Annotated in this window: 50 protein-coding genes, 1 tRNA gene and 2 pseudogenes (2 of these 53 only partly in view); 36 read left to right on the top strand and 17 right to left on the bottom strand. The window is 71.0% G+C overall.

Annotated features, from left to right (window positions below):
* On the top strand, positions 1-196 hold the end of the coding sequence (locus DDE18_RS19085) for an SCO4651 family lipoprotein (RefSeq protein WP_133241274.1). The gene continues 620 nt to the left of window position 1, outside the view; 196 of the gene's 816 nt are visible here — the last part of the coding sequence; its start codon lies beyond the left edge, outside the window; it ends in the stop codon at positions 194-196.
* Positions 197-292: 96 nt separating this feature from the next.
* Here DDE18_RS19085 and DDE18_RS19080 read toward each other — a convergent pair whose 3' ends face one another.
* Entirely contained in the window at positions 293-1,285 is a 993-nt protein-coding gene (locus DDE18_RS19080; protein WP_165821242.1) for a DnaB-like helicase C-terminal domain-containing protein, read from the bottom strand.
* A 272-nt stretch (positions 1,286-1,557) separates the two neighbouring features.
* Between DDE18_RS19080 and rplJ the strand changes: the two genes are divergently transcribed.
* From rplJ to DDE18_RS19000, 16 genes are all read left to right on the top strand, one after another.
* Entirely contained in the window at positions 1,558-2,220 is a 663-nt protein-coding gene (gene rplJ, locus DDE18_RS19075; protein ID WP_116573867.1) for a 50S ribosomal protein L10, read from the top strand.
* A gap of 78 nt (positions 2,221-2,298) precedes the next feature.
* Positions 2,299-2,691, top strand: coding sequence for a 50S ribosomal protein L7/L12 (gene rplL / locus DDE18_RS19070; RefSeq protein WP_116573866.1), 393 nt, complete (start codon positions 2,299-2,301; stop codon positions 2,689-2,691).
* 239 nt (positions 2,692-2,930) lie between these two features.
* The gene (locus DDE18_RS19065) at positions 2,931-3,887 is read left to right on the top strand and encodes an ABC transporter ATP-binding protein (protein WP_116573865.1); all 957 of its coding nucleotides are present in this window, start codon (positions 2,931-2,933) and stop codon (positions 3,885-3,887) included.
* A 7-nt stretch (positions 3,888-3,894) separates the two neighbouring features.
* A complete protein-coding gene (locus DDE18_RS19060) occupies positions 3,895-4,680 on the top strand; it encodes an MlaE family ABC transporter permease (RefSeq protein ID WP_116573864.1) in 786 nt (261 codons plus the stop codon).
* Positions 4,681-4,684: 4 nt separating this feature from the next.
* The gene (locus tag DDE18_RS19055) at positions 4,685-5,509 is read left to right on the top strand and encodes an MlaE family ABC transporter permease (RefSeq protein WP_116573923.1); all 825 of its coding nucleotides are present in this window, start codon (positions 4,685-4,687) and stop codon (positions 5,507-5,509) included.
* Between the two features lie 3 nt (positions 5,510-5,512).
* Positions 5,513-6,790, top strand: a complete 1,278-nt coding sequence (locus DDE18_RS19050) for an MCE family protein (RefSeq protein WP_116573863.1) — start codon at positions 5,513-5,515, stop codon at positions 6,788-6,790.
* Positions 6,787-7,827, top strand: a complete 1,041-nt coding sequence (locus tag DDE18_RS19045) for an MCE family protein (RefSeq protein ID WP_116573862.1) — start codon at positions 6,787-6,789, stop codon at positions 7,825-7,827. Before DDE18_RS19050 ends, DDE18_RS19045 begins: the two co-directional genes overlap by 4 nt.
* On the top strand, positions 7,824-8,786 hold the full coding sequence (locus tag DDE18_RS19040) for an MCE family protein (RefSeq protein ID WP_116573861.1): 963 nt from the start codon (positions 7,824-7,826) through the stop codon (positions 8,784-8,786). The genes DDE18_RS19045 and DDE18_RS19040 overlap by 4 nt, the downstream gene beginning before the upstream one ends.
* 3 nt (positions 8,787-8,789) lie before the next feature.
* Positions 8,790-9,929, top strand: coding sequence for an MCE family protein (locus tag DDE18_RS19035; RefSeq protein WP_116573860.1), 1,140 nt, complete (start codon positions 8,790-8,792; stop codon positions 9,927-9,929).
* On the top strand, positions 9,926-11,317 hold the full coding sequence (locus DDE18_RS19030) for an MCE family protein (protein WP_116573859.1): 1,392 nt from the start codon (positions 9,926-9,928) through the stop codon (positions 11,315-11,317). The genes DDE18_RS19035 and DDE18_RS19030 overlap by 4 nt, the downstream gene beginning before the upstream one ends.
* Entirely contained in the window at positions 11,314-12,597 is a 1,284-nt protein-coding gene (locus DDE18_RS19025; protein ID WP_116573858.1) for an MCE family protein, read from the top strand. The genes DDE18_RS19030 and DDE18_RS19025 overlap by 4 nt, the downstream gene beginning before the upstream one ends.
* On the top strand, positions 12,594-13,238 hold the full coding sequence (locus DDE18_RS23115; RefSeq protein ID WP_165821241.1) for a hypothetical protein: 645 nt from the start codon (positions 12,594-12,596) through the stop codon (positions 13,236-13,238). Before DDE18_RS19025 ends, DDE18_RS23115 begins: the two co-directional genes overlap by 4 nt.
* Positions 13,235-14,056 (top strand): J domain-containing protein, encoded by an 822-nt coding sequence (locus tag DDE18_RS19015; RefSeq protein WP_116573857.1) that lies wholly within the window; start codon positions 13,235-13,237, stop codon positions 14,054-14,056. Before DDE18_RS23115 ends, DDE18_RS19015 begins: the two co-directional genes overlap by 4 nt.
* Before the next feature lie 241 nt (positions 14,057-14,297).
* Positions 14,298-17,804, top strand: coding sequence for a DNA-directed RNA polymerase subunit beta (gene rpoB, locus DDE18_RS19010; RefSeq protein ID WP_116573922.1), 3,507 nt, complete (start codon positions 14,298-14,300; stop codon positions 17,802-17,804).
* 87 nt (positions 17,805-17,891) lie between these two features.
* Complete coding sequence (locus tag DDE18_RS19005) at positions 17,892-21,767, top strand: DNA-directed RNA polymerase subunit beta' (RefSeq protein WP_116573856.1); 3,876 nt, start codon at positions 17,892-17,894, stop codon at positions 21,765-21,767.
* Between the two features lie 202 nt (positions 21,768-21,969).
* Positions 21,970-23,211: a geranylgeranyl reductase family protein gene (locus tag DDE18_RS19000; RefSeq protein WP_116573855.1), complete on the top strand. Its 1,242-nt coding sequence runs from the start codon at positions 21,970-21,972 to the stop codon at positions 23,209-23,211.
* On the opposite strand, the gene DDE18_RS18995 is transcribed toward DDE18_RS19000, so the two are convergent.
* The gene (locus DDE18_RS18995) at positions 23,204-24,280 is read right to left on the bottom strand and encodes an acyltransferase family protein (protein ID WP_116573854.1); all 1,077 of its coding nucleotides are present in this window, start codon (positions 24,278-24,280) and stop codon (positions 23,204-23,206) included. The two genes, DDE18_RS19000 and DDE18_RS18995, sit on opposite strands and share 8 nt — an antisense overlap.
* 64 nt (positions 24,281-24,344) lie before the next feature.
* Between DDE18_RS18995 and DDE18_RS18990 the strand changes: the two genes are divergently transcribed.
* From DDE18_RS18990 to DDE18_RS18975, 4 genes are read left to right on the top strand one after another with little or no spacing between them, the layout of a single operon-like run.
* Positions 24,345-24,920 carry a hypothetical protein gene (locus tag DDE18_RS18990; RefSeq protein WP_116573853.1) on the top strand — a complete coding sequence of 192 codons (576 nt, stop codon included), beginning with the start codon at positions 24,345-24,347 and terminating at the stop codon, positions 24,918-24,920.
* A gap of 18 nt (positions 24,921-24,938) precedes the next feature.
* The gene (locus DDE18_RS18985) at positions 24,939-25,871 is read left to right on the top strand and encodes an NUDIX domain-containing protein (RefSeq protein WP_116573852.1); all 933 of its coding nucleotides are present in this window, start codon (positions 24,939-24,941) and stop codon (positions 25,869-25,871) included.
* Positions 25,864-27,192 (top strand): hydroxyacid-oxoacid transhydrogenase, encoded by a 1,329-nt coding sequence (locus DDE18_RS18980; RefSeq protein ID WP_116573921.1) that lies wholly within the window; start codon positions 25,864-25,866, stop codon positions 27,190-27,192. Before DDE18_RS18985 ends, DDE18_RS18980 begins: the two co-directional genes overlap by 8 nt.
* A complete protein-coding gene (locus DDE18_RS18975; protein ID WP_116573851.1) occupies positions 27,189-30,017 on the top strand; it encodes an FAD-binding and (Fe-S)-binding domain-containing protein in 2,829 nt (942 codons plus the stop codon). The genes DDE18_RS18980 and DDE18_RS18975 overlap by 4 nt, the downstream gene beginning before the upstream one ends.
* On the opposite strand, the gene DDE18_RS18970 is transcribed toward DDE18_RS18975, so the two are convergent.
* Both DDE18_RS18970 and DDE18_RS18965 read right to left on the bottom strand, forming a co-directional pair.
* A complete protein-coding gene (locus DDE18_RS18970; RefSeq protein ID WP_116573850.1) occupies positions 30,018-30,416 on the bottom strand; it encodes a VOC family protein in 399 nt (132 codons plus the stop codon). It lies immediately after the preceding gene.
* A gap of 159 nt (positions 30,417-30,575) precedes the next feature.
* Positions 30,576-32,060 carry an HNH endonuclease signature motif containing protein gene (locus DDE18_RS18965; protein WP_133241273.1) on the bottom strand — a complete coding sequence of 495 codons (1,485 nt, stop codon included), beginning with the start codon at positions 32,058-32,060 and terminating at the stop codon, positions 30,576-30,578.
* A gap of 435 nt (positions 32,061-32,495) precedes the next feature.
* Between DDE18_RS18965 and DDE18_RS18955 the strand changes: the two genes are divergently transcribed.
* From DDE18_RS18955 to DDE18_RS18945, 3 genes are read left to right on the top strand one after another with little or no spacing between them, the layout of a single operon-like run.
* Complete coding sequence (locus tag DDE18_RS18955) at positions 32,496-33,776, top strand: class I SAM-dependent methyltransferase (protein WP_116573847.1); 1,281 nt, start codon at positions 32,496-32,498, stop codon at positions 33,774-33,776.
* Positions 33,773-34,777 (top strand): hypothetical protein, encoded by a 1,005-nt coding sequence (locus tag DDE18_RS18950; protein ID WP_116573846.1) that lies wholly within the window; start codon positions 33,773-33,775, stop codon positions 34,775-34,777. Before DDE18_RS18955 ends, DDE18_RS18950 begins: the two co-directional genes overlap by 4 nt.
* 32 nt (positions 34,778-34,809) lie before the next feature.
* Positions 34,810-35,805 carry a DNA topoisomerase IB gene (locus DDE18_RS18945; RefSeq protein WP_116573845.1) on the top strand — a complete coding sequence of 332 codons (996 nt, stop codon included), beginning with the start codon at positions 34,810-34,812 and terminating at the stop codon, positions 35,803-35,805.
* A gap of 85 nt (positions 35,806-35,890) precedes the next feature.
* Here DDE18_RS18945 and serC read toward each other — a convergent pair whose 3' ends face one another.
* Complete coding sequence (gene serC / locus DDE18_RS18940; RefSeq protein ID WP_116573844.1) at positions 35,891-37,015, bottom strand: phosphoserine transaminase; 1,125 nt, start codon at positions 37,013-37,015, stop codon at positions 35,891-35,893.
* Positions 37,016-37,090: 75 nt separating this feature from the next.
* Between serC and DDE18_RS18935 the strand changes: the two genes are divergently transcribed.
* Both DDE18_RS18935 and DDE18_RS24180 read left to right on the top strand, forming a co-directional pair.
* A complete protein-coding gene (locus DDE18_RS18935; RefSeq protein WP_116573843.1) occupies positions 37,091-37,354 on the top strand; it encodes a hypothetical protein in 264 nt (87 codons plus the stop codon).
* Positions 37,355-37,363: 9 nt separating this feature from the next.
* Positions 37,364-37,666 (top strand): annotated as a pseudogene (locus DDE18_RS24180) (GNAT family N-acetyltransferase); the annotation flags it as partial.
* Positions 37,667-37,870: 204 nt separating this feature from the next.
* Here DDE18_RS24180 and DDE18_RS18925 read toward each other — a convergent pair.
* Positions 37,871-38,974 carry a citrate synthase 2 gene (locus DDE18_RS18925; RefSeq protein ID WP_116573842.1) on the bottom strand — a complete coding sequence of 368 codons (1,104 nt, stop codon included), beginning with the start codon at positions 38,972-38,974 and terminating at the stop codon, positions 37,871-37,873.
* 153 nt (positions 38,975-39,127) lie between these two features.
* On the opposite strand from DDE18_RS18925, the gene pdxH reads away from it, so the two are divergent.
* Together pdxH and DDE18_RS18915 are read left to right on the top strand one after the other, a co-directional pair.
* Complete coding sequence (gene pdxH, locus DDE18_RS18920) at positions 39,128-39,787, top strand: pyridoxamine 5'-phosphate oxidase (RefSeq protein ID WP_245916874.1); 660 nt, start codon at positions 39,128-39,130, stop codon at positions 39,785-39,787.
* Positions 39,788-40,126: 339 nt separating this feature from the next.
* Positions 40,127-40,561 carry a MarR family winged helix-turn-helix transcriptional regulator gene (locus tag DDE18_RS18915; protein WP_116573841.1) on the top strand — a complete coding sequence of 145 codons (435 nt, stop codon included), beginning with the start codon at positions 40,127-40,129 and terminating at the stop codon, positions 40,559-40,561.
* A gap of 12 nt (positions 40,562-40,573) precedes the next feature.
* Here DDE18_RS18915 and DDE18_RS18910 read toward each other — a convergent pair whose 3' ends face one another.
* Positions 40,574-42,163, bottom strand: coding sequence for a glycoside hydrolase family 13 protein (locus DDE18_RS18910; RefSeq protein WP_116573840.1), 1,590 nt, complete (start codon positions 42,161-42,163; stop codon positions 40,574-40,576).
* A gap of 105 nt (positions 42,164-42,268) precedes the next feature.
* On the opposite strand from DDE18_RS18910, the gene DDE18_RS18905 reads away from it, so the two are divergent.
* Positions 42,269-42,955, top strand: coding sequence for an iron-dependent transcriptional repressor DtxR (locus DDE18_RS18905; protein WP_116573839.1), 687 nt, complete (start codon positions 42,269-42,271; stop codon positions 42,953-42,955).
* A 9-nt stretch (positions 42,956-42,964) separates the two neighbouring features.
* Here the strand turns inward: DDE18_RS18905 and DDE18_RS18900 are convergent, their stop codons facing one another.
* The 4 genes from DDE18_RS18900 to DDE18_RS18885 all read right to left on the bottom strand — a co-directional run bounded on the left by DDE18_RS18900 (position 42,965) and on the right by DDE18_RS18885 (position 46,919).
* Entirely contained in the window at positions 42,965-43,780 is an 816-nt protein-coding gene (locus DDE18_RS18900) for a lysyl oxidase family protein (RefSeq protein WP_116573838.1), read from the bottom strand.
* Positions 43,781-43,802: 22 nt separating this feature from the next.
* The gene (locus tag DDE18_RS18895; RefSeq protein WP_116573837.1) at positions 43,803-44,663 is read right to left on the bottom strand and encodes an NAD-dependent protein deacetylase; all 861 of its coding nucleotides are present in this window, start codon (positions 44,661-44,663) and stop codon (positions 43,803-43,805) included.
* Positions 44,660-44,929 (bottom strand): DUF2277 domain-containing protein, encoded by a 270-nt coding sequence (locus DDE18_RS18890; protein WP_116573836.1) that lies wholly within the window; start codon positions 44,927-44,929, stop codon positions 44,660-44,662. Before DDE18_RS18890 ends, DDE18_RS18895 begins: the two co-directional genes overlap by 4 nt.
* Positions 44,930-45,002: 73 nt before the next feature.
* On the bottom strand, positions 45,003-46,919 hold the full coding sequence (locus DDE18_RS18885) for a beta-propeller domain-containing protein (protein ID WP_165821239.1): 1,917 nt from the start codon (positions 46,917-46,919) through the stop codon (positions 45,003-45,005).
* 55 nt (positions 46,920-46,974) lie between these two features.
* Between DDE18_RS18885 and DDE18_RS18880 the strand changes: the two genes are divergently transcribed.
* On the top strand, positions 46,975-48,141 hold the full coding sequence (locus DDE18_RS18880; RefSeq protein WP_211754637.1) for a saccharopine dehydrogenase family protein: 1,167 nt from the start codon (positions 46,975-46,977) through the stop codon (positions 48,139-48,141).
* Positions 48,142-48,145: 4 nt separating this feature from the next.
* On the opposite strand, the gene DDE18_RS18875 is transcribed toward DDE18_RS18880, so the two are convergent.
* A tRNA-Arg gene (locus tag DDE18_RS18875) sits at positions 48,146-48,218 on the bottom strand.
* A 109-nt stretch (positions 48,219-48,327) separates the two neighbouring features.
* Complete coding sequence (locus DDE18_RS18870; protein WP_116573833.1) at positions 48,328-48,762, bottom strand: VOC family protein; 435 nt, start codon at positions 48,760-48,762, stop codon at positions 48,328-48,330.
* 215 nt (positions 48,763-48,977) lie between these two features.
* Between DDE18_RS18870 and DDE18_RS18865 the strand changes: the two genes are divergently transcribed.
* Entirely contained in the window at positions 48,978-50,267 is a 1,290-nt protein-coding gene (locus DDE18_RS18865) for an LCP family protein (RefSeq protein WP_245916873.1), read from the top strand.
* The gene (locus DDE18_RS18860; RefSeq protein WP_116573831.1) at positions 50,264-50,449 is read left to right on the top strand and encodes a hypothetical protein; all 186 of its coding nucleotides are present in this window, start codon (positions 50,264-50,266) and stop codon (positions 50,447-50,449) included. The genes DDE18_RS18865 and DDE18_RS18860 overlap by 4 nt, the downstream gene beginning before the upstream one ends.
* Before the next feature lie 80 nt (positions 50,450-50,529).
* Here the strand turns inward: DDE18_RS18860 and DDE18_RS18855 are convergent, their stop codons facing one another.
* Positions 50,530-50,868 carry an MscL family protein gene (locus DDE18_RS18855; protein ID WP_116573830.1) on the bottom strand — a complete coding sequence of 113 codons (339 nt, stop codon included), beginning with the start codon at positions 50,866-50,868 and terminating at the stop codon, positions 50,530-50,532.
* Between the two features lie 61 nt (positions 50,869-50,929).
* Complete coding sequence (locus tag DDE18_RS18850) at positions 50,930-51,559, bottom strand: SAF domain-containing protein (RefSeq protein WP_116573829.1); 630 nt, start codon at positions 51,557-51,559, stop codon at positions 50,930-50,932.
* Positions 51,560-51,621: 62 nt separating this feature from the next.
* Here DDE18_RS18850 and DDE18_RS23810 point away from each other — a divergent pair, with 62 nt between their 5' ends.
* Positions 51,622-51,828, top strand: coding sequence for a hypothetical protein (locus DDE18_RS23810; protein WP_245916883.1), 207 nt, complete (start codon positions 51,622-51,624; stop codon positions 51,826-51,828).
* A gap of 14 nt (positions 51,829-51,842) precedes the next feature.
* Here DDE18_RS23810 and DDE18_RS23805 read toward each other — a convergent pair.
* Positions 51,843-51,983: pseudogene (locus tag DDE18_RS23805) on the bottom strand (FmdB family zinc ribbon protein); the annotation flags it as partial.
* 128 nt (positions 51,984-52,111) lie between these two features.
* Between DDE18_RS23805 and DDE18_RS18840 the strand changes: the two are divergent.
* Complete coding sequence (locus DDE18_RS18840) at positions 52,112-54,754, top strand: penicillin acylase family protein (protein ID WP_116573827.1); 2,643 nt, start codon at positions 52,112-52,114, stop codon at positions 54,752-54,754.
* An 8-nt stretch (positions 54,755-54,762) separates the two neighbouring features.
* On the opposite strand, the gene DDE18_RS18835 is transcribed toward DDE18_RS18840, so the two are convergent.
* Entirely contained in the window at positions 54,763-55,362 is a 600-nt protein-coding gene (locus tag DDE18_RS18835) for a 5-formyltetrahydrofolate cyclo-ligase (protein WP_116573826.1), read from the bottom strand.
* A 22-nt stretch (positions 55,363-55,384) separates the two neighbouring features.
* On the opposite strand from DDE18_RS18835, the gene DDE18_RS18830 reads away from it, so the two are divergent.
* The gene (locus DDE18_RS18830) at positions 55,385-56,779 is read left to right on the top strand and encodes a UTP--glucose-1-phosphate uridylyltransferase (RefSeq protein WP_116573825.1); all 1,395 of its coding nucleotides are present in this window, start codon (positions 55,385-55,387) and stop codon (positions 56,777-56,779) included.
* On the top strand, positions 56,772-56,794 hold the 5' portion of the coding sequence (glp, locus tag DDE18_RS18825; protein ID WP_116573824.1) for a molybdotransferase-like divisome protein Glp. 1,207 nt of this gene lie beyond the right edge of the window; 23 of the gene's 1,230 nt are visible here — the first part of the coding sequence; it begins with the start codon at positions 56,772-56,774; the stop codon falls past the right edge of the window. The genes DDE18_RS18830 and glp overlap by 8 nt, the downstream gene beginning before the upstream one ends.

Below are 56,794 nucleotides of genomic sequence, written 5' to 3'. Positions count from 1 at the left end.
CACGATTCCGCTCGACCTGTGGGTCGACGGCGACCACCGGCCGGTGCGGTTCCGCCAGGAGGTGCAGTCGGTCGCAGCGGCGGGGGGTGCACCGGTGATCACGGCGACCGAGGGGACCTGGTCGGACTTCGGACGGCGGGTGCGCATCGTGGCACCGCCGGACGCCGAAACCACCGACGACTGGCCGGGGATGTGACAGATTGACCTCCGGTCCCTCGGCGGACCCAAGAGGGCCGACCCCCTGGGAGGGGGCCGGCCCTCGGCTCGTCATGGCCCCGCGGCCCGCCCGCCGTCACTCCATGAAGACACGCTCGTCGACCAGCTGCTCGGAGATCCGCCGGCCCGTGGTCTCGAAGCGCCCCTGGTCGAAGCGCTTGCGATACTCCAGCTCCAGGCTGCGCCCGAAGCGGTTCTTCTCCACGGTCACCACGGCCCACTCGCGGAACCTCTCCGCGTTGCCGAGGTCGTAGGTCAGGTGGTGGCGGGCGACGATGTCGAACTTGCTGTTGAGCACCATCACGATGTCGGCCTCGTAGGCCAGGGCGGAGGACCCGCGAAGGTGGTTGAGCCGCATCCGTCGCCCGGGCTCCATGCCGACCTTGTCCGCAGCCACGACCGCGAGCACCGGCGCGGAGAGGTCGATCGCGAGGTCCTTGAGGCCCTCCACCACCACGGTGCTGCGTTCTTCCTCCTCAGCGGGAGCGTGGGGCACGTGCACCTTCTGCAGGTAGTCGACCACGATCAGGGGCATCACTCCGGACTCGCGCTGCACCGCCTCCGCGGCGTCCCGGATGGCCGCGAGACCGGTGCTGCTCCCGGTCGAGCGGTGCACGAACAGCAGCGGCGAGTAGTCGCGCACCACGCCCAAGGCCTGGTTGGCGTAGGGGACACCGTCCAGCCGTTGCTCGATCGTGCCGCCCTCCAGCGCGTCGAACGCCTCCTGGATCGCGCTCAGCCGGGCCTGGTCCGAGTCGTCGAGCTCACCGGCCTCGAGCGAGACGAGCTTGGCGAGCAGGTCCTCGGCCTCGTGCTCGTAGGAGAAGTAGAGGATCGGGCGCCCCAGGCGCACGACGTTGCGGCAGACCTGGAGGGCGAACGTGGTCTTGCCCAGACCGGCGGGTCCGGCCAGCAGCACAAGCGAGCCCGAGCGGAGGCCGCCTCCGATCGCCGGATCGAGCGCACCGAAACCGGTCGGCCAGATCCGGTCGGCGGCGTGCCGTCCGGACCGCATCCGGTCGCTCGCCGCGTCGAGGGTCGTCGTGAGGGTGCTGAGCTTGTCGTCCACGTGACCATGGAAGCAAAGAGCGCGCGTCTTGGTGCCCGAATGCCGCTGATTTGTACGCCGCGCACGCGAGGCCGTACAGTTCCCACTCGAAACCAGAGACCGCCGGTTGTCTCGGGCGCATTGCCCGGGACCGAAGGTGCCGCAGCAGCGGACGGCCAGCGCAGGTGAGAGCAGAGTCCACGTCATCGACGCGGATCCACGCCCTGAGCCTGTGCTCGGGGCGTTCGTCGTTGAGGGGCCGGGACGCCGGGGTCGAGTCCGGAAGGAGACCCATGGCGCGGCCAGAGAAGACTGCTGCCGTTGCGGAGATCGTTGAGTCGTTCAACGACGCCGCCGGTGCTGTGCTGACCGAATACCGCGGGCTCACCGTGAAGCAGCTGCAGGAACTGCGGCGCTCCCTCGGCGAGAACGCCAACTACGCCGTGGTCAAGAACACGCTGGCCAAGATCGCCGCCACCGAGGTGGGGATCGTTGGCTTCGACGACCTGCTGACCGGCCCCACCGCCATCGCCTTCATCAACGGCGACGTGGTCGAGGCCGCCAAGGGTCTGCGTGACTTTGCCAAGGCAAACCCCGCCCTCGTCATCAAGGGCGGCGTCCTGGACGGCAAGCCCATCGACGCGAGCGAGGTGGCCCAGCTGGCCGACCTCGAGTCGCGCGAGGTGCTCCTGGGCAAGATCGCGGGCGGCATGCTCGCGTCCCTGTCCCAGGCCGTCTACCTCCTCAACGCGCCGATCGCCCAGGCCGCCCGTCTCGCGGGTGCGCTGCAGGCCAAGGCCGAGGAGGACCCCTCGATCCTCGCAGGTGGTGCCGGCACGCCGGCCGCTGCCGAGGACGCTCCGGCCGCCGACGAGGCCGTTGCCGAGGAGACCGAGGCTCCGGCCGAGGCCCCCGCGGAGACGACCGACGAGGCAGCCGAGTCCACCGACGCCTGATCCCAGGCCGACGTACACCACCTGAAACCCACGGCCCCGGGGAACCCCGGGACCGACAGAACGGAAGGAAACGCCATCATGGCGAAGCTCACCACCGACGAGCTGCTCGACGCGTTCAAGGAGATGACCCTCATTGAGCTGAGCGAGTTCGTGAAGCAGTTCGAGGAGACCTTCGGCGTCACCGCCGCCGCCCCCGTCGCCGTTGCCGCTGCCCCCGCCGCCGGCGGTGCCGCTGCGGGTGCCGAGGAGGCCGCCGCGCAGGACGAGTTCGACGTGGTCCTCGAGGCTGCCGGCGACAAGAAGATCAACGTCATCAAGGAGGTGCGCGCCCTCACCTCCCTCGGCCTGAAGGAGGCCAAGGACCTCGTCGAGGCCGCGCCGAAGCCCATCCTGGAGAAGGTCAACAAGGAGGCCGCGGACAAGGCCAAGGAGGCCCTCGAGGCCGCCGGCGCCACCGTCTCGGTCAAGTGACCCGCATGTCGTGACTGCTCCGCAGGTCACGACGCCGTCCGGAGGGCGGTCACCCTGCACCAGGGTGGCCGCCCTCCGGCCATTTCCGGCTGGCTCGCTGTGTGGCGCGTGCATGACGGAGGTGAGGATCCCGCGTAACCTCGCGCCCACATCCGCGTTGATACCCCCGAGTAATGCCGGGGGGTGGACGGTGATCGCGGGAAGCGGTCTACGGGCAGCAGCTAGGGAGAGACAGCGCAATGGGCGTCGAGATCAAGATCGACGGGCTCACCAAGAGCTTCGGCAAGCAGCTGATCTGGGGTGACGTCACGCTGACGGTTCCCGCCGGCGAGATCTGCGTGATGCTCGGCCCCTCCGGCACCGGCAAGTCCGTGCTGCTGAAGACCCTGATCGGCCTCATCAAGCCCGACCGCGGCTCGGTGGTCATCGAGGGCACCGACATCGCCAGCTGCTCGGAGAAGGACCTCTACGAGATCCGCAAGCTCTTCGGCGTGCTGTTCCAGGACGGCGCGATGTTCGGCTCGATGAACCTCTACGACAACGTCGCCTTCCCCCTCCGCGAGCACACCAGGAAGTCCGAGTCGGAGATCCGCTCCATCGTGATGGAGAAGATGGACCTCGTCGGCCTCATCGGTGCCGAGACCAAGCTGCCCGGTGAGATCTCGGGAGGCATGCGCAAGCGCGCCGGCCTCGCCCGCGCCCTCGTCCTCGACCCCGAGATCGTGCTCTTCGACGAGCCTGACTCCGGCCTGGACCCGGTGCGCACATCGTTCCTCAACCAGCTCATCGTCGACCTCAACGCCCAGATCGACGCGACGTTCGTCATCGTCACCCACGACATCAACAGCTGCCGCACCGTGCCTGACAACATCGGCCTGCTCTACCACAAGCACCTGGCCATGTTCGGACCGCGCGAGATGCTGCTGTCGTCGGAGGAGCCGGTCGTCCGGCAGTTCCTCAACGCCCAGCGGGTGGGCCCCATCGGCATGTCGGAGGAGAAGGACGCCGACGAGCTGGCGGCCGAGGCCGACCAGGAGCTGCCCCCGCTGCCGCCCATCCCGCTCCAGCTCGAGCCCTCCAACGGCATCCCGCGTCGCGCCCAGCGCCCGCCGGGCGAGTGGTGCCGCCTCAACGGCGTGACGCCCCCTCCCGGCTCCTTCCAGTCGGCCAACGCCGGCCTCGCTCCGGGGGCCTGACCGCGCCGTGGCTTCCTTGACCGCTTCTCGGGCTCTCGCCCCGATCGGGACCGCAGGCAAGCTCTTCGCCTTCGCGCTCGACGTCGGTGCCGGGCTCTTCCGCCGACCCTTCCAGCTGCGCGAGTTTCTGCAGCAGGCCTGGTTCATCGCGTCGGTGACCATCATCCCGACGGCACTGGTGGCCATTCCCTTCGGTGCGGTCATCGCGCTGCAGGTGGGTGGGCTGATCAAGCAGTTCGGCGCGCAGTCCTTCACCGGGTCGGCGTCCGTGCTCGCCGTCGTCCAGCAGGCGGCACCCATCGGCACCGCCCTCCTCATCGCGGGCGCCGGTGGCTCGGCCATCGCGGCCGACCTCGGCGCGCGCAAGATCCGCGAGGAGCTCGACGCCATGATGGTGCTGGGCATCGACCCGATCCAGCGCCTGGTGGTGCCCCGCGTCCTCGCCTGCATGCTCGTCGCCTTCTTCCTCAACGGCATGGTCAGCGTCGTGGGCGTCGCCGGCGGCTACGTCTTCAACGTGGTCCTCCAGGACGGCACCCCGGGTGCCTACCTCGCGAGCTTCACCGCCCTGGCCCAGCTCCCCGACATCTGGATCGGCCTGATCAAGGCGCTGGTGTTCGGTCTGATCGCCGCGATCGTCGCCTCCTTCAAGGGCATGAACGCCGGCGGAGGCCCGAAGGGCGTCGGTGACGCGGTCAACGAGTCCGTCGTCATCACGTTCCTGCTGCTCTTCGTCGCCAACTTCGTCCTGAGCATGATCTACCTGCAGGTCGTGCCCCCGAAGACGGGATGACGTGATGGCTGCCAAAGACCTCTACAAGAAGCCGCTGGACTCGCTCGACGAGCTCGGCGACCAGCTCGCGTTCCACATCGGCGTGCTGCGCGCCGCTCCGCGCTCGGTCACCCGCTACCCGCGCGAGATCCTGCGCATCCTCGCCGAGGTCACGCTCGGCTCTGGTGCCCTGGCCGTCATCGGTGGCACCGTCGGCGTCATCATCGGCATGACGTTCTTCACCGGTGCCCAGGTCGGCCTCTCGGGCTACGCCGCGCTCAACCAGCTGGGCACCGCGGCGTTCTCCGGCTTCGTCTCGGCCTACTTCAACACCCGCGAGATCGCCCCCCTCGTCGCCGGCATCGCACTGGCCGCGACCGTCGGCTGCGGGTTCACGGCCCAGCTCGGCGCCATGCGCATCTCCGAGGAAGTCGACGCCCTCGAGGTGATGGCGATCCCCTCGATGCCGTTCCTGGTCGCCACCCGCGTCATCGGTGGCCTGATCGCGATCATCCCGCTGTACGTCGTGGGCCTGCTGTCGTCCTACTTCGCCAGCAGGCTGGTGGTCACCGCCTACTACGGCCAGTCCGCGGGCACCTACGACCACTACTTCAACGCGTTCCTGCCACCGGGTGACGTGCTGTGGTCGTTCGGCAAGGTTCTGGTGTTCTCGGTGACCGTCATCCTGATCCACTGCTACCACGGCTACACCGCCTCCGGCGGTCCTGCGGGCGTGGGTGTGGCGGTGGGCCGTGCCGTGCGCACGAGCATCGTGGCCATCAACGTGCTCGACCTGTTCCTGTCCATGGCCATCTGGGGCGCGTCCACGACCGTCAGATTGGCGGGCTGACCCATGAACGCGATCAGGCACAAGCTGCTCGGCGCCGTCTTCCTGGCCCTGATGCTGTTCGGCATCTGGGTCTCCTACGGCGTCTTCACCAAGCAGTTCGCGGACTACGACACGGTCAGGCTGCAGACCTCCAAGATCGGGCTGCAGCTGCCCGACCGCGCGGACGTCAAGATCCGCGGCGTCATCGTCGGCGAGGTCACCGAGATCCAGGCGACCCAGGACGGCGCGCTGCTGGAGCTCGGCCTCTTCCAGGACCGGGTGGCGGCGGTGCCCGAGAACGTCTCCGGCTCCATCGTCCCCAAGACCCTCTTCGGCGAGAAGTACGTCTCCCTCGTCGTCCCGGAGGGCGACCTGGGCGACCCCATCGAGGTGGGCGCCACGATCCCGCGCACCCAGGTCTCGACCGAGGTCGAGCAGGTGCTCTCCGACCTCTACCCGCTCCTGCGCGCCGTCCAGCCCGCCCAGCTGCGCCAGACCCTCGACGCGATCTCCACCGCCCTGGAAGGCCGGGGCGAGGAGCTCGGTGCCAACCTGGAGACCCTGGACAGCTACCTGAAGCGGTTCAACCCGCAGCTGCCGGCGCTCATCGAGGACCTGCGGCTGGCAGCCCAGTTCTCCGACATCTACGCCGACGTGCTTCCCGAGGTGGCCACGATCCTGCGCAACACGATCACCACCACCCAGACCCTGGAGGGTCGCGAGGCCAAGCTCAAGGCCCTGTTCACCGACGTGTCCGAGCTCAGCGGCACGGCCGAGCGGTTCCTCGACAACAACGGCGAGAACATGGTCCGCCTCGGCGAGCTGAGCAGGCAGCAGTTCCGGCTGCTGGCCCGCTACGCCCCGGAGTTCCCGTGCCTGGCCGGCGGCCTGGTCAACGCGGGCAAGCGCGAGGCGGAGGCCTTCCGCGGGTTCATGCTGCACATCGTGCTCGAGACCCTGCCCAACCAGCCGCGCGGCTACGGGCCGCAGGACACGCCGGTCTTCGGCGACACCCGTGGTCCCTACTGCGGCCGGCTCCCGATGCCGCCGTGGTCGCAGGAGAACAGGGTGCGCCACCAGCCCGACGTCGTCGATGGCGTGGACGAGCCGACCGGCAAGGGCACGTCCCGCGTGGCGACGGGGTGGGGGACCGGCGCGGGCTGGGCCGGAAGCCCCGACGAGACCGCGCTGCTCAAGGGGCTCCTCGGTCCCACCCTGGGGACCGCCGCCGAGGACGTGGAAGACCTCGGGCCACTTCTGATCGGGCCGATGGCGAGAGGAGCGGAGGTGAGCTATCGATGAGCAGGAAGGGTCTGGACAAGAAGACCAGCATCGACCTCAGCAAGCTGCTCGTCTTCATCCTGGTGACCACCGTGGCGACGTCGCTGCTCGTGATCGTCGTCGGCAACATCAGCTTCGAGGGCACGCGCACCTACAAGGCCGAGTTCGCCGATGCCACCGGCGTGGTCAAGGGCGACGACATCCGCATCGCAGGAGTGCGGGTCGGCGCGGTCGACGACGTGGAGATCCACGACCGCTCCCGCGCCCTGGTGACCTTCAGCCTGGACGAGGACTCGGGCATCACGCCGGACACGCAGGCGGCCATCCGGTTCCGCAACCTGGTGGGCCAGCGCTACATCGCGCTCACGGGGACGACCGGCACGCAGGGCCGGCTCCCGGAGGGAGCGACGATCCCCGTGGACCGGACGTCCCCCGCGCTCGACCTCACGGTGCTCTTCAACGGGTTCAAGCCGCTCTTCCAGGCGCTGTCGCCGGCGGACATCAACAAGCTGTCCTACGAGATCATCCAGGTCTTCCAGGGCGAGGGCGGCACGCTCGAGAGCCTGCTCACGCACACCGCGTCGGTGACCTCGACGCTCGCCGACCGCGACCAGGTCGTCGGCGACCTCATCGACAATCTCAACGAGGTGCTGGTCCACATCGGCGATCGCGACAAGGAGCTCTCCCGCCTCATCGCGTCCTTCCGCACGCTCGTGTCGGGGCTCAAGAAGGACCGGCAGGCGATCCTGAGCTCCCTCGACGAGGTGTCCGCGCTGTCGGTCGAGACCGCGGGCCTGCTCTCGGGCATCCGCCGCCCGTTCGTCGAGGACGTCAAGCAGCTCGAGAAGCTCGCCGGCAACATGGACCGCAACAAGGCCGAGCTCGACCGCGCGCTCCAGGTGCTCCCGATCAAGGTGACCAAGATCGGCCGCACCGCGATCTACGGCTCCTGGTTCAACTTCTACCTCTGCCAGTTCACCGGGCGCGTCAAGCTGCCCGGTGGAGTCAACGTCCCGGTCGACTACCAGACCGGGTCCGACAGGTGTGATCTCGGATGATTCCCTTTCGTGAGCGCAATCCCGTCCTGGTCGGCGCTGTCAGCATCGTGGTGCTGGCGGGCCTGCTCCTGATGGCCATGCGCGCCAACGACCTCCCCGTGATCGGCGGCGGCGACACCTACTACGCCTCCTTCAAGGAGTCGGGCGGCCTCAAGGCCAACGACGAGGTGCGCATCGCCGGCGTCCGCGTCGGCAAGGTCGACGCCGTCGAGCTGGAGGGTGACTCGGTGAGGGTGTCCTTCAAGGTCGACGAGTCGGCCGAGTTCGGCCCCGAGACCAAGGCACACATCAAGGTGAAGACGCTGCTGGGCTCGATGTTCCTGGCCCTCGAGCCGCTCGGCTCGGGCCAGCTCGAGGAGGGGACCACCATCCCCCTCGAGCGCACCACCTCGCCGTTCGACGTGGTCGCGGCGTTCGAGGGCCTGGCCGAGACGAGCGCACAGATCGACACCGACCAGCTCGCCGACGCGCTCACCACACTGTCCGACCTGACCCGCAACACGCCGGACGAGTTCCGCGCCGCTCTCTCCGGAGTCAGCCGGCTCTCGGCCAACGTGGCGGCGAGGGACGCGCAGATCAACACCCTCCTGCAGAACCTCGAACGGGTCGCCGGCGTGCTCGACGAGCGTGACGAGGACATCATCGCGCTGATGGAGGACTCGCGCGTCCTCTTCGACGCGCTGGTCACCCGACGGCAGGCGATCCACAACCTGCTGGTGTCCACGAGCAAGCTGTCGAAGGAGCTCACGCTCCTCGTGCGGCAGAGCCGTGCAGACCTCAAGCCGGCGCTCCGTCACCTCGAGAGCGTGGTGGCGGTGCTGAACAAGAACGAGGACAACCTGGACAACGGCCTGCGCCTGCTGGCGCCGTTCTACCGGGTCTTCGCGAGCACGCTCGGCACGGGCCCGTGGTTCGACACCTACATCCAGAACATGCCTCCCGCACCGGAGGTGGGCTGACCGATGGACATGCTGAAGCGGATCCTGGTCCCCCTGGTGGTGCTGGCCCTCGCGGTCGCCGCCTTCATCACGCTGTTCAACCAGGGCGACACCAAGCGGCTGGTCGCCCACTTCCCGCGGACCGTGTCGGTCTACGAGGGCAGCGAGGTGCGGGTGCTCGGCGTCCCCATCGGCAAGGTCGAGTCGGTCGAGCCGTCGGGCACGGACGTGGTGGTCACGATGCGCTACGACGCGGAGACCAAGGTCCCGGCTGACGCGAAGGCCGCGATCGTGGCGCCGTCCATCGTGGGCGACCGCTACATCCAGCTGACCCCGGCCTACTCCGGTGGCGACGTGATGCCCGACAACTCCGAGCTCTCGGTGGAGCAGACCGCGGTGCCGCTGGAGCTCGACCAGATCTACGCGAGCATCGACGAGCTCAACGTCGCGCTCGGCCCGCGGGGCGCCAACAAGAGCGGCGCCCTCTCCGACCTCCTGGCGGTGACGGCCGACAACTTCGACGGACAGGGACAGTCGTTCAACGAGACCATCAAGAACTTCTCCCGGCTCAGCGGGACGCTTGCCAACAACCGCGAGGAGCTGTTCGGCAGCGCCGCCCGGCTCGAGGAGTTCGTGAGGACCATCGCCGACAACGACAAGACCGTGCGCGCCTTCAACCAGTCGATGTCCGACGTCAGTGAGCTGCTCGCCGGCGAGCGTGAGGAGCTCGCGGCCTCCCTGAAGAACCTTGCGGTGGCGATGGGCTCGGTGTCCGAGTTCGTCACGGAGAACCGCGAGATCCTGGGTCGCAACATCAGGGGCCTCAACCGGGTGTCGAAGGTGCTGGTGAAGCAGCGCGCCGCGCTCGACGAGATCCTCAAGGCCGGCCCGCTGGCCCTCAACAACCTCTACATGGCCTACAACCCGCAGTCGGGCACGCTCGACACGCGCGGCAACCTGCCGGCCGAGAACATCCACCAGATCTCCAGTGACCCGTCGACCTTCCTGTGTGGGCTCGTCGGCCAGGCCGACCGGTCGGGCAAGCTCTGCGACACGATCCAGGGCATCCTCCCGAGGCCGGGCGCGCTCACGGGCAATGGCGTGCTCCCCTCGCGGGAGAAGTTCGACCCCACCCTCGGCGGCCTCGTGGAGGTGGCGCGATGACCCGCGTGAAGGCGGTCCTGCTGCTCTGTGTCTCCGCCCTGCTGCTGAGCGGCTGCGACTTCAGCGTCTACAAGATGCCGCTGCCCGGCGGCCCCGACGTCGGGGACGACCCGATGCAGGTCACCGTCGAGTTCGCCGACGTGCTCGACCTGGTGCCGCAGTCGACGGTCAAGGTCAACGACGTGAGCGTGGGCAAGGTGACCGACGTCGAGCTCCGCCCCGCCACCGAGACCGCGCTCGTCACCCTCCAGATGCGCGGCGATGTCGACCTGCCCGACAACGCCGTCGCGGAGATCCGCATGACCAGCCTGCTGGGCGAGAAGTTCGTGTCGCTGCGGGCGCCTGACTCCGGTGCCAGCGCCAACGCGCTGGCGGACGGCGACGAGATCCCGCTGGAGCGCTCCGGCCGCAACCCCGAGGTCGAGGAGGTCCTGGGCGCGCTGAGCCTGCTGCTCAACGGCGGTGGCGTCGCCCAGCTGCAGACGATCACGCGTGAGCTCAACCTCGCCCTGGAGGGTCGCGAGGGCGCCGCGAAGTCGGTGCTGCGCCAGATCGACTCCTTCATGTCCCAGCTCGACGCCAACAAGGTCGACATCGTCGACGCGATCGAGAGCCTGAACCGGCTCGCGCTCGCGGTCCGCAAGGAGCAGCCCACCATCGACGCCGCGCTGGAGGAGCTCCCGAGCGCGCTGGTGTCGATCGACAGGCAGCGCGACGACCTCGTCAAGATGCTCAAGGCCCTGCAGCAGCTCAGCGGCGTCGGCGTCGAGGTGATCCGGGCCTCCAAGGCGTCCACGATCGACACCCTCGAGTCGCTGCAGCCGGTGCTCACCCAGCTCGCCGCCGCGGGTGACGACTTCGTCAACTCCTTCCACGTGTTCCTCACGTTCCCGTTCGTCGACGACGTCGTGGGCCGCGACCCGCAGGTCGCGCGCAACCTGCACATGGGCGACTACACCAACCTCTCGATCCAGCTCGAGGTCGACCTGAGCGGCGGCGGCGGCGAGCCCACGCTCCCCACCCAGCTGCCCACCGAGATCGACCCCACGGTGGTCATCGACAACGTCCTGGCCTGCCTCCAGAGCGGCTCGCTCACCAGCGAGGCCTGCGTGAAGGTGCTCGCAGTGCCCTCCGACCTGCTCGAGCTCAAGGAGGAGTGCGCCAAGAAGGAGAACGAGGGCAAGGACGTCTGCAAGCAGCTCAACCACCTGCCCAACCCGCACCTGCCGAGCGACACGCTGCTCCCGACGGCCCTGCCAACGCTCCTGCGGCCAGGTGCGGGAGACGGCGCGACCCAGACCGCACGGGGGCCGACGATGGGCCAGCTGATGGACACCTACGACCCTGCCCTCGTCAGCCTGCTCGTGCCCGGGATGGTGCTGCGATGATCACCCGCCGGACCAAGATGCAGCTGCTCGTCTTCTGCATCATCACCCTCATCGGCGTCACCTACGTCGGTGCGCGATACGCCCGCCTCGACCGCGTGTTCTTCGACGACACCTACACCGTCATCGCCCACTTCGCCGACTCCGGCGGCGCCTTCGCGGGCGCCGAGGTCACCTACCGTGGCGTGCGGGTCGGCGATGTCTCCGAGCTGAGGCTCACCGATGAGGGCGTCGACGTGGTGCTCGACATCGACAAGGACCGCGACGACATCCCGGCCGACACCCTGGCCCTCGTCGGCAACCGCTCCGCGGTGGGCGAGCAGTACGTCGAGCTGCAGCCGCTGTCCGACTCCGGTCCCTACCTCGAGCAGGACTCGGAGATCGCGCAGGACAAGACCCGCACCCCGATCGCCACCGACACACTCCTGACGCACCTCAGCGAGACCGTCTCAAGCGTGGACACCGAGGACCTCCAGACCGTCACGACGGAGATGGGCCTGGCGTTCGCGGGCACGGCCGCGGACCTCCAGCGGATCATCGACACCGGCAACGCCTTCATCGAGACCGCGGACGCCAACTTCGACGTGACCACCGCGCTGATCAGGGACAGCAACACCGCCCTGCGCGGGCAGATCGCGTCCGAGAGTGCCATCAGGTCGTTCGCGAAGAACCTCAGCGCCTTCTCGACGACGATGGTCGGCTCCGACAAGGACCTGCGCAAGGTCATCGACAGCGGCAGCGCCACCGCCACCCAGCTGCGCCGCTTCCTCGAGGACAACGAGGTCGAGCTCGGTGAGCTGATCAACAACCTCGTCACGACCGGCGAGGTGGTGGTCGCCAACCTCAAGGGCGTCGAGCAGTTCCTGGTGGTCTACCCCTACACGGTCGAGGGCGCGTTCACCGTGGTCTCCAAGACGCCCGAGACCGGCAACTACGACGCCCACTTCGGCCTCATCACCGCCAAGCAGCCGCCCGTGTGCCACCACGGCTACGAGAGCACCGACCGGCGCAGCCCCCTCGACGGCAGCAACAGGCCGATGAACGAGTCCGCCCGGTGTGCCGAGCCCGCGTCGCAGTCCAACGCGCGTGGTGTCCAGAACCTCCATCGCGCCGGTGCCGCCTATCGCGCCCCCGTGGCGGCGTACGACCCGGAGACGGGCGAGCTGACCTGGGGCGAGGAGGCCGCGGCCGCCAAGGTGACGCCCGGTACGGTGGCTCCCCGAACCCTCGGAGAGGAGTCGTGGAAGTGGTTGTACCTCCAGCCCCTGCTGACGCAGGAGTGACGTCGACCCCTTCCGCGCCCCCAAGCCACGCGACCTTCCGGCTGGTGCTCGCGGCCGTGCTCGTGCTCGTCACGGTCGCGTCCCTCGGCGTCGTCGCCTGGCGACTGGCGGTCCGCGGTGAGGACGAGTCCCTCCAGCAGAGCCGCAACGACGTGATGAAGCGGGCGAGCGAGTTCATGGGCCGGATGGGCACCTACGGCCCCGACCTGCTCGACGACAAGGGTGGGATGCCCGACTACCGCGCCAGCGTGAAGGAGGTCATCAGCCCCAAGCTGGCCGCCTCCTTCGACAAGGAGGCCGCCACCGCCGAGCAGCTCGTCGCCCAGGCGGGCGTCTCCCGCGCCGTGGAGGTCTTCTCCACCGGGGTCTCCAGCCTCGACGACGACTCCGCCCGGGTGCTGGCGGCCGGTGCGTTCACCGACACCTACCAGGTCGAGGGCAAGGAGATCGAGCAGGAGCCGAGCCCGTTCCGCCTCGAGCTGGCACTGGTGAAGATCGACGGCGAGTGGCTCGTCGACGACTTCGACCCGGTCACCTCCGACTCCGCGACGGAGTCGGGCGCGCCCGCTCCCGATCCCACCGAGGCGCCCCAGCCCGAGGAGTCCGGGCAGCCGGACGGCACCGGGGAGGGAGAGCAATGACCCCCAGCTGGTACGACGTCCTGGACGTGGACCGCGACGCTTCTGCTGACGAGATCCGCGCCGCCTGGCGGGCCGCGATCGCCGACCTCGAGCCCGGCAGCCGGCGCTTCCGCACGCTCAACCAGGCGGCGGAGGTCCTGCTCGACCCGCAGCAGCGGGCGGCGTACGACGCGCAGCTGGACGCCGAGGGCGAGGGTCTCGACTCCGCTCGACCGGCCGAGGGTGAGGGTCTCGACTCCGCTCGACCGGCCGAAGGGGAGGGTCTCGACTCCGCTCGCCTGGCCGAGGCCGCTCGACCGGCCGAGGGTGAGGAGGGGCAGCCCGGCGTCCGGCGCACGGTCCCGGCCTGGCTGCTGATCGGCCTGGGGGTCCTGGCGCTCGCGATGGCCGGCGTCGCGGCCTGGACCGGGACCATCACCTCCACCACCGCCGAGGAGGCCACTCGCGAGGCCCAGGCCGCCGCCGAGCGCGCCGTGGTGCCGATCCTGTCCTACGACCACGAGACCCTCGAGGCCGACAAGCAGCGGGCGCACACCTACCTGACGCCGGACTACCGGGCCGAGTTCGACAGGTTCTTCGCGGTGATCGAGGAGAACGCGCCGGAGACGCAGACCCGGGTGACCGGCGAGGTGCTGGCATCCGCGGTGGTCCTGGCGGGGGAGGACCGGGCCCAGATCCTGGTCTTCGTGGACCGCCCGACCACCAACAAGGTCAACCCCACGCCGGTGGTCTACCGCGACCAGGTGACGCTGACGATGGAGAGGGTCGGCGACGACTGGCTGGTGGACCAGATGCGCACCACGCCGCCTCCGGAGTGAGCCTGACGGGCCGGGAACGAAACGCGCGTTCTGCTTGACCTGAGGCGGAGCGGCCGTCATCATCGTGGCCAACGCGTGAGCGAGTCGGTCCAGATTCCTGCCCCCGCGTTTGATGTGCGTGCGCAGGTGCGCTACCCTTCCCCTTTGCGCCTGCCTTCAGATGCCCTTCGCCCTGCCCGGACGGGCGAACGTGGTGGTCGGTACGGCGCCGTCGATCGCTCGATCATTCGAAGGACACCTCTTGGCCGCGCGCAGCTCTGCTGGAAACCCCGCTCGCACCTCTTTCGCAAAGATCACCGAACCTCTCGAGGTTCCCGCGCTCCTCTCCCTCCAGACCGACAGCTTCGAGTGGCTCGTCGGCGGCGAGAAGTGGGAGGAGATGGTCGCGGCCCGAAGGGCCGCGGGTGAGGACGTCTCCGAGAAGTCTGGCCTCCAGGAGATCTTCGAGGAGATCTCCCCCATCGAGGACTTCTCCGAGACCATGATGCTCTCGTTCGACAACCCCGTGTTCGTCGACCCCAAGTACACCGAGGAGGAGTGCAAGGAGAAGGACTTCACCTACTCCCGCCCCCTCTACGTCTCCGCCGAGTTCATGAACCACGAGACCGGCGAGATCAAGGGCCAGACGGTCTTCATGGGTGACTTCCCGATGATGACCCGCAAGGGCACCTTCATCATCAACGGCACCGAGCGTGTCGTGGTGTCGCAGCTGGTCCGCTCGCCGGGCGTCTACTTCGAGCGCACCGCCGACAAGACGTCCGACAAGGACATCTACACCGCCAAGCTCATCCCGAGCCGTGGCGCGTGGCTGGAGTTCGAGATCGACAAGCGCGACATGGTCGGCGTACGCCTCGACCGCAAGCGCAAGCAGAACGTCACGGTGCTGCTCAAGGCCCTCGGCTGGACCGCGGAGCAGATCCGCGAGGAGTTCGGCCAGTACGAGTCGATGATGCTGACCCTGGACAAGGACACCCCCCAGACCCAGGACGACGCGCTGCTCGACATCTACCGCAAGCTGCGCCCGGGCGAGCCCCCGACGCGTGAGGCCGCGCAGACGCTGCTGAACAACTACTACTTCAACCCCAAGCGCTACGACCTGGCCAAGGTCGGTCGCTACAAGATCAACAAGAAGCTCGGCCTGCACGAGGCGTTCGACCAGCAGACGCTGACCGTCGACGACATCGTGGCCGCGATCCGCTACATCGTGCAGCTGCACGCCGCGGGCGCGCCCGCCGAGGCCCCGGACCTCGTCGACGCGCAGGGCAACGTCGTCCTCGGCCCGGACGAGAAGCCGATCAAGGTCCAGTCCGACGACATCGACCACTTCGGCAACCGGCGCATGCGCACGGTCGGCGAGCTGATCCAGAACCAGCTCCGCACCGGTCTGGCCCGCATGGAGCGCGTGGTCCGCGAGCGGATGACGACCCAGGACGTCGAGGCCATCACGCCGCAGTCGCTGATCAACATCCGGCCTGTCGTGGCGGCGCTGAAGGAGTTCTTCGGCACCTCGCAGCTCTCGCAGTTCATGGACCAGACCAACCCGATCGCCGGCCTGACGCACAAGCGTCGCCTCTCGGCGCTCGGCCCCGGCGGTCTGTCCCGTGACCGCGCCGGCATGGAGGTCCGCGACGTCCACCCGTCGCACTACGGCCGCATGTGCCCGATCGAGACCCCGGAAGGCCCGAACATCGGCCTGATCGGCTCGCTCGCGTCCTACGGCCGGATCAACCCGTTCGGCTTCGTCGAGACCCCCTACCGCAAGGTGGAGAACGGCGTCGTCACGGACGAGATCCACTACCTCACCGCCGACGACGAGGACCGCTACGTCATCGCCCAGGCCAACGCGCCGCTCGACGAGAAGAACCGCTTCGTCGAGGAGCGCGTCCTGGTCCGCCAGAAGCACGGCGAGGTCGACGCCATCCTGGCCGCCGAGGTCGACTACATGGACGTCTCCCCGCGCCAGATGGTGTCGGTCGCGACGGCCCTCATCCCCTTCCTCGAGCACGACGACGCCAACCGCGCCCTCATGGGTGCCAACATGCAGCGCCAGGCAGTGCCGCTGATCACCAGCGACGCCCCGCTCGTCGGCACCGGCATGGAATACCGCGCCGCCGTCGACGCCGGTGACGTGGTCGTGGCCGAGAAGGCCGGTGTGGTCAAGGAGGTGTCCGCCGACTTCGTCGAGACGATGAACGACGACGGCACCTACCAGACCTACAAGATGGCGAAGTTCCGCCGGTCCAACCAGGGCACCTGCATCAACCAGCGACCCCTGGTCTCCGAGGGCGACCGTGTCGAGGTCGGCTCGCCGATCGCCGACGGCCCGTGCACCGACAACGCCGAGATGGCGCTGGGCACCAACCTGCTCGTGGCCTTCATGCCATGGCAGGGCCACAACTACGAGGACGCGATCATCCTCAGCCAGCGCCTGGTGCAGGAGGACGTCCTCACCTCGATCCACATCGAGGAGCACGAGGTCGACGCCCGCGACACCAAGCTGGGTCCGGAGGAGATCACCCGGGACATCCCGAACGTCTCCGAGGAGGGCCTGGCCGACCTCGACGAGCGCGGCATCATCCGCATCGGCGCGGAGGTCACCACCGGTGACATCCTCGTCGGCAAGGTGACCCCCAAGGGCGAGACCGAGCTGACCCCCGAGGAGCGCCTGCTCCGCGCGATCTTCGGCGAGAAGGCGCGCGAGGTGCGCGACACCTCGATGAAGGTCCCGCACGGCGAGTCCGGCACCGTCATCGGCGTCCGGGTCTTCGACCGCGAGGATGGCGACGAGCTGCCGCCCGGCGTCAACCAGCTGGTCCGCGTCTACGTCGCCCAGAAGCGCAAGATCTCGGTCGGTGACAAGCTCGCCGGCCGCCACGGCAACAAGGGCGTCATCGCCAAGATCCTGCCGGTCGAGGACATGCCGTTCATGGAGGACGGCACGCCCGTCGACGTCGTGCTCAACCCGCTGGGTGTGCCGCGACGGATGAACATCGGCCAGATCCTCGAGCTCCACCTGGGCTGGCTGGCCAAGCAGGGCTGGGACCTCAACCTGTCCGGCGACACGAGCGAGCAGGCCTGGAAGCAGCGTCTCCTCTCGATCGGCGCCGACAAGGCCGAGCCCGGCACCAACGTGGCCACCCCGGTCTTCGACGGTGCGCGCGAGGACGAGATCACCGGCCTGCTCGGCGTGACCCTGCCCAACCGGGACGGCGAGCGCATGGTCGGCCCGGACGGCAAGGCGAGCCTCTTCGACGGTCGCTCCGGCGACCCGTTCCCCGAGCCCGTCGCGGTCGGCTACATGTACATCCTCAAGCTGCACCACCTCGTGGACGACAAGATCCACGCGCGCAGCACCGGCCCCTACTCGATGATCACGCAGCAGCCCCTGGGCGGTAAGGCCCAGTTCGGTGGCCAGCGGTTCGGCGAGATGGAGGTCTGGGCGATGGAGGCGTACGGCGCCGCATACGCCCTGCAGGAGCTGCTCACGATCAAGTCCGACGACGTGCCCGGTCGCGTCAAGGTCTACGAGGCGATCGTCAAGGGCGAGAACATCCCCGACTCGGGCATCCCGGAGTCGTTCAAGGTGCTCGTCAAGGAGATGCAGTCGCTCTGCCTCAACGTGGAGGTGCTGTCGCAGGACGGCTCCACCATCGAGATGAAGGACGCCGAGGAAGACGTCTTCCGGGCGGCCGAGGAGCTCGGCATCGACCTGTCCCGCCGCGAGCCCAGCTCGGTCGAAGAAGTCTGAGTCGCCGGTACGGCGGCCCCGCCGGGCCGCCGTACCGCCTCGGTCCCCCTCTTGCTTTCACAGAACTAACGAAGGATTGCAGCCACCGTGCTCGACGTGAACTTCTTCGACCAGCTTCAGATCGGCCTGGCCACCGCGGACGACATCCGTACGTGGAGCCACGGCGAGGTCAAGAAGCCGGAGACCATCAACTACCGCACCCTCAAGCCCGAGCGTGACGGCCTCTTCTGCGAGAAGATCTTCGGTCCCACCCGGGACTGGGAGTGCTACTGCGGCAAGTACAAGCGCGTGCGCTTCAAGGGCATCATCTGCGAGCGCTGCGGCGTCGAGGTCACCCGCTCCAAGGTGCGCCGTGAGCGGATGGGTCACATCGAGCTCGCCGCGCCCGTCACCCACATCTGGTACTTCAAGGGCGTCCCGTCGCGCCTGGGCTACCTGCTCGACCTGGCTCCGAAGGACCTCGAGAAGGTCATCTACTTCGCGGCCTACATGATCACCTCGGTCGACGAGGACGCGCGCCACCGCGACATGTCGACCCTGGAGGGCAAGGTCGGCCTCGAGCGCGAGCGCCTCGAGAAGCGCCGCGACACCTCCATCGAGGACCGCGCCAAGAAGCTAGAGGAGGACCTGGCGGCCCTCGAGGCCGAGGGTGCCAAGGCCGACCAGCGCCGCAAGGTCAAGGACGGCGCCGAGCGGGAGATGAAGCAGCTGCGTGATCGTGCGCAGCGCGAGATCGACCGCCTCGAGGAGGTCTGGAGCACGTTCAAGAGCCTCAAGGTGCAGGACCTGCTCGGTGACGAGCTCCTCTACCGCGAGATGAAGAACTGGTTCGGCAAGTACTTCGAGGGCCACATGGGCGCCACGGCGATCCAGAAGCGCCTCCAGGACTTCGACATCGAGGCCGAGGTCGAGAGCCTGCGCGAGACCATCGCGACCGGCAAGGGCCAGCGCAAGGTCCGCGCGCTCAAGCGCCTCAAGGTCGTCGACGCCTTCCGCAAGACCGGCAACCAGCCGATCGGCATGGTCCTCGACGCCGTCCCGGTCATCCCGCCGGACCTGCGCCCGATGGTGCAGCTCGACGGTGGCCGCTTCGCGACCTCCGACCTCAACGACCTCTACCGCCGGGTCATCAACCGCAACAACCGCCTCAAGCGACTGCTCGACCTCGGCGCCCCCGAGATCATCGTCAACAACGAGAAGCGGATGCTGCAGGAGGCTGTCGACAGCCTCTTCGACAACGGTCGTCGCGGCCGTCCCGTCACCGGCCCGGGCAACCGCCCGCTCAAGTCGCTCTCCGACATGCTCAAGGGCAAGCAGGGTCGCTTCCGCCAGAACCTCCTCGGCAAGCGCGTCGACTACTCCGGCCGCTCGGTCATCGTCTCGGGCCCGCAGCTCAAGCTGCACCAGTGCGGTCTGCCCAAGCAGATGGCGCTGGAGCTCTTCAAGCCCTTCGTGATGAAGCGCCTCGTCGACCTGTCGCACGCGCAGAACATCAAGTCGGCCAAGCGCATGGTCGAGCGTGCCCGCCCGGTCGTGTGGGACGTCCTGGAAGAGGTCATCACCGAGCACCCGGTGCTGCTCAACCGTGCGCCCACGCTGCACCGCCTCGGCATCCAGGCCTTCGAGCCCCAGCTGATCGAGGGCAAGGCCATCCAGATCCACCCGCTCGTCTGCGGCGCGTTCAACGCCGACTTCGACGGTGACCAGATGGCGGTGCACCTGCCGCTGTCCGCCGAGGCCCAGGCCGAGGCACGGATCCTGATGCTCTCGACCAACAACATCCTCAAGCCGTCCGATGGCCGCCCGGTCACCATGCCTTCGCAGGACATGATCATCGGCCTGTTCTGGCTGACCACCGACCGCGAGGGCGAGCCCGGCGAGGGTCGCGTCTTCTCGTCGCCGGCCGAGGCCATCATGGCCTTCGACCACTCCGAGATCACCCTCCAGAGCAAGGTGCGGATCCGCCTCGACGACTTCCCGCCGCCGCTCGAGGACGGGCGCTCCGGTGACTGGGAGCTGGGCCAGCCCTACACCCTCGAGACGACCCTGGGCCGGGTGCTCTTCAACGAGACCCTGCCGGCCGACTACGCCTTCGTGAACTACGAGGTGAACAAGAAGGCCCTCGGCGCGATCGTCAACGACCTCGCCGAGCGCTACGACAAGGTCGTCGTGGCCGCGTCGCTGGACGCCCTCAAGGACGCCGGCTTCCACTGGGCCACCCGCTCGGGCGTGACCGTCTCGATCGACGACGTCACCACCCCGGAGGCCAAGGCCGGCATCCTCGCCGGCTACGAGGAGCAGGCCAACAAGGTCCAGAAGCAGTTCGAGCGCGGTCTCGTGACCGACGACGAGCGCCGCCAGGAGCTCATCGAGATCTGGACCCAGGCCGCTGCCGAGGTCGGCAAGGCGATGGAGACCAACTTCGACAAGACCAACCCGATCTACATGATGGTCGACTCGGGCGCGTCCGGAAACATGAACCAGATCCGGCAGGTCGCGGCCATGCGTGGCCTGGTGGCCAACCCGAAGGGCGAGATCATCCCGCGCCCGATCAAGGCCAACTTCCGTGAGGGCCTCTCGGTGCTGGAGTACTTCATCTCCACCCACGGTGCGCGCAAGGGACTCGCCGACACCGCGCTCCGCACCGCGGACTCCGGCTACCTGACCCGTCGTCTCGTCGACGTGTCGCAGGACGTCATCATCCGTGAGGACGACTGCGGCACCGAGCGTGGCCTGCCGAAGAAGATCGGCGAGCGTCGCGAGGACGGCGTGGTCGTCAAGCACGAGAACGTCGAGACCTCGGCGTACGCGCGCTCGGCTGCCGTGCAGATCACCCACCCGGAGACGGGCGAGGTGCTCGCCGCTGCCGGCGAGGACCTGGGCGACGTCAAGATCGGCGAGCTCATCGCGGCCGGCATCGAGGAGGTCAAGGTCCGCTCCGTGCTGACCTGTGACGCCCGCACCGGCACCTGCGCGAAGTGCTACGGCCGCTCGCTGGCGACCGGCAAGCTCGTCGACATCGGCGAGGCGGTCGGCATCATCGCCGCCCAGTCGATCGGTGAGCCCGGCACGCAGCTGACCATGCGTACCTTCCACACCGGTGGTGTGGCCTCGGCCGACGACATCACGCAGGGTCTGCCCCGCGTGGTCGAGCTCTTCGAGGCCCGTACCCCCAAGGGCGTCACGCCGATCTCCGAGGTCGCTGGGCGGGTCGAGATCGAGGAGACCGACAAGTCCCGCAAGGTCCTGATCACGCCGGACGACGGCTCCGAGGTCCAGGAGTACGCCGTCTCGAAGCGCTCGCGCCTCAACGTCGAGGACGGCCAGCACATCGAGGTGGGCCACCACCTCACCTCCGGCACGCCCGACCCGCAGGAGGTGCTGCGCATCCTCGGTGTCCGCAAGGCCCAGGAGCACCTGGTCGACGAGGTCCAGAACGTCTACCGGTCGCAGGGTGTGTCGATCCACGACAAGCACATCGAGATCATCGTGCGGCAGATGCTGCGCCGGGTCACGGTGATCGAGTCGGGTGACACCCACCTGCTGCCGTCCGACCTGGTCGACCGTGTCCGCTTCGAGGAGGAGAACCGCCGGGTCGTCTCCGAGGGTGGCAAGCCGGCCTCGGGTCGTCCGGTCCTGATGGGCATCACCAAGGCCTCGCTCGCGACCGAGTCGTGGCTCTCGGCGGCCTCCTTCCAGGAGACCACCCGGGTGCTGACCGACGCCGCGATCAACGGCCGCTCCGACAGCCTCCGTGGCCTGAAGGAGAACGTGATCATCGGCAAGCTGATCCCCGCCGGCACCGGCCTGGAGCGTTACCGCAACATCCGGGTGGAGCCGACCGAGGAGGCCCGCGCCGCGGCGTACTCCGTCACCGGTTACGACTCCTACGACTACGACTTCGGCAACGGCAGCCAGGCCGTCGCGCTGGACGACTTCGACTTTGGTTCCTACCAGGGCTGAGCGCGCACCGCGAAGGCCTGGTGGCAGGAACCAGGTCGAGTAGACGAAGGCCCCCCGAGCGTGCTCGGGGGGCCTTCGGCGTATCGAGACCGAGTCAGCGACGCAGCGCGCCGACTGGGCGGTCCGCGGGTGTGCAGATGAGCCGACTCGGCAGGGTCGGGGTGTGCAGATGAGCCGACTCGGCGGGTGAGAGGATTCCCCGGTGACCGATCCCCGCCCGACCTCCACCGACGTGCTCGTCGTCGGCGCCGGCCCCGCGGGCTCGGCGGCCGCCGCCTGGAGCGCCCGGCACGGACTCGACACGGTGCTCGTCGACATGGCGGTCTTCCCGCGCGACAAGACGTGCGGCGACGGCCTCACCCCGCGCGCGATCGGCGAGCTGCAGCGCCTCGGGCTGGAGGACTGGCTGCGTGCGCACACCGTCAACCGGGGGCTGCGGGCCCACGGCTTCGGCCAGACGCTGCACCTGCCGTGGCCCGGTGGCTCGCTGCCGGCCTGGGGATCGGCGGTGGCCCGCACGGAGCTCGACGACCACCTCCGCACCACGGCGATCAAGGCCGGCGCGCAGGCGATCGACGGCGCCCGGGCGATCGACGTACGCATGTCCGGGGACCAGGTGGCGGCGGTGGTGTTCAGGGCAGGAGAGGACCTCTTCGAGATCGCCTGCCAGCGGCTCGTGGTCGCCGACGGCGTCCGCTCGCCCCTGGGCAAGGTGCTCGGCCGCGAGTGGCACCGCGACACGGTCTACGGCGTCGCCGGGAGGTCGTACGTCGCCTCCGCCATGTCCGACGACCCCTGGATCAGCTCCCACCTGGAGCTGCGGGACGAGGCCGGCACGCTGCTGTCGGGCTACGGCTGGATCTTCCCGCTGGGCACCGGTGAGGTGAACCTCGGCGTCGGGGCGCTCGCCACGGCGAAGCGGCCGGCCGAGATCGCGGTGAAGCCCCTGATGAGGTTCTACGCCGAGCAGCGCAGGGAGGACTTCGAGCTCTCCGGCGGCCTGCGGATGCCGGCCTCGGCACTGCTGCCGATGGGCGGTGCGGTGAGCGGCGTGGCCGGCGCCAACTGGGCGCTGGTCGGTGACGCGGCCGCGTGCGTGAACCCGCTCAACGGAGAGGGCATCGACTACGGCCTCGAGACCGGGCGGCTCGTCGCCGAGGAGCTCGCCCTGGGCTCGGAGCTCGGGGTCGTGTGGCCGGAGCTCCTGCGGGAGCACTACGGCGAGGCCTTCTCCATCGCGCGCCGGCTCGCCGGGATCGCGACGGTCCCGAAGGTCGTCGCGGCCCTCGGCCCGCCCGGCATGCGCTCGGACTGGCTGATGACCCTGGCGCTGCGGTGGATGGGCAACCTCGTCGACGATGCCGACCGGGACCGTGCGGCGCGGGTGTGGCGGTGGGCCGGACGGCGCTCGATCGTGCGGGACGCACGGCCTCCGTTCAGCTAGCGGCCGGCGGCCGTCGTTTCGTGACGGGACTGCGTTCCTCCTCGACCTCCGAGGTCACCGGGAGCGGGCGCCGGAGGGCGTGATGGCGCTGCCACGACCGGACGGGGTCGACGGCCCAGACGAGCACCCGGCGCACGGGCGGGCTGGCGAGAACCAGGGCGACCGCCACGGCGCCGACGGTGGCGAGCAGGAAGCCGAGGGCGACGTGGTCCTCGGTCCAGGCGGGGAAGCCGGTCGCCTGCACGCCCTTCACCACGAAGCCGTGGAAGAGGTAGACGACCATCGTGGCCGCCCCCATCGAGGTCAGCCAGCCGAGGGAGCGCCGCGGCACCAGCGCCAGCACGGCGAACGACCCGATCATGCCGACCGTCATCACCGACAGCCGGGTCTGGGCGGCCGTCTCCGGGGACAGGTGCAGGTCCTCGTAGCCCGCGTCGTACCAGAGGAACGCCGTGCGGGCCCACTCGTCGGTGCCGCGGGCGACCACGGCGATGCCGACCAGCGCGCCGACGGCCGCGAGCTTGACCCACTTGTCGTCGAGGCGGGCGAGGTGGCGCGGCTTGAGGTGCAGGCCGAGCACGAAGAAGGGGAGCAGGCCCATCACCCGCGCGAAGTAGAAGACCTGCCCCGACCACAGGCCACCGAGCAGGCTGATCACCAGCGCCGCCGGGAGCCAGAGCCAGTGCCGCTTGAAGAGTGGCGTGCCGAGGCGCCAGAAGAACAGGACCGGCAGGTACCACATCGACCAGTGCGGGTGGATCCACAACAGGCCGTGCTCCTGCTGTCCCAGGGCGACGCGGTAGTAGTAGAGCGCGGGCTCGAAGATCAGGTAGGGCACCACCAGGGTGTAGATGAGGCCTCTCACGTGGGCGCGGGTCCACTCCATCGACTTCGAGAGGTAGCCGCTGATCAGCACGAACGCCGGGATGTGCCAGAAGTAGAGGAAGTCGTAGGCCCAGTTGGTGCCGACGGTGTCGGCGACGAGTCCCCAGGTGTGCCCGACGACCACGAGGGTCACGAGCAGGAGCTTGGTGTTGTCGAGCCAGGGGTCGCGCTGCAGAGGTGCCACCCGGTCACGCTACCGACAACCTCGGTCCCGCTGGACGGGCGTCTCGTGCTGGTTTACTGACCGCGTGAGATCGCTCTCCATCACCTCGGCCGCCGCGCTCCTGCTCGCCACCACCGCGATCCCCGCGTCGGCGGCCCGCCTGGACACCACGGATCCGGCCGGCGACGTCTGGAAGATCATCGACGCCAACGCTGCCGAGTCCAGGCCGACCGACCACGTGGTCAACGTCGACGTCACCGGGGTGTGGATCAAGCACGGAGCCCGACGAGTCGTGGTCAAGGCGTCGTTCGCCGAGCTCACCCTCAATGACGACACCGTCACCTTCTGGATCGACGTGAAGAGCGACCGGCGCCTGGAGCGGTCGGTCCAGGTGTGGAGCAGCCCGGAGGCAGAGGACGGCGACGCCAAGGTCCTGGACGAGACGGGCTCGGAGACCGGCTGCGTCGGCCTGACCCACGTCATCGACCGCGACCTCGACCGGATCACCGTCACCGTCCCCGCCCGGTGCCTGGGCCGGCCCACCTGGCTGCGCCACAAGGCCTGGGCCTCGGCGCTCACGGACCGGGGCTGGTTCATCGACCCCGCCGGCACCGGCGGGTCCGAGCAGGCGGCCTGGTCCGCGAGGATCCGGCGCGGCTGACCGCGACGGCCCGACGACATGGCAACCCTCCCGAAGCGGCAGCGGATCGCGGCGTACGCCGTGATCATCCGCGTCCTCGGAGATCGTCAGGAGATCCTGCTGAGCCGACTCGCCCCGCGGATCTCCCCTACGGAGCAGTGGACCCTGCCCGGCGGCGGGCTCGACCACGGCGAGGACCCCCGCGATGCCGTGCTCCGGGAGATCGAGGAGGAGACCGGCCTGATCGCCGAGGTCAGCGCGACTGCGCGCGTCTACTCCGCCCACCTGCGCCGCGCCCGTCGCGGCGGCCGCACCGCCGACTGGCACGCGCTGCGGATCGTGTACGACGGGTGGGTGCCGGCCGACGCGCCCGCGCCCCGGGTCGTCGAGGTGGACGGATCCACGGTCGACGCCGCCTGGCACGCGCTGGCCGACGTCGAGTCGGGCCGGGTGCCCGTGGTGCCGCTCGTCCGCGAGGCGCTGGCCGACCACAAGCCGTTCCGGATGCAGCGCGTGGCGGCGTACGCGGTGGTGCGGCGCGGCGGCGACGTGCTCCTGACCCGCCTCTCGGAGAAGGCCGCGTTCCCGGGGCTGTGGACCCTGCCCGGCGGCGGCATCGACCACGGTGAGCGGCCGACCGTGGCGCTCGCGCGGGAGGTCGAGGAGGAGTGCGGGGTGGCCTGCGAGGTCGGTGACCTCCTCGACGTCCACGACACCCACTTCTCCGGGACCGCGCCCAGCGGCCGGGTCGAGGACTACCACGGCGTCCACCTGATCTTCGCGGCCTCGGTCGCCGGCGAGGCCGAGCCGCGCGTGGTCGAGGTCGGCGGCACCACCGACGCGGTCGCGTGGGTGCCGGTGTCCGACATCGAGTCGGGGGCGTTCGAGGTGCTCGACGTGGTGCGGCATGCACTGGGTCTCGACGGCCACCTTCCGGCGGCCGCGACCGGCGACGGAGGCATCCATGAGTGAACGCGTCTTCACCTACGCCGCGCCCGGACTGAAGTTCGGCAGCGGCGCCTCGTCCGAGATCGGCTACGACCTGCAGCAGTACGGCGCCAGCCGGGTGCTGCTCGTGACCGACCCCGGTGTCACTGCGACCGGGCATCCGGCCCGCATCGCCGACCAGCTCGCCGCCCGCGGCCTCGACGTGACGACGTACGACCAGGTGCACGTGGAGCCGACCGACGAGTCGATCGCGCACGCGATCGCCTTCGCCCGCGACGCCGCCGCGTTCGGTGCGAAGCCGTTCGACGCGGTCGTGGCCGTCGGCGGCGGCTCGGCGATCGACACCGCCAAGGCGGTCGACCTGCTGCTCACCAACGACGGCGAGCTGATGGACTACGTCAACGCCCCGGTCGGCGCCGGGCGTGCCCCCGAGCACCCGCTGCTGCCGCTGGTCGCCGTCCCGACCACCACAGGCACCGGCTCGGAGTCGACCACCATCTGCGTGCTCGACGTGCTGGCACTCAAGGTGAAGACCGGCATCAGCCATGCGCGGCTGCGGCCCACCCTCGCCGTCGTGGACCCCGAGCTCACGTTCAGCCAGCCCGCGATGGTGACCGCCTCGTGCGGGATGGACATCCTCTGCCACGCGCTGGAGAGCTGGACGGCCCGGTGGTACGCCGAGTTCGAGGCCAAGAAGCCCGAGCAGCGCGTCCCCTACTGCGGCGCCAACCCGATCGCCGACGTGTGGGCCGAGAAGGCACTCACCCTGCTCGCCGGCTCGTTCCGGGCGGCCGTCCGGGACGGCTCGGACCGGGTAGCGCGGGAGCAGATGGCGCTCGCGGCGACGTTCGCCGGCCTGGGCTTCGGCAACGCCGGCGTGCACGTGCCGCACGCCTGCGCCTACCCGATCGCCGGCCTGGTGCACCAGGTCGCCTCGCACGGCCGCCTGGACGACGGCTACCGTCCCGAGGGCTACCCCGCCGACGAGCCGATGGTGCCGCACGGGATGGCAGTGGTGATGACCGCTCCGGCGGCCTTCGCGCTGACCTTCGAGGCCTCTCCCGAGCGGCACCTGCGGGCAGCCGAGCTGCTGGGTGCGGGTTTCGAGGCTCGCTCCGCTCGCACCTCAACCACCGAGGCGGAGGCGCTGCCCGAGGTGCTGCGCCGGCTGATGCGGGAGGTCGGGCTCCCGAGCGGGCTCGCCGAGATCGGCTACGGCGAGGCCGACGTCGACGCCCTGGTCGAGGGCGCGCTCAAGCAGCAGCGACTGCTCGCGACCGCTCCCGTGGAGGTCACCGGCGAGGACCTGGCCGGGGTGTTCCGGGCGTCGATGGAGCACTGGTGACGTCCAGCCCCCCGGCGACAGGACCGTCCGCCGAGCTGCTGGCGGCCCTCCGCGGTGAAGGTGTCACCGACGCCTCGGACTCGACCCTGGACCGGGCGCTCTACTCCTCCGACGCCTCCCTCTACCGGGTCGTCCCGCAGGTCGTGGTGCGGCCGCGCCACCGCGACGAGATCGTGGCGACGCTGGCCGTCGCGCGGGCCGCCGGCGTCGGCCTCACCATGCGTGGCGCCGGCACCTCGATCGCCGGCAACGCGGTGGGCCCCGGCATCGTCGTCGACACCTCCCGCTGGCTCGACCGGGTCGTCTCGGTCGACCCGGAGGCGCGCACCGCCACCGTGCAGCCGGGGGTCGTGCACGCGACCCTGCAGCGCGCCGTCGCGGCGTACGGCCTCCGCTATGGGCCGGACCCGTCCACGCACACCCGCTGCACGATCGGCGGGATGCTCGGCAACAACGCGTGCGGCTCGCGGGCGCTGGGCTACGGGCGGACGGCCGACAACGTGGCCGGGCTGGACGTGGTGTGGGGGAGCGGGGGTCTCGATACGCTCGCTGGCGCTCGCTACTCGACCACCGAGGGCGCTGGCACTCGCTACTCGACCACCGAGAGCGCTGGAGGCGAGGGCGAGCGGCTGCGGGAGCTGGTGGCGGGGGAGCTGGCCCATGTGCGGACCCACTTCGGGACGTTCACACGGCAGGTCAGCGGCTACGCGCTCGAGCACCTGCTGCCGGAGCGGGGCGGGCGCGTCGACCGGTTCCTGGTCGGGTCCGAGGGGACGCTCGCGCTCGTGCTCGAGGCGACCGTCGAGCTGGTGCGGGAGGAGCCGCGGCGGCTGTTCGTGCTGGGCTTCGCGTCCATGGTGGAGGCGGCGGACGCCGTGCCGGGGCTGCTGGGGGACGGGCTGGTGGCCTGCGAGGGCCTCGACTCGCGCATCGTCGACCTGGTGCGCGGCAAGGGCGGCGCGGTGCCCGAGCTGCCCCGGGGTGCCGGCTGGCTCTTCGTCGAGGTGACGGCCGCCTCCGGCCCGCCTCCGGTGGTCGGCGAGCTCGACCGGCGCGAGGTCACCGACCCGCTCGAGGGGGCCTCCCTGTGGCGGATCCGCGAGGACGGGGCCGGCCTGGCCGCCAGGAGCCTCGAGACCCCGGCGTACTCCGGCTGGGAGGACGCCGCCGTCCCACCCCAGCACCTCGGCGCCTGGCTGCGCGACTTCGACCGGCTGCTGGAGGCGCACGGGCTCCAGGGCGTCCCCTACGGCCACTTCGGCGACGGGTGCGTGCACGTGCGCATCGACTTCCCGCTGGCAGCGGCCGACGGGCCGGCGCGGTTCCGCCGCTTCCTCGAGGACTCGGCCGACGCGCTGGCCCGCTACGGCGGCTCGCTCTCCGGCGAGCACGGCGACGGCCGGGCGCGGTCCGCGCTGCTGCCGAGGATGTACGACGAGCGGTCGCTGAGGCTGTTCGCGGCGGCCAAGGCGATCGCCGACCCGGACGGCGTGCTCAATCCGGGCGTGCTCGTCGACCCGGCGCCGTTCGACGCCGACCTCCGCGCCGCGCGCCCCACGGTGACCACCTCGACCGCGCTCCGGCTGGTGCACGACGGCGGCTCGCTGGCCCGTGCCGCCCACCGCTGCACCGGCGTCGGCAAGTGCGTCGCCGGGCCCGCTCTCGGCGTGATGTGCCCGTCTCACATGGCGACCCGGGACGAGAAGGACTCGACGCGTGGCCGGGCGCGGGTGCTCCAGGAGGCGCTCGACGGCACCCTCGTTGCGGGGCTCGACGACCCCGCGGTGCACGAGGCGCTCGACCTCTGCCTGGCCTGCAAGGGGTGTGCGCGCGACTGCCCCACGGGCGTCGACATGGCGACGTACAAGGCGGAGGTGTTGCACCAGCAGTACGCCGGGCGGCGCCGCCCGCGCTCCCACTACACCCTCGGCCGGCTGCCCGCCTGGCTGCGCCTCGCGCCCGCTCGCCGCGGGTGGCTCAACGCGGTGATGGGCACCGGGCCGGCCGCCGCGGTCGCGAAGGCCGTCGCCGGCGTCGACCCGCGGCGGTCGCTGCCGGCGGTCGCGGAGCGGCCGTTGGTTCCGAGGCGGGCGCGGGGCGCCGTCGCCGGCGACCGGCCCCTGGACGTGTGGATCTGGGCCGACACGTTCACCAACCACCTCGCCCCGGCCGGCGGCCGGGCACTGATCGACCTGCTCGCCCGGTCCGGGCTGACCGCGCGCCCGATCCCGGAGGACGCCTGCTGCGGACTCACCTGGGTGACCACCGGCCAGCTCGACCAGGCCCGCAGCCGGATGGCGGACGCGGTGGCGAGCCTCGCGCCGTACGTCGACTCCGGCGTCCCCGTCGTCGGCCTGGAGCCCTCCTGCCTCGCGACCCTGCGCTCCGACGCCCGGGAGCTGGTCGACGACCCGCGGGTCGAGGCCGTGGCGGCGGGCGTGCTGACCCTCGCCGAGCTGCTCACCCGTCTCGACGTCGCCTTGCCCGACCTCACCGGCGTCGAGATCGTGGCGCAGCCGCACTGCCACCACGCCTCCGTGCTCGGCTGGGAGGCCGACGATCGGCTGGTGCGCCGTCTCGGTGCCACCGTGCACCGGGTGGGCGGCTGCTGCGGCCTGGCCGGCAACTTCGGGATGGAGAAGGGCCACTACGAGGTGTCGGTCGCGGTCGCGGAGACCCAGCTGCTTCCCGCCGTCCGCGCGCACCCCGGGGCCGTCGTGCTGGCCGACGGGCTCTCCTGCCGCCACCAGCTCGACGACCTTGCCGGCGTGCGGGCGGTCACCCTCGCCGAGCTGCTGGCGGGGGCCGGGGCGTCGAAGCCGTAGCTATTCCGCGGCCGCCAGCTCCGCCTCCGAGCGCAGGACGCAGAACTCATTTCCCTCCGGGTCGGCCAGCACGACCCAGCCTGTGCCGGGGCCGTACTTCCCGCGCAGGTCGGCGACCTGCGCCGCGCCGTGCTCGAGCAGCCTGGCCACCTCTGCGTCACGGCCACCGGTGCGCGGGCGCAGGTCGAGGTGCAGGCGGTTCTTCACGGTCTTGGCGTCGGGGACCTCGATGAAGAGGATCCGGTGCCCTGACTCCGGGTCACGGATCAGGCACTCCTCGTGACCCGGCAGGTTGGGGTCGCCGTCGATGTCGACGTAGTCGAGCACCGCCTTCCACCACTCCGAGAGCTCGTAGGCGTTGCGGCAGTCGACGGTCGTGTGCGAGACGAAGCAGCCCATGCGCCCACCCTGCCCGGACGCCGCGGACGCCACAAACGAATAGAGAGTGGAGCGACCATGGGGCTGCGACGACGCCGCTGCACCAACCGCGTCATCGACATCGACCCCTGGACATGCCCGTGGCCCCGTCGATGGTGGTCGGCGGGGTGCGGGGCGGGGTCATCGTCGATGGACGTGGTGGCTGGGGAGGGGGAGGGCGGTGGTGCCGGTGCGGTCGCGGAGGTATGGCTGGCCGTGGGGTGAGATCCACAGGTAGACCCCGGCGGCCAGGACCAGGACGCGCCAGCGGCCGTGGGTCTTGAGCCGGTGGTGTGCCCGGCAGGCCGGGGCGAGGTTGGCGGAGGTGGTGGGTCCGGGTTGCTCGCGGCCTTCGGCTGCGGCGTCGTGGTCGTAGGGGACGACGTGGTCGAGGTCGCAGCGGGTGGCGGGTCGGGAGCACCAGGGGAAGTAGCAGGTCTGGTCCCGCAGCTGCACCTGTTCCCTCTGCCGCGGTGTCGGCTCATAGCCGGGGGTGTGGATCTCGGCGTCGAGGTCGACGACCGGGGTGATCCGCACGTCGGTGTGGGTGTCGGCGCACCAGGCCTTGACCTGCTCGAGCAGGACGAGCTGCTGGCGCTGGTCGAGGCGTCCGGTGCTCTCGAGGGTCGCGGCTCCGTCTTCGCCGAGCGCTGCGGCAGAGAGGTGGATGTGCAGGTCGAGCCGGCGGGCCGCGGGCAGCCGGGGCCCGGAGCCTCGGCCGCTCGTGGAGGCGTCGTGGCCGGTCGTGGTGGTCGCGCCTGTGCCCGAGGCCTCCTGGCCCTCGGGCGTCCCGTGGGCTTGCCGGGCAGGCCGTGCGCCGGCGAGGTCGAGGACTTGCTGGTGGCGGGCGATCTCGCCGAGGGCCCGGGCGCGGCGGGCGCCGAGGGGGTCGGTGGAGCCGAGCGCCTTGAGCTGTTCGGCGCCGTGGCGCAGGGCGTGGTCGAGGTCGAGGGCGTCGGCGAGGTCGAGCTCGCCCTCCATCCGGATGGTGCCGGGGTAGCCGACCTGGTCGAAGTCGAAGGACACGCCGCGGGTGTCGGGGCAGGGTGGTTGCTGGTCGTCGGGGTCCTCGGGCAGGGTGGCCTGGACGAACCGTTGGATGGCCTCGGCGACCAGCCGGTCGAGCTGGGCCGGGCCGATCTTCGCGGCGAACCCGGCGACCTGGGTGTCCACCCACCGGGCGCCCTGCAGCGGCAGGGCCGGGGTGGCGTGGGTGGTGGCCTCGGCGACCTGCCGGGCCCGCCAGGCCGGCACCCGGCCCGCGTGGACGTGGGCCCACAACTTCGGGAGGCGGTGGCGCAGCTCGAGGGCGTTGCCGATCAGCCGCTTGGCGGCCTGGGTGGAGATGCCCAGGGTGGCGCCGAGCTCGGCGATGCAGAACGCCGCGACCAGCGGGCAGCCGGGGCCGGCGATGGCCTCTTCGTGCTCGAGCCCGGGCAGGGTGAAGGTCGCGGCGTCGTGGATCGACTCCGGTGGGTGCAGGTCGGCCCACCGGGCAGCGAGGTCGAGCTGCTCGGCCGCGGCCCGGTCCTCGGCGGCCTTCCGCTCGCCCAGCGCAGCCAGCAGCTCGGCGGCCGACAGGTCGTCGGCTCCCCGGGTCATGGTGGCTGCTGGGCTGCTGGTCATGTCTCCGACCCTAGAGGCGACCACCGACATTGACGGGCCCGGATCGACGCTCAGAAGACAGGGTGTGGACAACTTTCTCGAACATTTTCTCGACCGCGCGGGTGGTTTCGTGACGGGACTTCCTCCCTCCTCAACCACCGGGGGACCTGCGGGTCTCGATACGCCTCGCTCGTCCCTCGCTCGGCTACTCGACCACCGAGGTGAGCAGCGGCCCGGGGGGAGGCTCGTCGCTGGCGCTCCTCGCACCCCAACCGATCGGGTGCTGCGCTCGCACCTCAAGCACCCAGGGGGTCTCGGCCCTCCTCCACCACCGGGGTTGCCGCAAGCCCACCCTCACTAGACTCACCCCGTGAACCCCCGCCACCGTCGTCTCGTCATCCCGGTGGCGCTCGGCACCCTCCTCCTGCTCGTCGTCCTCGCCGCGATCCTCTAGCCATGCCCACTGAGCCCCTCCTCCGCGCGCTGGCCCGCATGCGCGGCCACCTGCTCGACGCGGACACGCTCGTCCGCGCGGTGGCCTCCGGGCGCCAGAAGGGCGCCGGCGTGCCCGAGGTCGGCGGCAGGCCGGTGCGGCGGGTGGAGCTGCGCTACGTCGACCTCAAGGCGGGTCGGCACCTGCAGGTCACGTCGTACGACGAGACGCAGGCGCACACGGCCAACTTCCTGTCCGGCCCGGCCACCGGGTCGCACGCGGCGAAGGAGGCGATCGACGACCTCCTCGACCAGCCCTTCGGCAACTGGCACGTCGAGACGACCACGCAGACCCACCATGTCCGGGCCACCAAGCGGCTCGAGGCGGTCGTGCACAGCGCCGACCGTGCGGAGCCGGTCGTGGTCCAGCGCGGCCACGACCGCGACAAGCCCCGGATGCTCGCGGAGGACGACCCGGTCCTCAAGGCGCTCGGCATCTCCGACGCCCAGGGCCGCGTCAAGCCGACGCGGCAGGCGAAGTATCGCCAGGTCGAGGAGTTCGTGCGCCTCCTCGACGCCGCGATCACGGACGCCCTGGACAAGGGCCACCTCCGGAAGCCGACCGAGGCCGACCCGCTGCGCATCGTCGACCTCGGCTGCGGCAACGCCTACCTCACCTTCGCGGCCCACCGGCACCTCACCCGGCCGACGGACGAGGGTGGGCTCGGCGTCCCCGTCCACATGACCGGGGTCGACGTGAAGCAGCAGTCGGCCGACCACAACAGCCGGGTCGCCGCCGAGCTCGGCATCGACGCCGACTTCGTCGTCGGCACGATCGGCGACGCCGAGCTCCCCGACGCACCCGAGGTCGTCCTCGCCCTCCACGCCTGTGACACGGCCACCGACGACGCCCTCGCGCGTGCGGTCGAGTGGGGAGCCCCGCTCGTGCTCGCCGCCCCCTGCTGCCACCACGACATCGCGGCCCAGCTGCGCAAGGCGCCCACGCCCGCGCCGTACGCCGTCCTCACCCGGCACGGCATCCTGCGCGAGCGCCTCGCCGACACCCTCACCGACGGCATCCGTGCGGCGCTGCTGAGGCTCGAGGGCTACCGCGTCGACGTCGTGGAGTTCGTCGGCAGCGAGCACACGCCGCGCAACACCATGCTCCGCGCCACCCGCACCGGCTCGGGGGTGAAGGGCGGCTCGCTGAAGAAGGAGTACGACGACCTCGTGGGCACGTGGGGCGTGCGACCCCGGCTCGCCGAGCTGCTGGGCCGGACCGCGGGGGATCGGCCGGGCTCATGACCGGGCCGAAGCGGCTGGCCGTCCTGCTGGCGGTCGGCGCCCCCTTCGCCCTCGCGTTCACCGCGGCTGACGGCCGCATGCCCGACGACGGGCGCGTCGTCTTCCGCTTCGCCGACCCCGACATCGTCGAGTCGAGCGGCCTCGTGGTCACCGGCGACCGCGTGCACACCGTCAACGACTCCGGTGACCTCGGCCGGGTGTTCACCGTCGACGCCGGCACGGGGCAGACCACCGGCGTCACCTTCTGGGCCGACGACCCGGACGACGTCGAGGCGCTCGCCCCTGCCGGCCCGGGCCACGTCTGGGTCGCCGACATCGGCGACAACGGCCACGAGCGCGACGAGATCGAGGTCACCCGGGTGCCCGTCGGCGACGGCGACCGCACCGTCGACGAGGAGACCATCGACCTCGTCTATCCCGAGGGGCAACCCCGCGACGCCGAGGCGCTGCTCGCGCACCCGGTCACCGGCCGCCTCTACGTCGTCACGAAGGGCGTCTTCGCCGGAGAGCTGCTCGCCGCGCCGCCGGAGCTCGCCGACGACGCCCCCAACCACCTCGGCGCGCTCGGCCAGATGCCCGGCATCGTCACCGACGGGGCGTTCTTCCCCGACGGCCGCCACCTCGTCGTCCGCACCTATACCCGCGCCACCGTCTACTCCTTCCCCGACCTGCAGTCCCGTGGGTCCTGGGACCTGCCCCAGCAGGAGCAGGGGGAGGGGATCGCGGTCGCCGGGGACGGCTCGGTGTGGCTGAGCAGCGAGGGCAGCGAGGCCCCCGTGCTCCGCGTGCAGGTGCCGCGCCGGGTGCAGGCCGCGATGGAGGAGGCCGCGCCGTCGGCCTCGCCGACTGCCACACCTTCCGATGCACCCACGACGGCCCCGCGCAGCGAGCTCTCCGACCTGGGGGCGGCCGGGGAGGTCGACGCGTGGCCGTGGCTGCTCGGCGGGCTCCTCGGCGTCGCCGCGCTCTTCGTGCTGGTGCGGTCGCTGCGGCCGCACTGACCGGGCTTGGGAGAGGCGAGCACAATCGCGACATGGCCCGCTTCCGGCGTACCTCTCCCGACCAGCCCGGCTGGTCGCGCCGCCGCGCGGGCAAGGGGTTCGTCTACCTCGACGAGTCGGGCCACCGGCTCGCGGACGACGACGCGCAGCGCTGCCGCAAACTGGTGATCCCGCCAGCCTGGGAGGAGGTCTGGATCTGCCCGCACGAGAACGGGCACCTACAGGCCGTGGGGACGGACGCGGCCGGCCGGCGGCAGTACCTCTACCACCCCGAGTGGCGGGCGCGGCGTGACCAGGAGAAGTTCGCCCGCCTCGTCGACTTCGGCAAGGCACTGCCGCGCGCACGGGTGCGGGTGCTGGAGGACCTCACGGCCGAGGGGATGCCGCTCGAGCGCGCGTGCGCCACGGCGGTGCGGCTGCTCGACATCGGCTGCTTCCGGATCGGCAGCGACACCTACGCCGAGGACAACGGCAGCTTCGGCCTCACCACCCTCGAGCGCAGGCACGTACGCCGCCAGGGCAACGCCCTGCACTTCCGCTTCACCGGCAAGTCCGGCGTGGAGCACAGCATCGAGATCGACGACCCGCCCTCCGTGGCGGCCCTCGAGGTGATGCGCAGACGGCGCGGGGGCGAGGCGCTGCTCGTCTGCAGGGAGGGCGCGAGATGGTGCTCGCTGAGCCCGGGTGACGTCAACGACTACATCCGCGACGTGACCGGCCTGGGGGCGACCGCCAAGGACTTCCGCACCTGGCACGGCACCGTCGTCGCGGCGGCCGCGCTCGCGGAGAGTGAGGAGCCGGGGGAGACCCGGGCGTCTCGCAAGCGGGCGGTCGCGGCAGCGATGCGGGAGGTCGCCGAGTTCCTCGGCAACACCCCTGCGCTGGCCCGGTCGGCCTACGTCGACCCGCGCGTCGTCGAGGCCTACGAGGAGGGCCGGACCATCGCCACGGCCGCGAAGCGCTCGCACCGCACGCCCGAGGACCGCCAGGCGGCGCTCGAGCGTGCGGTGCTCAGGTTGCTGAGGTAGGTCTCGATACGGGTCTCGATACGCTCGCTGGCGCTCGCTACTCGACCTCCGAGATCGCTGGCGCTCGCTACTCGACCAGCGAGTGTCAGCTGAGCTTCTCCACGACGTGGTCGATGCAGGCGGTCAGCGCCTGCACGTCGGCGGGGTCGATGGCCGGGTACATCGCGATGCGCAGCTGGTTGCGGCCCAGCTTGCGGTAGGGCTCGGTGTCCACGATGCCGTTGGCGCGCAGCACCTTCGCGACCTGCGCGGCGTCGATGGCGTCGTCGAAGTCGATCGTGCCGATCACCAGCGAGCGGTCCTCGGGCTTCGCGACGTACGGCGTGGTGAAGGACGTCTTCTCCGCCCAGCCGTAGAGCACGTCGGACGAGGCGGTGGTGCGCTTCACCATGCCGGCGAGGCCGCCCTCGGAGTTCATCCAGTCGAGCTGCTCGGCCATCAGGAAGAGGGTCGCGACCGACGGGGTGTTGTAGGTCTGGTTCTTCGCGGAGTTGTCGATCGCGGTCGGCAGGTCGAAGAACGCCGGGATGTGCCGGTCGGTCGCGGCGATCTCCTGCGCGCGGTCCAGCGCCTTCGGCGACATCAGCGCGAGCCAGAGGCCGCCGTCGGAGGCGAAGCACTTCTGCGGCGCGAAGTAGTAGGCGTCGACCTGGTCCAGGTCTACGGGCAGGCCACCCGCACCCGACGTCGCGTCCACAAGCACGAGTGCGTCGTCCGCGGCGCCCTCGGGGCGGCGTACGGGCGCCATGACGGCCGTGGAGGTCTCGTTGTGCGCCCAGGCGTAGGCGTCGACCCCCTCCTCGGCGACCGCGTCGGGGCGCGAGCCCGGCTCGCTCTTGATCACGCTCGGGTCCTCGAGCCAGGGCGCCTCGGCGGCGGCCTTGGCGAACTTGGAGGAGAACTCGCCGAACGACAGGTGCTGGCTCTTGCTGCGGATCAGGCCGAAGGTGGCGATGTCCCAGAACGCCGTGGCGCCACCGTTGCCCAGGACGACCTCGTAGCCCTCAGGCAGCTCGAAGAGGGCCTTGAGGCCCTCGCGCACGCGGCCGACGGTGTCCTTGACCGGGGCCTGGCGGTGGGAGGTGCCCATCAGCGACGAGCCAGTCGCGGCGAGCGCGTCGAGGTGGCTGGTCTGGATCTTGGAGGGGCCTGCGCCGAAGCGGCCGTCGGCGGGCAGGAGGTCGGCGGGGATCTGGATGGCGTCGGTCACCGTGGGGCCTTCCGGGCGTGAGGGTCGAAGGAACCTGACGACGCTGTCAGCGGCTCACAGACTAGCCTCTGGCGTATGCCGAGCCCCAACCGTCCCGTGCTGCTGGCAGGCGGCGTGACGCTGCTCGTCGTGGGGGTGGCCCTACTGGGCTGGGGCGCCAGCCACTTGTGGACCCGGATCGACATCCCCGGCGCCCGCCCGCGGTTCGTCGACATCGGCGCGTTCCTGGGCGGCTTCCTCGTCGCCGGGGGCGGACTGCACCTCCTGCTGCTGTGGCGCGACGCCTCACGTGCGGGGGCTCGGCCGGGCGCTCCGCTCGAGGACCGAGTCGACGACTGAGGAGGGTCGGTGGACGTCGCGGGCACGCTGACGATCGTGCGGGTGGACTACGGGCATCCGGACGCCGAGCGGCTGATCGAGCAGGTCCAGGAGGAGTACGTCGCCCGCTACGGTGGCCGCGACGACACCCCTGTCGACCCGTCGATGTTCACCCCGCCGGCCGGCTCGTTCTTCGTGGGCTACCTGGGTGACGAGGCGATCGCCACGGGGGCCTGGCGGCGGTCCGGGATCGAGCGGCTCGGCACGAGTGCGACCGCGGAGATCAAGCGGATGTATGTCGTCCCCGCCCACCAGCGCCGCGGCCACGCCCCCCGGGTGCTCGCGCACATCGAGGCAACCGCCGCCGAGGCGGGCTTCGAGGCACTGATCCTGAGACGGGAGTCAGGCAGCCCGAGGCGATCGCCCTCTACGTCGCGTGCGGCTACGAGCCGATCGAGGGGTTCGGCTACTACAAGGACTTTCCCAACACGCGGTGCTTCGGGAAGCGACTGGTCTAGCGGGTCGGGCCGCGCCGGCTCACTTCCCCCAGGCGGGGTTCCAGCCGTCGACCTCGTCGGCCTTGCGGGCGGCGGGGCCGGTGTAGATCGCCGACGGACGGATCAGGCGGCCGGTGCGCTTCTGCTCGAGGATGTGCGCCGACCAGCCACCCGTGCGGGCACAGGTGAACATCGAGGTGAACATGTGCGCCGGCACCTCGGCGAAGTCGAGCACGATCGCGGCCCAGAACTCGACGTTGGTCTCCAGCACCCGGTCGGGGCGGCGCTCGCGGAGCTCGGCCAGCGCCGCCTGCTCGAGCGCCTCGGCGACCTCGTAGCGGGGGGCCCCGAGCTCGCGGGCGGTCCGCCGCAGCACGCGGGCCCGGGGGTCCTCGGCGCGGTAGACGCGGTGGCCGAACCCCATCAGCCGCTCGCCGCTGTCGAGCAGCTCCTTGACGTACGACGTGGCGTCACCGCGCTGCTCGACCTGCTCGATCATGCCCAGCACGCGGGAGGGGGCGCCGCCGTGCAGCGGGCCGCTCATCGCGCCAATGGCGCCGGAGAAGGCCGCGGCCACGTCGGCGCCGGTCGAGGTGATGACCCGGGCGGTGAAGGTGGAGGCGTTCATGCCGTGCTCGGCCGCGGAGCTCCAGTAGGCGTCGATCGCGTGCGCGTGCCTGGGGTCGGCCTCACCCTTCCAGCGGATCAGGAACCTCTCGGCCAGCGTGTTGCCCCGGTCGACCGCCTTCTGCGGGATCACGGGCTGGTGTAGGCCGCGCGCCGACTGCGCGGCGTACGACAGGACCATGACGGCGACCCGGGCGAGGTCCTCGCGGGCCTGCTCGTCGGTGATGTCGTAGGTCTGGCCGAAGCCGAAGGCCGGCGCGAGCATCGCGACCGCGGCCTGCACGTCGACGCGGACGTCGCCGGTGTGCACGGGCAAGTTGTAGGGCTCGGCGGCCGGCAGGCCGGGGGTGTAGGAGCCGTCGATGAGCAGGCCCCACACGTTCTCGAACGGGACCCGGCCGACGAGGTCCTCGATGTCGACGCCGCGGTAGCGAAGGGCGGAGCCCTCCTTGTCCGGCTCGGCGATCCCGGTCTCGAAGGCGACGACGCCCTCCAGTCCGTGGTGCACCTCGGTCATGCCGCCGCTCCTTTGCGTCGGGGGGTGTTGCGGGGGAGCGCGGCTCGGAGAGGGCCGCAGCCGCCTCATTGTGCCCTGTCCCCGCGGCGGCGGCACCGTCTAGGGTCGGCGCCATGGATCTCGGATCGATCGCCGCGCTCGGGTGAGCGCGCAGTGACACGCTCCTCCAGGCTGCCGATCGACGTGGCCGCGCTGCGGGCCGAGTATGCCCGCGGCGGGCTCGACGTGCCCGACCTGGCGCAGGATCCGCTGACGATGCTCCGCCACTGGCTCGACGACGCCGTGGCCGCCCAGCTGCACGAGCCCAACGCGATGGTCCTCTCGACGGTGTCGGCCGAGGGGCAGCCGTCGTCACGCATGGTGCTGCTTAAGGGCCTCAGCGAGGCGGGCTTCGTCTTCTTCACCAACACCGCGTCCCGCAAGGGCCGCGAGCTCGCCGCCGAGCCGCGCTGTGCCCTCCTCTTCCCGTGGCACCCCCTCGAGCGGCAGGTCCGCATCGACGGCGTCGCCAGCCCCCTGTCAGCTGCCGACGTGGAGGCCTACTTCCGCACGCGTCCGCGCGGAGCCCAGCTCGGTGCGTGGGCGTCGCACCAGTCGCGGCCGGTCGCCAGCCGGGCCGAGCTGGCGGCCGCCTACGCCCAGGTGCAGGAGCGGTTCGCAGACGAGGAGGTGCCGGTGCCCGAGGAGTGGGGTGGGTACGCCGTGCTGCCGCACGCCGTCGAGTTCTGGCAGGGACGTCCGGGCCGGATGCACGACCGGCTGGTCTACACCCGCGAGGGCGGCGGGTGGACCGTCGAGCGCCTCGCTCCCTGAACAAAAAACCTGTTGGCCACGACCGAGCCCCGGCGTACCTTTGACGCACACGGGAAAGGAGGTGGTCCGAGAAATGATTTCGTCTTGGATGCGTGAGGTGGCTGTCCGCTAGGCAGTCGTCACCGACTGTCTGGCGAATCCACCGCAGTCACCCGACCCGCAGGTCCTCTCCGGTTCCCATCCGCCGGGGCGCCCCACATCCGTGAGGCAGGCCTGCGGGTCGCTGCATTTGCGGGGAGCGGCGCGCCAGGCAATATGGTTGCCTGTGGCAACTGTTACCCCCCGACATGGAACGAGCTCCCGTGACGCAGACGTGCAGCCCGACGAGGTGACGCTCTGATGGTCCGTCAGGACGACCTGCGCCGGCTCGAGCTCGAGATGGGCGTGCTGTTGCGGCGCATCAAGCGGGTGCTCCACGAGCGGGCGACCCAGGTGCATCCCGACCTCCAGCCCGCGGCGTACCTGCTCCTCGCGCACCTGACCCACAACGGTCCGGCGCGCGCCTCGGAGATCTCCGACGTGTTCGCGCTCGACAAGGGCGCCGTGAGCCGGCACGTGCAGCACCTCGTCGAGCTCGGCCTGATCGAGCGTCGCCGCGACCCCGACGACGGCCGGGCGACGATCCTCGTGCCCACCCCCGACGGGGAGGCGCGCGTGGCTGCGGTCGCCGTGGCTCGTCGTCAGCAGCTCGAGGAGCGGCTGGAGGGCTGGTCGGACAGCGACCTCACGACGTTCATCGACGGGCTCTCCCGCTACAACCGCACGCTCGAGTGACGCCGGCTGCGCTCAGCGCAGCCAGACCGCGGTGTCGGCGGGCAGCTCACCCAGGACCGGACCGCTGGTCGCGAAGACCTCGCCCTCGGGCAGCGGCACGGCCGAGTCGCCGCAGTTGAGCACCACGGTGACCGGGCCCCGGCGCAGCGTCAGCACGTCGTCGGCGACCTCGACCTGCACGTCGGTGCCGGCGGTCGCCGCAAACGTACGGCGGGCCGCCAGGGCCGCCTTGTAGAAGGCGAGAGTGGAGCTCGGGTCGTCCTCCTGGGCCGCCATGGTGAGCGACTTCCACTCCTCCGGCTGGGGGATCCACGGCTGGCTCCCTGCCGGGCCGAAGCCGAAGGGCGGCTCGTCGCCGGACCACGGGATCGGCACGCGGCAGCCGTCGCGGCCGTCCTCGCCGGTGCGGAACCAGGACGGGTCCTGCCGGTGCTCTGGCGGTACGTCGGCCTGCTCGAGGCCGAGCTCCTCGCCCTGGTAGATGTAGGACGAGCCGGGGAGCGCCAGCATGGTCAGCGTGGCCGCGCGGGCGCGGGCCAGGCCACGCTCGCCGCCGCCGTACCTCGTCGGGTGGCGCACCACGTCGTGGTTGCTCAGCACCCACGTGGGGGAGGCGCCGACGGGGCGTACGGCGTCGAGGGTCCTGGTCACCACCGCAGCGAAGTCGTCGGCCGACCAGTCGGTGAGCAGCCACGCGAAGTTGAACGCCTGGTCGAGCTCGTCGGGGCGGACGAAGCGGGCCATCGACTCGGTGGTCTGGGTCCAGGCCTCCGCGACCGCCATCCGGTCGGGGCCGTACTCGTCGAGGATGTCGTGCCACTGCCGGTAGATGTCGTGCACCTCCGGCTGATCCCACATCGGCTCGTCCACGAAGGCATCGCGCTGCACCATGGAGTGCTCCGCGGAGACCTCGCCCGACTTGGGCTCCTCGCCCGCGGCGACCATCTGGTCGCGCAGGCTGGCCTCCTTGAACAGGCCGTGCGCGACGTCGATGCGGAAGCCGTCGACCCCGCGGTCGAGCCAGAACCGCAGCACGCCGGCGAACATCTCGGGGACCTCGGGGTTGCGCCAGTCGAGGTCGGGCTGGGTGCTGTCGAAGAGGTGGAGGTACCACTCGCCGTCGTCGGTGCGGGTCCACGCGGGACCGCCGAAGACCGACTTCCAGTTGTTGGGCGGCTCCGCGCCGCCGGGGCCGCGGCCCTGGCGGAAGAGGTAGCGGGCCCGCTCGGGGCTGCCGGGCCCGGCAGCCAGGGCGGCCCGGAACCACGCGTGCTCGCTGGAGGTGTGGTTGGGCACCAGGTCGACGATCACCCTCAAGCCGAGGTCGTGCGCGGTGCTGACCAGGTGGTCGGCGTCCGCCAGCGTGCCGAACAGCGGGTCGACGTCGGTGTAGTCGGCGACGTCGTAGCCGTGGTCGTACTGCGGAGAGGTGTAGAACGGCGTGATCCACAGCGCGTCGACGCCGAGGTCGCGCAGGTAGGGCAGCCGCGAGGTGATGCCGGGCAGGTCGCCCACGCCGTCACCGTCGCTGTCGGCGAAGCTCCGAATGTAGACCTGGTAGACGACGGAGTCCTGCCACCACTTTGGATCGTTCAAAGACATGTGCGCCAGCCTTTCGCCTCGTCGGTGCTGACGTCAAACCGCTGAGGTGGCCCAGAGGGCCCCCGTCCTGCCGCCGGTGTCCCCGGCATAGGACACAATGGACCGGTGAGCGACCTGATCGACACCACCGAGATGTACCTCCGCACCATCTACGAGCTCGTGGAGGAGGGCATCGTGCCGCTGCGCGCCCGGATCGCGGAGCGGCTGCACCAGAGCGGCCCGACGGTCTCCCAGACCGTCGCCCGCATGGAGCGCGACGGCCTGCTCACCATCGAGGGCGACCGCCACCTCCAGCTCACCGACGAGGGCCTCCGCCTGGCCACCCGCGTGATGCGCAAGCACCGGCTCGCCGAGCGGCTGCTCACCGACGTCATCGGCCTCGACTGGGAGCTCGTGCACGCCGAGGCGTGCCGTTGGGAGCACGTGATGTCCGAGACCGTCGAGCGGCGCCTCGTCGAGCTGCTCGGCCACCCGACCGAGTCGCCCTACGGCAACCCGATCCCCGGCCTCGACGAGCTCGGCGAGATCGAGCTGGGCGGCGACTTCATGGACGGGGTCGAGTCACTCTCGGCGGTCGCCACCGGCGAGGAGTCCCGCGTGCACGTGCGCCGCATCTCCGAGGAGATGCAGAAGGACGAGGTGCTGATGAGCACGCTGCGCCGCGTGGGCGCCCTGCCCGACAAGACCGTCATCGTCGCGTCCACCGAGGAGGGCGTGCTCGTGGGGTCGGGTGGCGAGACCGCGGAGATCGAGTTCGAGGCGGCCGACCACATCTTCGTCCGCCGCGCCTGAGGACTGGGCTCAGGCACGGCAGGGCCGCGGCGGGACGCGGCGTACGGTGCTGCCGCGGATCCGCAGCGCCACCGACGTCGCGTTGTCGGCCTCGCCACTCTCCTCGACGAGGTCGAGCGGATCCGCCGCCAGCTCGAGGCACACCACCTCGCGGTCCACGCCCCGGGGCAGGCGCAGCCACTGCCCGTCGAGGTCGGCCGTGTAGACGTCGATCCACCCGGGAGAGATCCCCTGCCGGGTGTCGGCCTTGCAGTCACCGAAGTGCTGCCGCCGGACCACCACCGGGAGGTCGGGCACCCGCTCGTTGTCCCGCAGGCAGAAGCTCACCTTGTCGCGCGACACCACCGGGCGCTGGGCGCCTGGCCGTCGCAACGCGTAGCCCGCCATCGCGTCGAAGTGCCAGTGGTCGTGCCTCCGGTGCCGGAGCATGCAGCCACTGAACTGCCTCGTCCTGGCCATGTCGCGCCAGCCCTTGTAGCGCCCGTCCTGGTCCACGTCGAGGTGGACGACCTGGACGGCGCCGTGCTGCCCGGGCGGACAGTCGCCGCGGCCCCGCGGGAGGAGCACGAGCGGGCCGGGGCCGAGATTGGCCAAGGCGGCCGCGAACCTCAGGCGGCGCGTCCTGCCGGCCTCCTGGATGTGGATGTCGCGAGCGCCGACGCTGCGCATGTTGGGGAGCAGCACGGGCGCTGCGATCGGCTCGAGCGTGGTCGCCCACGGATCGGCCGGGGGTGCGGCCGCCTCCTCGTCGCCGGGCGTGCCGAGGGTCAGGAGGCCAAGCCACACCAGCCCTCCGACGAGCACCGCGACCACCGGGCGGTCCATTCGTCCACGCTACCGAGGGGGGTCACACCGCGAGACGACTCCGCGCGTCACGGAGTGCGCCGAGGAACTCGCTGCACCCGGTCTCGAGCTTGTACGCCGCGAGCGCGTCGCCGCGGGTCGCGCCCCTGTTGACGATCGCGACCGGGGTGCCGGCCCGCCACGCGCGCTTGACGAACCTGAGTCCGCTCATCACGGTGAGCGACGATCCGGCGACGAGGAGCGCACCACCGCTGTCAGGCAGGGCGTCGACGGCGTCGTAGCACCGCTGCACTCGCGTCGCCGGCACGTTCTCCCCGAAGAACACCACGTCCGGCTTGAGCAGGCCGCCGCAGTCGTCACAGGCGGGCGCGACGAAGTCGCGCGTCTCCTCGAGGGCGACGTCTCCGTCGGGCCGCATCGCGACGTCCGCGTGCCGTCGCGTCCAGTCGGCGTTGAGCAGGTCGAGCCGTTCCTGCAGCGCCGCGCGGGACGTCGTACGCCGGCAGCCCAGGCAGACCACGTCGGCGACCCGGCCGTGCAAGGCGACCACGCGGCGCGACCCGGCCGCCTCGTGGAGGCCGTCCACGTTCTGGGTGATCAGCAGGTCGGGATCGAGGGCGGCGAGCGCCCGGTGGCCGGCGTTGGGCCGGGCTCGCCCCATCCGCGCCCAGCCGAGGTGGCTGCGCGCCCAGTAGCGCCGCTGCGCGGCCGGCCCCGACAGGAACTCCTGGTAGGTCATCGGCCGGCGGTCGGGTGCGCCCGGCCCGCGGTAGTCGGGGATGCCGGAGTCGGTCGAGAGCCCGGCGCCGGTGAGGACCACGAGCGGGCGGTCGGCGAGGAAGGCGACCAGCTCGTCGACCGGGCCGGCCGTCGCCTCGTGCGCGAGCGGGACCGCCTGGGTCACGCGCCGTACCGCAACTGCGCGCGAGCGCGGGCCTTGGCGGCCTCCTCCTCGCGGTTCTTCGGCGGCGCCGCCGTGACCCAGCCGTCGAGCAGGTGCTCGGTGATGTGGGCGATCTCGGCCACGGCGCGGTGGAACGCCTCCTCGTTGGCCTGCGAGGGCTTCGTCGTCCCGGTGACCTTGCGGACGAACTGCAGGGCGGCGGCGGTCACCTCGTCACGGGTGGCCGGCGGCTCGAAGTTGCTGAGCGGGCGGATGTTGCGGCACATGCGTCGAGCGTACGCCCGCTGTCTCGACACGCCCGCTCCTTCGTCGCGGCTGCTCGACCAGCGATCAAGCGCGTCACAGGTCGAAGAAGGTGACCTCGTCGCCGGTCACCAGCACCACCTTGCCGGACGCGAGCGGCACCAGCCGCACCTCGCTGACCTCGTCGCCGTGCTCGACCTCCACCATCCGGTTGCTCATCCGGTCGTCGCCGAGCTCGAGGACGGAGACGTAGCCGGTGCGCCAGCCGTGGGTGATGACGGTCAGTGCCGTACGCCGCTCGGGCAGCCAGGTGAACTGGCGCGGGTCGGTCCCGGCGCCGGCCCACGAGCCGCGCGCGTAGGTCACGGTGTCGAGCCGCCTCGGCTCGGTGAGGTCGGTGACGTCGAAGAGCGCCGCCTGCGCCCCGCGGGTGATGCCGCGCAGCGAGGCGTCCTGGCCCATGCCGATCAGCCGCCGCTCGCCGAGCGGGTGGAGGTATTCGCTGAAGCCGGGGATCTTCAGCTCGCCCATCAGCTCGGGGTCGTCGGCGTCGGCCAGGTCGATCGCGTAGAGCGGGTCGGTCTGGCGGAACGTCACGACCAGCGCGAGGTCGTCGAACCACCGCACCGACTTGATCTCCTCGCCCTTGCCGAGGTCGTCCACCCGGCCGGCCTCGACCAGCTCCGCCCCTTCCTCGCGCAGGGTCACCACGGAGTTGAAGTCGCCCGTGGCCTGGCTAGGCCCGACGGCCACGCGCAGCGCGTCGCCGGCGAAGTCCATCGCCCAGCGGTCGCGGACCGTGCCCTCGACCTCGCCGGAGGCGACGAGCGTTGTGGCCACACCGTCGAGGGCGTAGGCGAACAGCTCGGTCTCGCCGTCGTCGTCGCCGCCGAGCAGCGGGCCGGCGAAGTCGCAGATCTCCCAGCACGGCGGCCCGCCCCAGCCCCAGGAGGACGGGCTGACGGCGAGGTAGAGCCGGTCGGTGGAGGAGTACGCCGCGGTGGCGGCCGTCGCGACGGCGGTGCTCTCCGCCTCGGCGGGCTCGGCCGGGTCGAGCGCGACCACACTGGTCGTCCCGAGTGGATCGTCGTCGTCGTCCGGCACGGCGACCGACCCGCAGTCGAGCAGCTGCTCCCCGTCGCGCAGCGGGAGCCAGTCGTCGAGGGTCGACTCGCGGACGGCCTGCTCGTTGGCGCGCTGGGCCGAGTCCTCCTGGTGGGGGCGGTAGCGGTGCACGAACTCGAGGTCCGGGAGGCCGTTGCGCAGCACCAGCCGCACGACGCCGTCGTGCAGCCGCGCCTCGAGCAGCTCCGCGGTGTAGTGCTGCTCGTTGACGACCCGGGGGTCCCGGGGGTCGGAGGCGTCGACCGTGAGCACCGCGGTGCCCTGGCGGGAGCCTCGCTCGTCGCTGTGCCCGACCGCGACCAGGCGGTCTTCCGCGAGCAGCAGCTCCGCGTCGTCGACGTCGGGCAGCTCGAGCGTGGCGAGCTGGCGCGGCTCGTCGCCGGAGACGTCGTACGCCGTGAGCTCGTCGTCCTGGACCCGCCAGAGCAGGTCGCCGTCGACCTTGACGCCGTCGGGCTCGTCGACGCCGGCCTCCTGCACGTTGGTGCCGGTCTCGCCGCTGGTGACCCGGCTCGTCGTGGGCATCGGTGCCTTCGCGCTGCTCTCGGCTGCGCCGGCGACGCTGTCGCGGGCCCTCGGGATGGCGGCGTCGAACATGACGATCGGGCCGGCGTCCCAGCCGTAGGGCCCGACCAGGTCGAGCGCGCGGTCGATGTAGGAGTCCAGGAGGTCGTCGCAGGAGGCCGGAGTGGTGAGGTCCGCGGCCGCCAGCGCGACGCGGGCGGCCGCGACGGTGCCGGTCGTCGCCGGGGAGGGAGAGCCGGACGGTGCGGGACGGTCCTCCGGGGTGTTGCCGCGCCTGGCCGCCTCGGTCACGCCGAGCGTGACCAGGACGGTCCCCACCACCAGCACCACCAGCCCGAGCGTGGTCGACACCCACTTCGTCATGTCCGTGGGACGGCCACCCTCTGCCGACGGTTCCGCACCTGTGAGGATGGCCCGCATGACCGACCCCGCGACCGGCCGTGAGCTCGACCTCGTCCTCTTCGGAGCGACGGGCTTCACCGGAGGCCTGACGGCCGACTACCTCGCCGCCCACGCCCCCGAAGGACTGCGCTGGGCCATCGCCGGCCGCAACCAGGCCAGGCTCGAGGCGGTGCGCGACCGCCTCGGCGTGGATGTCGAGATGCTCGTCGCGGACAGCAGCGACCACGCCGCGCTCGCGGACATCGCCCAGCGCACCCGCGTCATGATCAGCGCCGTCGGTCCCTACCTGCAGCACGGCGAGCCCCTGGTCGCCGCGTGTGCCGAGGCCGGCACCGACTACGTCGACCTCACCGGTGAGCCCGAGTTCGTCGACCTGATGTGGCTCGCCCACCACCAGACGGCGGCTCGCACCGGAGCCCGGCTGGTGCACGCCTGCGGCTTCGACTCCGTCCCCCACGACCTGGGCGCCTACTTCACGGTCCGCCGGCTCCCCGTCGACCAGCAGATCACCCTGCGCGGCGTCGTACGCACCGCCGGCACCTTCTCGGGCGGCACCTTCCACTCGGCGCTCAACCAGTTCTCCCGGGCGCGCCAACTGCGTGAGGCGATGGCCGCGCGCCGCCGCTCGGAGGTGCGCCCCGCCGGCCGCCGCAGCCGCGCGGTCGCCGGCAAGCCCGGCCGCGACCCCGTCCTGGGCTACTGGCTGCTCCCGCTGCCGACCATCGACCCGATCATCGTCGCGCGCAGCGGCGCGGCCCTGCCGTGGTACGGCCCCGACTTCCGCTACTCCCACTACGCCGGCACCAAGACGCTGCGGTACGCCGCGGGTGGCGCCGCGAGTGTCGGAGCCCTGACCGCCGCCAGCCAGGTGAAGCCGCTGCGCGAGTTCCTGCTCGGCAGGGTCCCGCAGGGGGAGGGGCCGAGCGAGAAGCGCCGGGAGCAGGCGTGGTTCACCGTCGACTTCGTCGGCGAGGCCGACGGCACGCGGCTGCACACCCGCGTCTCCGGCGGCGACCCCGGCTACACCGAGACCGCGAAGATGCTCGCCGAGTCGGCGCTGTGCCTGGCGTTCGACGCGAACCCGCCCAGCGCGGGCCAGGTCACTCCCGCGCAGGCGATGGGCGACAACCTGCTCGCGCGGCTGCAGGCCGCGGGGATCTGCTTCGAGGTCGTGGAGGACTGATCGGTGCCCCAGGCAGGAGTCGAACCTGCGACCTTTCGCTTAGGAGGCGGCTGCTCTATCCGCTGAGCTACTGGGGCGGGCCCTGTGCAGATTCGTGTCGAGAACTGTCCAGTGGCGGGGTCATTTTGTCAGCAGGCCGTGGACGTGGCGAATGCGGCCCCCGGGCGTGACCGAGAAGTGCCCCTCTCAGTCGAGACAGAACTCGTTGCCCTCGATGTCCTGCATCACGAGGCAGGACTCGTTGACGCCGTCGGCACGCAGCAGTCGCACGCGTGAAGCGCCGAGTGGGAGCAGCCGTGCGCACTCGGCCTCGAGTGCGGCCAGGCGCTCTTCACCCACGAGCCCGGTGCCGACCCGCACGTCGAGGTGCAGCCGGTTCTTGACGACCTTGCCTTCGGGAACCCGCTGGAAGAACAGTCGCGGACCCGCACCTGAGGGATCCATGCATGCGAACCACGAACCCTGCTCCTCGGGCGGCTGCGTGCGATCGAAGTCCTCCCACGTGGCGAACCCCTCCGGTGGCGGCGGTACGACGTATCCCAACACCTCGCACCAGAAGCGAGCGACGCGCTCAGGTTCTGCGCAGTCGAAGGTGACCTGGAACTGCTTGACCGACGCCATGGACCCACCCTAGAGACGCGGACCCAGCCCTCGCCACGCGGTTTCCGGTCTCGCGTGACATGGCGGGGACAAGCGATCACGGGGCCGCACCCGTCCGAGCCGTCAGCGGCGCGACCCTGCGTGGTTCCGATTCGGCACGCGGACGGGTCACGCGGGACAATGGGGGTAGTCGCGTAGGTTGCGACTCGTCAAGTCGTCCCGGGAAGGTGTTGCGCGTGTCACAAGAGCCGACGTCCGCGGCTGCTCCGCGGCGCCGTGGTCGCAGCCGGCGCAAGCACACCGTGGGTCAGGTGCTCCTGGTCTCGCTGGTCGTGCTCGGGCTCGTCACCGCACTGTCCGTGGTCTTCCTCTACCGCCACCTCAACGGAAACCTGACGGTGTCCGATGCCTTCGACGAGGTCGACAACGCGCCCGAAGAGGTCGTCACCGGCCCGCAGAAGCCGATGAACGTGCTGGTCATGGGGTCCGACACCCGCGAGGGTGAGGGCAACCAGATCGACGGCGAGGGCGGCGCAGGCTCGGACACCACGATCCTCTTCCACCTCTCGGCCGACCGCACTCGCGCCTACGGTGTCTCGATCCCGCGCGACTCGCTCGTCACCCGCCCCGACTGCGGCGCCGACAACGAGATCCCGGGTGGCGAGAACGTGATGTGGAACGAGGCGTTCGGGCTGGGGGAGGAGGCCTGCACGATCGAGCAGTTCCAGGAGGCCACCGGCGTACGCGTCCACCACTTCGTGGTCGTCGACTTCAACGGCTTCAAGGACATGGTGGACGCGATCGGCGGAGTCGACGTCTGCATCCCGCGCGACTTCGAGGACCCGGCGCACAACATCCACATCGAGGCCGGTGACAGGGTCCTCAAGGGTGACGAGGCGCTGTCCTACGTGCGGGTCCGCTACAACATCGGAGACGGCTCGGACCTCGGCCGGATCAAGCGCCAGCAGGCCTTCATCGCCTCCATGGTCAACAAGGTCGTGTCGGCCGGCACCCTGGCCAACCCCGCTCGGGTCGTGAGCTTCCTCAACGCCGCCACCAAGTCGCTCACGGTCGACGAGGGCCTGCAGAACGTCACGAAGATCGCCCAGCTGGCACTGGAGTTCCAAGACATCGGCCTGGGCAACATCCAGTTCGTCACGGTGCCCAACGGCTACTACCCCTCGGACTCGGAGTTCCGTGGCCGGGTGTTCTGGAAGCAGCCCGACGCCAAGCGCCTCTGGAAGAAGATCGCCGCCGACAAGCCGCTCACCTCGCGCCTGACCGACGGCGCGATCAGCGCCCAGCAGCCGCCCGGCTCCGAGTCGCCGTCCCCGACCGCCCAGCCGTCGAAGACCGGCTCCGACTCCCCGAGCCCCTCGGAGACCGAGTCCAGCGAGACCGAGTCGCCATCGGAGACGGCGTCGCCGGGCGAGACCGAGTCGCCGTCCGGGACGGCTTCTCCCTCGGCGAGCCCGACCAGCACGCTGTCGGCCGAGGAGGCCGAGCAGCTCGGGCTGTGCGCATGACCCGCGAGCCCGACACGACCACTCCCGAGCCGGAGTGGATGCGCCGCGCCCGCCTCGCGGCGGTGTTCGGCGACGTACTCCCTGAGACCACCGCGGACGAGCGTGATCCCGAGGCCGGGGCGGGCGAGTCGAGCGGCGACCAGTGGCTGCGTGAGCAGGTCCCGCCGCACCACGGCGACTGACGCTGCAAGGGGATCCGGCGGCGCCGAAATAGCACCCGGCCCGCCCCGAGGGGACGGGCCGTGCGGCGAAGATGTCAGGCTCAGACGCCCTTCGAGGCGAGCAGGTCGCGGATCTCGGTGAGCAGCTCGGTGTCGCTCGGGCCGGCGGCCTCGCCGGGGAAGAAGCGCTCCTTGGCCCTGGTGTAGGGCGCCACGATCAGGAAGTAGACGACGGTAGCGAGCAGCACGAAGGAGACGACGGCGTTGAGGAACGCGCCGAAGCTCTGCTCCTCGGTGGAGAAGTAGGCCGACTCGGGCATGAGGCCGGTCAGCCACTCGACGAACGTCGAGACGACGGCGGCGAACGACAGCGCCATGATCAGGGCGACGGCGACCTCGACGAGGTTGCCGCGGAGGAGGAAGTTCTTGAATCCGCTCACGGTGGATCTCCTTCTCTGACCCCGAGATCGGAGCCGGTCAATGACTTGTCAGCCGGCCACGCTAACCGCTGTAGGTGTAGCTGAGGAACTCCGAGACCGACGCGGAGGCGACGAGCTCCCTCGACCCTTCGGTGACCCCGATCACGACCAGGCGCCCGGTCAGGCGTGAATCGCCCTCACCTTCGGGGCCGAGCGTGATGACCCGCACATCCTCCGCGACGGTCCGCGTGTCACCCGAGGGCGCCGTCGCCAGGAGGTCGATGTGGTCGCCCGGTCGGAGCAGTGCTGCCGCGCCGGCGTCCGAGAGGCGCACGGGCAGGACCGCGAGCCCCTCGTGGGCCGCCGCCAGGCCGTCACCGAGCAGCCGCGGGCCGGTGATCGGCTCGCCCGCAGCGACGGGCGCGGCCAGCGTGCGCCCCACGGGCTCCTCCGCCAGCGCACTCGGCGCCGTGCCGTCCGCGAACGCCGCCGTGGTCAGGTCGTCCGTGGTCAGGGTGGTGCCTGCGGGCAGGTCGCGAGCCGCGACGAGTACGCCGGTCGTGGCCGGCGGCGGAGCGACCGTGCGGAGCCCGACCAGGACGGCGGCCGTGGCCAGCAGCGCCGCGAGCGGGCGGCGCCGGGCGAGGACGGCCCGGCGCGCCGACCTCACGCGACGGCGTACGCCGCCCAGCCGGGGAGTGTGGGGAGCCATACCCCGACGCTAGGCGGGAGGGGCGGCGGCTGGCGGTGCTCATCCACAGGGATGGGGTCTCGATGCGCCTCCCTCGTCCCTCGGTCGGCTACGCGACCATCGAGAGGGATCAGTCGGAGCTGGAGGAGCTGGAGGACGCCGTCGTGGCGGCGGGCTTCGAGTCCGAGGAGGACGAGCCCGAGGCGCCGGAGGTCGACGACCCGCTCGACGAGGTGCTCGACGAGGCGCCGGCCGAGGTGGAGGAGCCGGAGCGGCTGTCGGTGCGGTAGAACCCCGATCCCTTGAAGACGACGCCGACGGCGTTGAACACCTTGCGCAGCCGCCCGTCGCACTCGGGGCAGTGGGTCAGCGCGTCGTCGCTGAAGCTCTGGACCTTCTCGAAGGCGTGGCCGCACTCGGTGCAGGCGTACTGGTAGGTCGGCATCTCGTGACTCCCGGCTCGGACATCCACGTGTGGTGGCAAGAACATGTCCCCGGCTGTGGGCGACACGACGACGTGTCCGCTGGCACTCGCCCGGGACGACTGCCAATGTTACGGCACAATGCGGGGCGATGACCGAGCAGCAGGCATCCCCGCGGACCCCGGACACCGACTCCGGGAAGGCGGACGACCCCTCGCTGTGGCATCTCTTCAAGGCCGCGCCCCGCGCGGTGCGCTGGCCCTGCTACACCCTGGTCGCCGTGCTGCTCGTGCTGGCGCTGGTCGCGGCATCTGGCTACGTGGTGCTGCGCCGTGCGCTGCCGGAGGTCGACGGCACCCTCGAGGTGCCGGGCCTGTCGGCGAGCGTCGAGGTGGTCCGCGACGCGCACGGCATCCCGCACCTCTACGGTGACACCGACGCCGACCTGGCCCGCGCGCAGGGGTTCGTCCACGCGCAGGAGCGCTTCTTCGAGATGGACCTGCGTCGCCACGTGACGAGCGGCCGGCTGGCCGAGCTGTTCGGCGAGGACGCGCTGCAGACAGACAAGTTCATCCGCACCATGGGCTGGCGCCGGGTCGCCGAGCGCGAGCTCGCCCTGGTGTCACCCGACACGCGCGAGCTGCTGGGCGAGTACGCCGAGGGGGTCAACGCCTACCTCGACCAGCGGGGGCCAACCCGGCTGGCCGAGGAGTACGCCGTCATGGGGCTCGCCGGGCTGCGCTACACCCCCGAGCCGTGGACCGAGGTCGACTCGCTGGCGTGGCTCAAGGCGATGGCGTGGGACCTGCGCGGCAACATGGTCGAGGAGATCGACCGGGTGATGGCCTCCCTCGACCACGACCCCGCCCAGGTCGCGCAGCTCTACCCGCCCTACCCCTACGACCAGCATCCGCCGATCGTCCAGGGCGGCGGTGTCGTCGACGGCGTCTTCGAGCAGCACGCGTCGGGCAACTCGACGCGCAACCCCCGCCGTCCGGCGTACCCCCAGGAGGTCGTCGACGCGCTCGAGCGGGTCCGCCGGGACGTCGCCGCCATGCCCGACCTCCTCGGCCGCGGTGACGGCATCGGCTCCAACTCGTGGGTCGTGGACGGGGAGCACAGCGCCACGGGCATGCCGATCCTGGCCAACGACCCCCACCTGGGCGTGAGCATGCCGGGCATCTGGATGCAGATGGGGCTGCACTGCCGGGAGATGACCCTCGACTGCACGCTCGACACCTCGGGCTTCACGTTCAGCGGCGTGCCCGGGGTGGTCATCGGCCACAACGCCGACATCGCCTGGGGCTTCACCAACCTCGGGCCGGACGTCACCGACCTCTACCTCGAGCAGATCGAGGGAGCGACCTGGCTGCAGGACGGCAAGGCCAAGCCGCTGGAGCTGCGCCAGGAGACGATCAAGGTGCGCGACGGGGAGGACTTCCAGCTCCAGATCCGCGAGACCGCGCACGGCCCCCTGATCAGCGACGTCTCGGCCGAGTTCAGCACCGTCGGCGCCAACGCCCCGACGGACGTGCCGGGGGAGCGCGGCAACGGGTACGCCGTGGCGCTGGCCTGGACGGCCCTCGACCCGCAGCCGACGGCGGACGCGATCCTCGAGCTCAACCGCGCGAGCAACTGGGACGAGTTCCGCGACGCCGCGGCCGACTTCGCGGTGCCGGCGCAGAACCTCGTCTACGCCGACCGCGAGGGCCACATCGGCTACCAGGCGCCCGGACGCATCCCGATCCGCAAGTCGGGCAATGACGGCCGGATGCCCGCCGAGGGCTGGGTGTCGGCCAACGACTGGACCGGCGACTACATCCCCTTCGACGGGCTGCCCTCCGTGCTCGACCCCGACGAGGGCTTCATCGTCACGGCCAACCAGGCGGTCGTCGGCGAGTCCTACCCCTGGCACATCACCACCGACTGGGACCGCGGCTATCGCGCGACCCGGATCCGCCTGCTCCTCGAGCACGAGGGCGAGCTCTCGGTCGCGGACATGGCCGCCATCCAGCTCGACACCGCCAACCCGCTGGCGCCCGTCCTGGTGCCCTACCTGCTCGACATCGGCGACCTGCCGAGTGCCTACTACCGCGACGGCCAGGAGCTGCTCGCCGAGTGGGACTTCACCCAGCCCGCCGACAGCGCGGCTGCGGCGTACTTCAGCGTCGTGTGGAGCAACCTGCTGCGGCTGGCCTTCCACGACGACCTCCGCGAGGGCAACTGGCCCCACGGCGGCGACCGCTGGATCGGCGTCGTCAGCGCCCAGCTCGAGGACCCGGCCTCCGCCTGGTGGGACGACAAGACCACCCACGAGGTCGTGGAGACGCGCGACGACATCCTGCGGCAGGCGATGATGGACGCGCGCGACGAGCTGACGAAGCGCCGCTCGCTCGACCCGTCCGACTGGACGTGGGGCCACCTGCACCGCCTCGACCTGCGCAGCTCGACGCTCGGCGAGTCCGGCATCGCGCTCGTGGAGCGGCTCTTCAACCGCACCGGCTACGAGGTGGGTGGCGGGCCGGCCATCGTCAACGCCATGTCGTGGGACGCGACGCTGGGGTACGGCGTGAGCGCGGCACCGTCGATGCGGATGGTCGTCTCACTCGCCGACTTCGACGACTCGCGCTGGATCAACCTGACCGGGGTCTCCGGCCACCCGGTCTCCCCGCACTACGTCGACCAGACGGAGCTCTTCGTGGACGGGGAGTACCTCCCGTGGGCCTTCTCGCGCGAGGCCGTGACCGAGGCCGGCGAGGACGTGCTGGTGCTGGAGCCGGCGCCGGAGGAGTAGCTCGGCGCTCACTCCGTCAGGGCCACGACCCCCGACGGGGTCACGGCGTGGGTGACCCGCCGGTCGTGGGCGTCGACGGGCACGTCGAGCCCCACCTCGTCGTCGTGGAGCAGCACCACGACGGGCGTGCCGACGGGCACGCGGGCCAGCGCGCGGTCGTAGGAGCCGCCGCCGCGGCCGAGCCGCTCACCGGTCCGCGAGGCCGCGAGGCCGGGGACCAGCACCACGTCGGCGGCCGCCACGGCAGAGACACCGAGCGGAGGCGACAAGGGCTCGAGGAGGCCGCGCGAGGCAGGCGCCAGCGACGTCGGCCCGTGGTAGGCCGCCCAGTCGAGGTCGAGGTCCGGCAGCAGCACGGGCAGCAGCACGCGCTTGCCCTGGGCGACGAGGAGGTCGAGCAGCACCCCGGTCCCGGGCTCGCGCCCGACGGAGACGTACGCCGCGACGGTGGCCGCGCGGCGTACCTCCTCCCAGGCCGTCAGGTGCTCCGCGATCGCCGCCGCCTCGTGGGCCGAATCGGCCAGCGGACGCCGCCGCCGGGCCGCGAGCACCTGGTCGCGGAGGGCCGACTTCGCGGCGGCGGATGGGGGGTCGAGTGGCGCTTGCACGGGATCAGCCTACGATCGGAGCATGGGTAGCAAAGGCCTCGAGCTCGCTCGCGCGAAGATGCAGGACGCGGGTGTCGACCCGGTCGCGATCGACACCTTCGCGCACTACTACCGCCTCCTCGAGCACGGCGAGACCGGGATGATCCCCGAGTCGGCGATCGAACCGCTCGACATGACGTCTCTGGCTGACGTCGAAGTCCCCGACGACGCGGCAGCGGATGCCATCCGGCAGACGTGCGTGATCAAGCTCAACGGCGGCCTCGGCACGTCCATGGGCATGGACCGCGCGAAGTCGCTGCTGTGCGTCCGGCGCGGGCTGAGCTTCCTCGACATCATCGCCCGGCAGGTGCTGCACCTCCGCAAGGAGTACGACGCGCCGCTGCCGCTGATGTTCATGAACTCCTTCCGCACCAGCGCCGACACGATGGCCGCGCTGGAGCGCTACACCGACCTGCCGGTCACGGGCCTGCCGCTGGAGTTCCTGCAGAACAAGGAGCCCAAGCTGCTCGCCGACTCGCTGCTGCCGGTGTCCTGGCCCAAGGACCCCGACCTGGAGTGGTGTCCGCCCGGCCACGGCGACCTCTACACAGCGCTGCGCGGCACCGGCCTGCTGGCCAGGCTGGTCGAGGCCGGCTACAAGTACGTCTTCGTCTCCAACTCCGACAACCTCGGTGCGGTGCCTGACGCCCGGGTGGCCGGCTGGTTCGCCACGAGCGGCGCACCATTCGCCATCGAGGCCGTACGCCGCACGGCCTCCGACCGCAAGGGTGGCCACTTCGCCCGCCGCAAGCAGGACGGGCGGATCATCCTGCGCGAGACGTCGCAGATCCTCGACGCCGACAGGTTGGCGTTCGCCGACTTCACCCGGCACCGCTACATGTCGACCAACAACCTGTGGTTCGACGTGCAGGCGATGGCCGACATCCTCGACGCCCGAGAGGGTGTCCTCGGGCTGCCACTGATCCGCAACGAGAAGACCGTCGACCCGGGCGATCCCTCGACGCCGAAGGTGATCCAGATCGAGACCGCGATGGGGGCCGCCATCGAGGTCTTCCCCGACTCGACGACCATCGAGGTCGACCGCAGCCGCTTCGTCCCGGTGAAGACCACCAACGACCTGCTGGTGCTGCGCTCGGACATCTACGACATCGGGTCGGACTTCGTCCTCGACCCGGCCACCGACCACGTCCCGTTCGTCGACCTCGACGGCGACTTCTACAAGCTGGTCGGCGACTTCGACAAGCGGTTCCCCGAGGGCGCGCCCAGCCTCAGGGAGGCGAAGTCCTTCCGCGTGGACGGCGACGTCACCTTCGGGCACGGCGTCAAGGTCCGCGGCGAGGTCTCGCTCGAGGCCAAGCAGGCCGAGCGCGTCGAGGCCGGCGCTGTCCTCGGTGACGGTGTGCCCGGGAATGGCTGACCTGCTCCCGGTCCC

It is taken from the genome of Nocardioides gansuensis (assembly GCF_003076135.1).
GTDB classification, from domain to species: Bacteria; Actinomycetota; Actinomycetes; order Propionibacteriales; family Nocardioidaceae; genus Nocardioides; species Nocardioides gansuensis.
Note: the sequence above shows the minus strand (reverse complement) of the source record. Positions and strands in the feature narration are given on the sequence as shown.

Excerpts from the sequence above, each read along its gene's own strand:
- rplJ (WP_116573867.1), top strand. The coding sequence starts at position 1,558 with ATGGCGCGGCCAGAGAAGACTGCTGCCGTTGCGGAGATCGTTGAGTCG.
- rplL (WP_116573866.1), top strand. The coding sequence starts at position 2,299 with ATGGCGAAGCTCACCACCGACGAGCTGCTCGACGCGTTCAAGGAGATG.
- DDE18_RS19065 (WP_116573865.1), top strand. The coding sequence starts at position 2,931 with ATGGGCGTCGAGATCAAGATCGACGGGCTCACCAAGAGCTTCGGCAAG.
- DDE18_RS19055 (WP_116573923.1), top strand. The coding sequence starts at position 4,685 with ATGGCTGCCAAAGACCTCTACAAGAAGCCGCTGGACTCGCTCGACGAG.
- DDE18_RS19050 (WP_116573863.1), top strand. The coding sequence starts at position 5,513 with ATGAACGCGATCAGGCACAAGCTGCTCGGCGCCGTCTTCCTGGCCCTG.
- DDE18_RS19045 (WP_116573862.1), top strand. The coding sequence starts at position 6,787 with ATGAGCAGGAAGGGTCTGGACAAGAAGACCAGCATCGACCTCAGCAAG.
- DDE18_RS19040 (WP_116573861.1), top strand. The coding sequence starts at position 7,824 with ATGATTCCCTTTCGTGAGCGCAATCCCGTCCTGGTCGGCGCTGTCAGC.
- DDE18_RS19035 (WP_116573860.1), top strand. The coding sequence starts at position 8,790 with ATGGACATGCTGAAGCGGATCCTGGTCCCCCTGGTGGTGCTGGCCCTC.
- DDE18_RS19030 (WP_116573859.1), top strand. The coding sequence starts at position 9,926 with ATGACCCGCGTGAAGGCGGTCCTGCTGCTCTGTGTCTCCGCCCTGCTG.
- DDE18_RS19025 (WP_116573858.1), top strand. The coding sequence starts at position 11,314 with ATGATCACCCGCCGGACCAAGATGCAGCTGCTCGTCTTCTGCATCATC.
- DDE18_RS19015 (WP_116573857.1), top strand. The coding sequence starts at position 13,235 with ATGACCCCCAGCTGGTACGACGTCCTGGACGTGGACCGCGACGCTTCT.
- DDE18_RS18985 (WP_116573852.1), top strand. The coding sequence starts at position 24,939 with ATGGCAACCCTCCCGAAGCGGCAGCGGATCGCGGCGTACGCCGTGATC.
- DDE18_RS18980 (WP_116573921.1), top strand. The coding sequence starts at position 25,864 with ATGAGTGAACGCGTCTTCACCTACGCCGCGCCCGGACTGAAGTTCGGC.
- DDE18_RS18970 (WP_116573850.1), bottom strand. The coding sequence starts at position 30,416 with ATGGGCTGCTTCGTCTCGCACACGACCGTCGACTGCCGCAACGCCTAC.
- DDE18_RS18965 (WP_133241273.1), bottom strand. The coding sequence starts at position 32,060 with ATGACCAGCAGCCCAGCAGCCACCATGACCCGGGGAGCCGACGACCTG.
- DDE18_RS18955 (WP_116573847.1), top strand. The coding sequence starts at position 32,496 with ATGCCCACTGAGCCCCTCCTCCGCGCGCTGGCCCGCATGCGCGGCCAC.
- DDE18_RS18950 (WP_116573846.1), top strand. The coding sequence starts at position 33,773 with ATGACCGGGCCGAAGCGGCTGGCCGTCCTGCTGGCGGTCGGCGCCCCC.
- DDE18_RS18945 (WP_116573845.1), top strand. The coding sequence starts at position 34,810 with ATGGCCCGCTTCCGGCGTACCTCTCCCGACCAGCCCGGCTGGTCGCGC.
- DDE18_RS18935 (WP_116573843.1), top strand. The coding sequence starts at position 37,091 with ATGCCGAGCCCCAACCGTCCCGTGCTGCTGGCAGGCGGCGTGACGCTG.
- DDE18_RS18925 (WP_116573842.1), bottom strand. The coding sequence starts at position 38,974 with ATGACCGAGGTGCACCACGGACTGGAGGGCGTCGTCGCCTTCGAGACC.
- DDE18_RS18915 (WP_116573841.1), top strand. The coding sequence starts at position 40,127 with ATGGTCCGTCAGGACGACCTGCGCCGGCTCGAGCTCGAGATGGGCGTG.
- DDE18_RS18910 (WP_116573840.1), bottom strand. The coding sequence starts at position 42,163 with ATGTCTTTGAACGATCCAAAGTGGTGGCAGGACTCCGTCGTCTACCAG.
- DDE18_RS18900 (WP_116573838.1), bottom strand. The coding sequence starts at position 43,780 with ATGGACCGCCCGGTGGTCGCGGTGCTCGTCGGAGGGCTGGTGTGGCTT.
- DDE18_RS18890 (WP_116573836.1), bottom strand. The coding sequence starts at position 44,929 with ATGTGCCGCAACATCCGCCCGCTCAGCAACTTCGAGCCGCCGGCCACC.
- DDE18_RS18885 (WP_165821239.1), bottom strand. The coding sequence starts at position 46,919 with ATGACGAAGTGGGTGTCGACCACGCTCGGGCTGGTGGTGCTGGTGGTG.
- DDE18_RS18880 (WP_211754637.1), top strand. The coding sequence starts at position 46,975 with ATGACCGACCCCGCGACCGGCCGTGAGCTCGACCTCGTCCTCTTCGGA.
- DDE18_RS18870 (WP_116573833.1), bottom strand. The coding sequence starts at position 48,762 with ATGGCGTCGGTCAAGCAGTTCCAGGTCACCTTCGACTGCGCAGAACCT.
- DDE18_RS18860 (WP_116573831.1), top strand. The coding sequence starts at position 50,264 with ATGACCCGCGAGCCCGACACGACCACTCCCGAGCCGGAGTGGATGCGC.
- DDE18_RS18850 (WP_116573829.1), bottom strand. The coding sequence starts at position 51,559 with ATGGCTCCCCACACTCCCCGGCTGGGCGGCGTACGCCGTCGCGTGAGG.
- DDE18_RS23810 (WP_245916883.1), top strand. The coding sequence starts at position 51,622 with ATGCGCCTCCCTCGTCCCTCGGTCGGCTACGCGACCATCGAGAGGGAT.
- DDE18_RS18840 (WP_116573827.1), top strand. The coding sequence starts at position 52,112 with ATGACCGAGCAGCAGGCATCCCCGCGGACCCCGGACACCGACTCCGGG.
- DDE18_RS18830 (WP_116573825.1), top strand. The coding sequence starts at position 55,385 with ATGGGTAGCAAAGGCCTCGAGCTCGCTCGCGCGAAGATGCAGGACGCG.